Consider the following 56,905-nt stretch of genomic DNA (forward strand, 5'->3'; position numbering starts at 1 on the left):
CGCCCCGCCACTTCCCCCCAAGCTACCGCCCCCGCTCCGCGGGTGATGGTGCCGGCGTTGGGGGACGAGCCGCCGGCCCCGGCGGCGGAAGAGCCGAAGACGGTGGCCACCGCCGGCGCTTTCGGCAGCGCCACGGGCGTGTTCGAGCCGGTAGGGGACGAACTGCTGGAAGACGTTGCCGACCAGGAAATCTACGTGGAGGACGCTGACGACTCCGATTACCAAAGCCAGATTACCGAAACCGGCGCGTTTGCCGGCCCTGGTTACGTGTCCATGCCCAAGTCGCGCCTGGGCCGTCTCTTCGGCAAGCACCGCAACAAGGGCAAGAAGGCGGAAGAGGTAACCCCGCAGGAATGGCTGTCGGTGGACGAGAGCTTCGATGCCCGTTCGGTGGGCGCTGCCCGCGGCGGCTGGGAGAGCTTCCGCGCCGAAGAGGAAGACCCTTACGAGGCCCTGAAAGAGTCCGCCGATTTCGGCTTTAACGATGACGACGACGTGCCCAGCCACAACCGCCGCGGCCGCCATTGGAGCGGCGGCGCTTTCTCACGCGAGAGCCTGGGGCGCGTTTCCACCCGCTCTACCGATGAAGACCTCGACCTGCCCGAAGACACTGGGCTGGACATCACCGCTTTGGCCGACGGCACCAGCGACGGTCTGGGGCAGTCGGCGCCGCAGGAGGCCCTGCGTGACGAAGTGGTGAGCTTCTACAACCCTGCCGTGAACGTGGAGGTTTGGTTTGTGGCGCTGGGCGCCCAGCTGGCCGACAACGGCGGCATGCGCGCCTTCCTGGAGGAGCACGCCCAGGATTTGCGCGGCGCCATCATCGTTGACCTGGAAGGCCTTGGCGCCGGCCAGCTCACCCTTATGGAAAAGGAAGGCAAGTTCCTGCACAAGAAGCCTTCTTCCCGCATGGACCGCATTGTGCGCAAGGCCGCCTCGGCAGTGGGCATTTCCGTGGAGAAGGGCACGCAGTGCTGGAAGGACAGCGCTTCCGCCTTCGCCATGAAGCACGGCCATCAGGCCATGCACCTGGTGGGCCAGCTGGACGGCAAGCCCGCCTTCTTCGCCGAGCGCGACGATGTGGCTGAAAACGTGGACGAAGAAACCCTCTACGTGAACAGCGACTTCGTCATGGAGGTCCTCCGCAAGATTTAATGAGACATTAGGGTTGTCCCTTTGTCTCATTCTTGGCTGCTCACGGTGGGGTTTTGGCGGATCACTTCTCGCAGTTGTTCCAGGTAGGCCACAAGCAGTGGAGAGGCGTTCCGCTGGCTGTGCATCAGGTAACCTACCGTCATGGTGATTTCCTCCTCCAGCGGAATGGACACGATGCCCGTGTGCATCTCTTCGGAAAGCACGCCGGTGGAGAGCGTGTAGCCGCTGTGGTTGGCAAGCAGGTTGGTGAGGGTGCCGCGGTCGGTGATGGCGATGTTCTTGCTGTGGGGCAGATAAGCCAGCGGCTCTTCCGCATAATACAGGGACGCCGAAGGGCCCTGCTCGAAGGAATAGCGCGGGTAGTCGGCCAAATCTTCCAGCTTCAGCACGGCGCTTTTCGCCAGCGGATGTTTCTCGCTCATGAATACGTGGGTACGGGCTGAGAACAGCGGGGTGAAGGTGAGGTGCGAATCGGCAAAAGCCTTCATCAGCACCCGCTCGTTGAAGCTGTCCAAGTACAGAATGCCGGCATCGCTGCGGAACGTGGCCACGTCGGAGATAATCTGGGCCGTGGTGGTTTCCCGCAAGATGAAGTCGTACTCGTCGCCGGCGAAGCGGTCGGCTACTTCCATGAACGCCTGCAGGCTGAAGGCGTAGTGCTGGGTGCTCACCGCAAGCCGCGCGAACGACTGCTGGGCCGGCGAATAGCGCTCCTCGATCATAGAAACCTGTTCCATCACCTGCCGCGCGTAACTGACCAGTTCGGCGCCGTCATTGGTGAGGGCCACGCCGCGGTTGTTGCGGGTGAAGATGGTAATGCCCAGCTCCCGTTCCAAATCCTTTATGGCGGTGGACAGGTTGGACTGCGATGCGTACAGGCTGGCGGCGGCTTTGTTGATGGAGCCGTATTCCGCCACGGCAATGAGGTAGCGCAGTTGCTGCAGGGTCACGACATCTCCTATCATCTGCATGGCCGTTAACTTAGCTATCTATACTACCGAACGAACTCAATCGAAACAATGAATAATCAGGCACCTTGTGAAAAGCCCCCGAGAGTGGTTTCATTCACAGGTGCGATTTTTCCCAAAGCGAGTTTAGGAGCGCGGCCTTATGGCAAAGAAGAACATTCCCTACGACCAGAAATACTACGACCCGGAGATAGAGTGCATGCCGCGCCCGCAGCTGGAAGAGATGCAGCTGCAGCGGCTGAAGGAAATGGTGCGCTACGCCTACGACAACACGGTGTACTACAAGCGCACCTTCGACGAAGCCGGCGTTTCCCCCGACGACATCCAAACGCTGGAGGACATCCAGAAGTTCCCCTTCATAGACAAGAAAACCGAGCGCGACACCCAGCATGTGGGATCGTTCTTCGGTGAGATGTGCTCGGTTCCGGAAGAGGAAGTGGTGTTCATGGCCACGTCGTCCGGCTCCACCGGCGTGCCCACGGTAAGCCCCTTCACCCAGGAGGACTTCGACTTGTGGCAAGACACCGAGGCGCGGCTGTTCTGGCAGGCGGGCATGCGCCCCAACGATCGCTACGTGCACGGCCTGAACTTCGCCCTGTACGTGGGCGGCCCCGACGTGATTGGCGCGCAACGGCTGGGGGCCCTGGCCATCTGGGTGGGCGCGGTGCCCTCCGACCGCCTGCTGTTCGTGCTGAAGCAGTACCAGCCCACTGTCATCTGGACCAGCCCCTCTTACGCCTGGACGCTGGGAGAGAAGGCGAAGGAAAAAGGCTACGACCCCAAAACCGACTTCTCCATCCACACCATCATCGTGGCCGGCGAGCCGGGCGGATCCATCAAGTCCACCCGCGAGGCCATCGAGGATTTGTGGGGGGCGAAGGTGGTGGACTTCTTCGGCCTGTCCGACATCTACGGTGCTTGCGCCGCCATGTGCGAGGCGAAGGACGGCCTGCACATCGTGGAGGACCAGATTCTGGTGGAAACGGTAGACCCCGCCACCGGCGAGGTGCTTGAGCCGGGCCAGCTGGGCGAGCTGGTGTACACCACCCTTACGAAAAAGGCGCGCCCCATGATCCGCTTCCGCACCGGCGACATCGGCTATGTGACCAACGACCCCTGCGAGTGCGGCCGCACCCTGGCCCGCATCCACATCACCGGCCGTAAGGACGAGATGTTCATCGTGGGCGCCGTGAATGTGTTCCCCACCGATATCGAATACGTGGTGCGCGCCGAGAAGGGGCTCACTGGCGAATACTCCATTCGCGTGTACGACCAGGACTTCACCACCAAATACGAGGTGTCGGTGGAGCGGGCCCAAGGTTCCGCCGAGCCTTACGACGAGGTGGCCCGCCGTGTGGAAGGGGCGCTGAAAACCCACACCGGCGTGCGTCCGTCGAAGGTTATCGTGTACGATGCAGGCAAGCTGGGCACCTCTTCCGAGCACAAGGCCAGCCGCTTCGTCGATGAAAGGAAGAACAATGGCTAAGACCTTCTCCATTTCCGGGCAGCATTACCTGTTCGACGTGCAAACTTTCGCCCAGGTGGTGCTGGCCACCGGTGGCGAGGAGTACCACTATTCGCTGCTGGACCGCACCACCCAGGGGGTCATCGACGACGTGGCCAACGGCGTGAGCGACCTGGGCGTGATTATGGAAACCTCTGAAACTGCCCAGCAGCTGAACGAGGTGCTGGCCCAGCGCGGGCTTGAGTTCGTGGAGCTGATCACCAGCGCCCCCCGTGTGGCGCTGCCCGCCAGCCACCCCATGGTGAACAAGCAGAAGTTGACGCTGGAGGACATGGAAGGCTGGCCCTACGTGTACTTCGACCAAGGGCCGGACGCGCCAGAGTTCTTCTACGAAGAAGCCCTGGCGTCGGTGCCGCGGGGCAAGACCATCGCCTGCACCGACCGCGCCTCCCTCACTGAATTGATTGTGGCGCTGAACGGCTACACCGTCACCAGCGGCATTTTGGTGGGCATCACCGACGGCAGCGCCCTCACCACCGTGGCGCTGGATACCGACGAGCGGCTGCAGCTGGGTTACATCGTGCGCCGCGGTGCCGCCATCAGCGAACTGGAGCAGAAGTTCCTCGAAAAGCTGAAGAAGAACCTGGAGAAGTACGCGGTGTTCAACTAGGGCCGCGGTAGACGCGAGCGGGGTTTACGGCTGCGGACGCCGGTTCGCCAACGGACGCAATGGCGATGAGCTGGGCATCGGATGCAATGGGCTATGATTTGGCAGCTGCATTTTCGTAGGGCCGAGATTCTATCTCGGCCTAAAGCTGCAGCCCCGCACGGGCCGTCCGTTTAGGCAGAGATAGAATCTCTGCCCTACGAGTTCCGCCTGCGGGGTCGTTGTGGGCGGGCCGTTTGTTTGGGCAGAGAGGGGGTCTCTGCCCTACGAGTCGGGCCTGTGAGCACATTGTAGACGGGCTGGTTCAGTAGCTGGGATGGAGATTTGGCCACCTGTCGGGCCGGCCCATCTGCAAAACGGGGCGGGGCGCGGGCGTGCAAGCCGGCGCACCGCTTTTTTGTGGGGGATTGCTATATCATGGGAGGCAAGGGCACCGGCCCCGTTCCCCTGAGGGAGAGGTTATTCATGATAGAAGTTCTGTGGCACGGCCGCGGGGGCCAAGGGGCCTTCACGGCGGCGCGGCTTTTAGGGGCCGCCGCTTCGCTGGAGGAGGGCGCCCATGCGCTGGCCTTCCCCTCTTTCGGCCCCGAGCGGCGCGGCGCCCCCATGCGGGCGTTCACGAAGTTTTCCCGCGAACCCATCGGCGATCGCTCTGCTATCCAGCGGGCGGATTTCGTGGTGTACCTGGACGAAACTCTGCTGCAGCCGGGGTGGCAGCAAGAGTTGAAGCCCGGTGGCCGGGTGCTGGTGAATTCCTGCCAGCAGTTCGGCGACGAGCGCATCGTGGCCATCGACGCCAACGGCATTTCCACGGCGCTTTTGGGGCGCCCTATTCCCAACACGGTGTTTCTGGGGGCGCTAACGGTGCTGTGCCCCTCCGTCACCGAGGCGGCGGTAAAGGAAGCCATTGCCCAGTACATGCCGGAAAAGCTGTATCAGAAGAACTGGGCCGTAGTGGACGAGGCAGTGCGCACGATGAGCGCGGCGGCAGAGATAGAATCTCTGCCCTACGAAAATACCTGTCCTACGGCCGCCGACGATGATGGCGACGAGGGCGCCGCTTTCGCCCTTCAGACGGCAGACGGGCAAGGCTCGCATGGCGAAGACGCCCCCGCCCTTCGTAGGGCAGAGATTCTATCTTTGCCTAAAAAGCAACCGGAAGCAGCTTGCTCCACTCAACCGATTGCCAAGATCAGCCAGGCAGTGGCTATCTCCGGCGCCGATTCCTTGTTGGCAAAGAAGACACAGACAGAACCGCTGCCCCACGAAGGCCTGCCGAAAGCCCATTGCCGTTCCGCGGCGTCGTCCCCGGTTGCGCCGGGCATTCGCTGCCGGCTGCGTGATTCCGCCGATGCGGCGGCGCCCTCGCTCAACCCGGCGGAATTCGCCAAGAACACCTGTTACGCGGCGGGCCACTTGGTGACGAAAAACGCCGGCTGGCGCAACCAGCGACCCGTAATAGACGGCGCCGCTTGCACCCTGTGCCTGCAATGCTATCTGTACTGCCCCGACGGCACCATCTTCAAAGTCCGCGACGAAGGCGGCCAAACCGCGGGGCTTTCCATCGACTACGATTTCTGCAAAGGCTGCGGCGTGTGCGCCCGCGCTTGCCGCTTCGGCGCCATCGCCATGGTGGACGAGGCCCAGGCCCTGGCGGTCGAGAAGGGCGGTACCCGATGAAGCGTTTTCTTTCCGGCGACGAGGCCTTTGCCGAAGGGGTGCGCCTGGCGCGGCCGGCGGTGATTTCCGCCTATCCCATCACGCCGCAAACGGTGGTGGTGGAGCGGCTTTCCGAAATGGTGGAAAGTGGCCAGCTGAACGCCCATTACGTGCATGTGGAATCGGAGCACTCGGCGCTGTCCTGCGCCATGGGGGCCTCCGCCACTGGCGCGCGCACCTTCACCGCCACCTCCAGTCAGGGGCTTTTGTACATGGCCGAGGTGCTTACCTACGCGGCGGGCGGCCGGTTCCCCATTGTGATGATGAACGCCAACCGCGCCACCGCCCTGCCGTGGAACATCTACGGCGACCAGCGGGACAGCCTGGCCCTGCTGGATCATGGCTGGATTCAGGTGTACGCCCAGGACAACCAGGAGGCGCTGGACCTGGCGCTAATGGCTTACGCCGTGGCCGAGCACCCCAGCGTCAGCCTGCCGGTGATGGTGAACATCGACGGCTTCGCCCTCACCCACACCTATGAGGCGGTGGACATTCCCGAGCAGCAACAGGCGGATGAGTTTCTGCCCCCGTACGAAACCCGCAACCGTTTCGATTTCGAGCAGCCGGTGAACCTGGGCTATTCCGCCGGCCCCGAATTCAACCGCCACTACCAGTATTGGCACCATCGAGACATGTTGGCGGCAGAGACGGTCATCGACGAAGTGGAGCAGCGCTTCGCCCAGGTGATGGGGCGCCAATACGGTGGCATGGCGGAGGAGTACCGCACCGCCGATGCCCAGCTGGTGCTGGTGTGCGTGGGCAGCGTGGCCGGGCAGGTGCGCCAGGTGGTGGATCAGCTGCGGGACCAGGGCGTGCCCTGCGGCATGGTGCGGTTGCGCTACCTACGCCCCTTCCCCGCGCAACGCCTGAACCAGCTGCTGGCGGGCAAGGCGGCGGTGGGCGTCCTGGAGAAGGACATCTCCTTCGGCGCCGAGGGCACGGTGTTCACCAATGTAAATTCCGCGCTGGCCCAAGGGGGCAACGGCGCGCCTACCATGAACTTCATCGGCGGCCTGGGGGGCGACGACATCACCGCCGCCCAGATTCGCAACGCCTTCGCCCGCCTTGCGGCGCTGGTAGAGAGCGATCAGCGCGCAAAAGGGGCGCCGGCTGCTGGCTCGCAATGGGCGGAGGCGGCTGCGGGGAAAGCGTCCGCTTCCACACCAGACCCCGTACCAACTGGAATTCGTAGGGCAGAGATTCTATCCCTGCCTCAGCGTGTGGCCGACGAATATCCACGCCCGGGCCAACCCGGCGCCACAAGCTCTGCACATTCCTCCAACTGCGTGGTGTTTCTGGGGGTAGACGATGAGGGGGAGGTGGCCTAAATGCCGGCGAACGCCAAAACCATTTCCGATGACGAGCTGTTTTACGGCCACAAGGCCTGCGCCGGTTGCGGCGGCAGCTTGGCGGTGCGGGCGGCCCTGAAGGTGCTGGGGCCCAACGCCGTGTGCGCCCTGCCGGCCGGCTGCATGAGCGCGGTGGGCTTCAATTTTCCGCAACTTTGCTTCGCCAACAACGCCATGATCACCCCCTTCGCCGCCACGGCCAGCGTGCTTTCCGGCATAGCGGCAGGGCTTGAGGCCCAGGGGAAGAGCCCGGCCGAGTACCCGGTGGTAGGCTTCGCCGGCGATGGCGGCACGGCCGACATCGGGCTGCAGGCGCTGTCCGGCGCCATCGACCGCAACGACGACATACTATATATATGCTATGACAACGAGGCCTACATGAACACGGGCATCCAGAAAAGCTCGCTCACCCCGTTCGGCGCCTCAACAACCACCACGCCCGCCGGCCGCAACGTGCGCGGCTGCGCCACCCAGAAGAAAAACCTGTTCGAGATAGTGGCTGCCCACGACATCCCCTACGCCGCCACCGCTTCCATCGGCTATCTGCCCGATTACCTGGCGAAGGTGGAGAAGGCGGCGTCCATTCGCGGCACCAAGTTCATCCAGGTGATAGCCCCGTGTCCCACTGGGTGGGGGACGGCGGTGGACGCGACGGTGGACATCGCCAAAGAGATGGTGGACTGCGGCCTGTGGCCCCTGCTGGAATACGAGGGCAGCGCTGTGAGCGGACAGCCAGCCGGTCGTTTGACGGTGAGCCGCCGTCCTCGCCAGTTTTCGCCGGTGGAGCACTACGTGCGCAGCCAAGGGCGGTTCAAGGCCCTCACCGATGAGGAGGTGGCCGGGGTGCAGCAGTTCCGCGACAACCTGTGGCAGCGCCTCGAAGCCCGGTTGTAAAGCGGCCATTTCTGAACCAATCATAAGAACGTTACAGCCCAGCGGCCCCGGGCTTACGACTTGTTAAGAACGGGGGTCTTGACGCCCTAAAAACCCCATTTTGCGGGAAACTGTCACCAGAGAAAGCCGTTTTCTCTGGTTCGTCGTGCCTGTCAAAGGTGGGAAAACGCGGGCGAATGGCTTTGGCACCTTGATATCTGACTTGAAATCTCAGATTAACAGAAAGGCAAATTCCGCCGAAAAAAGGCAAGATATTGTAGAGGTAGAATTTCCCAACACAAGAACGGTTTACTGTTCGTGATAAAACCTGGTCATATGCGGATTTATTTTTGGATGTTGGGGTTGAGAAACCCTCTAAAGAGGGAGTAAACTTACCTAATCCTTCGTTAATTTGGGGTTCGATAGGATATTTGGGGTCGAGACCATGACGAAACGTTGGCCGGGTGCTCATGGGCCCGGCGGGGATTTGCAGTAAGGCAGGTGCACTATGAGAACAAAAGCAATATCGCTTCTCACCACCGCTGCCCTCATTGTTGGTACTTCGGGCAGTGTGGCGGTGGCCCAGAGCGTGGCTCTGGCCGAGAACACCAGCGGAGAGCAGTGGGAGAACCTTTCCTCTGATGAGCGCGAGGCGCTGAATAAACTTTCCGCGAGCGAATTTGAGAAGTTCTGTCAGCTGAGCGATGCCGACCAGAAAGCGCGCCTGAGCAAGCTGGTGAGCGATATGAAGGCTCAGCAGAAAGCTGAGGAAGAAGCGGCGAAGAAGGCTGCCGAAGAGGCTGCCGCCAAGGCCGAGCAAGAGAAATTAGACGCCGAGGAGGCCGCCGGGGACAAGGGCGACAACACCGAGGGCGAAGACGGCACCGAGGGCGAGACCCCCGATGTGCCAGAAACCCCTGATGGGGGCGACGAGGGCGAGACTCCCGAAACCCCTGAGGTCCCGGATGGCGGCGACGAGGGCGATGTTCCCGAAACGCCGGAAACACCCGACACCCCTGACACCCCCGATACCGATGATGACGGGGAAGACCCGGAGGTGCCCCCGGTAGACGATCCTGCCGACGAGCCCACCGCTCCCACTCCCGAACAGCCGAAGCCCGAGGCCCCCGCGGTTGACGAAACCGCCAAGCCCGAGCCCAAGCCAGCTCCCGCCGAGCCCAAGCCCGAGGACAAGCAGGAGAACAGCAACAAGACCACTGAGCCTATTCCCGACAGCGGCACCTACACGCCGAAGCATTATTCGCTGAACGCCACCACCGAGATGTTCATCGCCATCATCGGCGAACAAGCCCGTCAGCTGGCGCAGGAGAACGATCTCTACGCTTCCGTGATGATTGCCCAGGCCATTCTGGAGTCCGGTTCTGGCAATTCCGGCCTGGCCCAGGCGCCCAACTTCAACCTGTTCGGCATCAAGGGCTTCTACGAGGGCAATTCCGTGGTCATGCGCACTACCGAGTTCAACTCCCGCGGCGAGTCTTATACGCTGCTGGCCCGCTTCCGCGCCTACGACGGTTACGCCGACTCGCTGGCCGACTACGCCGACCTGCTGGCCAACGGCCTGGACGGCTACTATTCCGGCGCTTGGAAGAGCAACGCCGAAACCCCTGCCGAGGCCTGCGACTTCCTGGAGGGCCGTTACGCTACTTCGCCCACCTATTCCGAGAAGCTGCAAGACCTCATTGCCACTTACGATCTGGAGCGCTTCGACAAGCCGCTGAGCTGGGAGTACGTGGACACCTATGAGATGCAGGCCACCGACCCCGAAACCGGCGAGCTGCTGTTCGACGAAGAGGGCGAACCGGTTATGGAGCAGCGTACCGTGGCCGACCTGCTGTCTGAGGTTACCTCGCACCTGGGCACCCCCTATGTGTGGGGCGGCGCCGACCCCATCACCGGCTTCGACTGCTCGGGACTGATGCAGTACAGCCTGCGCGAGGCCATGGGTGTGGACATTCCCCGCACCACCTACTTCCAGTGGCGCGTGGGCGAAACGGTGCAGTTTGACGATTTGCAGCCGGGCGACCTGCTGTTCTTCGATAACGACGGTGACATTCACCATGTGGCCATGTACCTGGGTGACGGCTACTACATTCATGCGCCGCACACCGGTGACGTGGTGCGCGTAACCGCCATGGAGGACAATATGCCTTCCTTTGCTCAGCGCGTGCTGCCCACCAAGCCGGTGGCGTTGCAGGTGAAGGCCCCCACTCCCGATGAGCTTTTGGACGAAGCACGCATGGAGGCGGGCATCAAGTAACCAAGCGGAAGCAAGCGAAATGCATAAGCGCGGGCCCTTCGGGGTTCGCGCTTTTTTGTGCCCGTGGGAGTGGATGGCGCTCCGAAGCCCCAGATAGACCGCGCTTTAGCCAAGTAAAGAGCCCGTGCTCTGGTAAAATGCTTGCAATTACCCACGGCCAAAGGAGGGCATATGGATCTAAGCGCGATCAACGATCAACTCATTTCCATCACGGGGGTGATTGACGACTTCATGTACACCTACATCTTGGTGATACTGCTGGTGTTCGTGGGCATCTACTACACCATCCGCACCAAGGCGGTGCAAATCCGCTACATCAAGGACATGTTCACCCAGCTGACCGAGAAAAGGCACGTGAACGGCCAGCGCTCCATTTCCTCGTTCCAGGCCATGATGGTGTCCACCGCCTCCCGCGTGGGCACGGGCAACATCGCCGGCGTGGCTACGGCCATTGCCACTGGCGGCCCGGGCGCGGTGTTCTGGATGTGGCTGATGTGCATCGTGGGCGCCGCTTCTGCGTTCATCGAGTCTACCCTGGCCCAGATTTTCAAGGTTAAGTTCAAGGATGGCGAATTCCGCGGCGGTCCCGCTTACTACATCCAGCAGGGCCTGGGGCAGCGCTGGCTGGGCATCGTGTTCGCCATCGCCCTTATCCTGTGCTTCGCGTTCGGCTTTAACGGGCTGCAAACCTTCAACATGACCTCCTCGCTGGAATATTACATTCCCGACTACGCCGCCAACGGCGTGGCCCTGGGCGTGGGCATCGTGGTGTGCGTGTTCGTGGCCTTCGTCATTTTCGGCGGCGCCAAGCGCATCTCCATCATCACGTCCATCATTGTGCCCATCATGGCTTTCGCCTACATCGCCCTGTCGCTGTGGACGGTGTTCGCCAACGTGGGCGAGCTGCCCACCGTGTTCGCCGTGGTGTTCCAGTCGGCCTTCGACTTCCAGTCGGTGGCGGGCGGTTTCGCCGGCTCTGTTGTGATGCTGGGCATCAAGCGCGGCCTGTTCTCCAACGAGGCTGGTATGGGTTCCGCTCCCAACGCCGCCGCCACCGCGTCGGTTTCCCACCCAGTGAAGCAGGGCCTGGTGCAAAGCCTGTCCGTGTACATCGACACCCTGGTCATTTGCACTGCCTCCGCTTTGATGGTGCTGATTTTCTACGTGCAGAACGGCGACGCCGCCGCCGGCCTGAATGGCATGGCGCTGGTGCAGATGGCCGTGAACAACTCGGTGGGCGAAGTGGGCATCCACTTCATGACCTTCGCCATTTTCGCGTTCGCGTTCTCTAGCCTTATCGGCAACTACTTCTATGCCGAGAGCAACTTCCTTTACATCACCAAGAACCGCTACGCGCTGTTCGCGTTCCGCGTCCTGTGCCTGCTGTTCATTCTGTACGGCGCGGTGAACAGCTTCGATCTGGCCTGGAACCTGGCCGACATCTTCATGGGCTTCATGGCCATCATCAACTTGGTGGTTATCTTGCTGCTGGGCAAGTGGGCGCTGGCGGCGCTGGACGACTATACCAAGCAGCGCAAGGCTGGGAAGGACCCGGTGTTCTTGGCCTCCAGCGTACCCGGGCTGCCCGAGGTGCAGTGCTGGAAGGAAGAGGAGCTGCAGGACATCGGCCCCAAGCCCATCCAGGAGTACATCGATGAGGCGCTGGATCCGGACTTCTCGCCGCTGCATTAGCTTCGCAGAGCGCATAACGTGCCGCCTCGGGTGACGTCCCAAAAGGCCGCTGGCAACCCCAGCGGCCTTTTCATGACAGGGGACGGGGATAACGTCAGGTTTTCGGGGCAGGGGGAAGGGTGCCGTCGCAGGTCGAACTCGTAGGGCAGAGATTCTATCTCTGCCTTTTTTGCGTTTCTGGAGGGTGGGCCGACCCGGCAGGCCTGCGCTCGACGCTCCGCACGAGGGGAACTAACTCGCCCTGGCGGGCGAGTGGATTTCCCCTCTGCTCCGCTTGACCGGACCTCTCTCCGACCTGCCGGGTCGGGCCAGCCAGGATGCACCGCGGGTTCGGACCTGACGTTATCCCCGTCCCCTGTCATGCTTTTTCTCATGGGCAGTTTTCGTGTAGGTGGGCTGGTCTTCATGGGGCTTACAGATTTGCTGCGTACCATAGCCGCATCACGGCATGGCCCCCTGTGCTGGTGAATTGCGGAGGACGGGTTTTGGAAAAATCGGACATCATGGTTTGGGTGCTGGGCATCGTCAGCGCGGCAGCGTTGCTGGCGCTTTGGTGCGGGCTGGGGTTGTACCATGCGCAGACGCATTTGGGGTTCGGGCTGGCGGTTTCGCTGGGGGCGGGGCTGGTGGCAACGGCCCTGCTGGTGGCGCGGGCCGAGGTGCGGCGGCGCTACCGAACTCGTACGGTTTACGTGAGCGACACCCATCTGTTCAACCCCGAGCTGGGGCTGGTGCCCCTGCGGGAAGGGGTGAAGCTGCAGGATGCCTTGGCCGATGCCATGGAACAGCTGCGCTACTCGTTCCGCACGCACGATTTCCCCAGCGACGAACAGTTTGTTCCTCGGTTTGTCGTGCGCACGGCTGGCTATAAAGCGCGGCGCGGGTGCGCGGTGCGCGGGTTTTCCGGGCGCTCTGCGGCGCCAGGTCCAATGAAGGCGGGCGCTGCCGCGTGCGGAACCGCCGCCCGGCAGCGCCAATGGTGCGGTGAGGTGGCGATGATGCGCAGCGGTGGCTCGGTGCAGTTCGACACTCCGGAACGGCTGCGGGCCATTTTGCAACCCCTCCATCCTGCGGCTCGCTAACCAGGCGCTGTGCAGCGCGGCGCGGCGGCCGTCGGCGTTGTTGGATGGCAGCGGCCTGGCGCCACTGTTTGCGGCAAATGCCAGAACAAGTACAATGAGAAGCCGCTGAAAACGAACGGAAAGGCAGGCGGCGATGGCCAACAAAGGTTTGGGGAAGTCCCCGCAGGAAACCACCATTCTGGTTACCGGAGGCGCTGGGTTCATCGGCAGCCACACGGTGGTGGAGCTGCTGGCCCAGGGCTATACCGTGGTAGTGGTGGACGACTTGTCCAACTCCTCGCCCGAGGCGCTGTGGCGGGTTCGCGCCATCGCCGGCATTTCTGAAGACAGCCCCCAGCTGCGCTTCTACGAGGCCAGCATCCTAGACCGCGAGGCGCTGCATCGCATCTTCAGCGAAAACGGAATCGACGCCATCATTCACTTCGCCGGCTTCAAAGCGGTGGGGGAGAGCGTGGCCAAGCCGCTGGAATACTACTGGAACAACGTGGCTGGAACGCTGGTGCTGGCGGATGTGGCCCGCAGCCACGGGGTGAAGAACCTGGTGTTCAGCAGCAGCGCCACCGTGTATGGCGAGCCGGAGTTCATCCCCATTACCGAGGAGTGCCCCAAGCACGAGGCCACCAACCCCTACGGCCAAACCAAAAGCATGCTGGAGCAGGTGCTGACCGACCTGTACGTGGGCGATAACGAGTGGAACGTGGTGCTGCTGCGCTACTTCAACCCCATTGGCGCGCACGAGAGCGGCCTGATCGGCGAAGACCCCAAGGGCATCCCCAACAACTTGCTGCCCTATGTGGCGCAGGTGGCAGTGGGGAAGCTGCCTGAGGTGAACGTGTTTGGCGACGACTACCCCACCCCTGATGGCACTGGCGTGCGCGACTACATCCATGTGGTGGATTTGGCCCGCGGCCATGTGGCAGCGCTGGAATGGATGGCCGGGCGCGTGGGCACCGGCGAGCCGTGGGGGCTGGGCTCTGTGGCGGGCGCTGCCGCCGAGGACGGCACGCGCCACGGTGTGGGCATTTTTAACCTGGGCACCGGCAAGGGCTCTAGCGTGCTAGATGTGGTGCACGCCTTCGAGAAGGCCTGCGGGCATTCGCTGCCCTACGTGGTGCGGCCGCGGCGGGCGGGCGACATCGCCGAGAATTACGCCGCCTGCGACAAGGCGCGCCGCGAGTTGGGCTGGGAGGCCCAGTTTGATCTTGACCGCATGTGCGCCGACAGTTGGCGCTGGCAGTCTATGAATCCGGACGGGTATAAGGGGTAGTCGGCGTACCAAAGCGTCAAAAACGTGTAAATGCTGTGACCTGGGAAAACGTGGTGTCTTCCCAGGTCACAGCTTTGTATGGGGCTGCATGAAACGTGCGGTTTTGTACGCGCTGTCTAGGCGAAGAGCGAAAGGAACAACCGGTAGAGGGCGTTGTCGTCGTTGAGCTCGGGGTGGAAGCAGCAGCCTATTTGGTTGCCGAAGCGCACCGCCACCGGCTCGCTGCCCAGGGCTACGAGGGCTTCTACGCCGGGGTCCATGGCCACGATGCGCGGGGCGCGGATGAAAGTGAGGGAGACGAGGGGCCCTTCGCCGTGTTTCACGTGAAGCGGCGCTGCGGCGGTGAAGCTGCCCAGCTGGCGGCCATAGCCGTTGCGGCGAACCGTGACGGGCAGGGTGCGGAAACCCTCGACGGGGTGCGGGCTTGCGAGGGCGCTGCTCGCAGGGGGCTCCGGTGGCGGTGCCGTGAGGGGCGCTGGGGCGGAGTCCCCTGCGATGGCGGCGGCCAGCGGCGCCGAGCCCTGTTGCTTCGCTGCGGAGGCGGCGCTGGGGGCGGTCGCGGTTTCGGTGGCTGCCGAGGGAGCCGCAGCTGGGCGGGCCGGGCGTTCGCGCTCGCCGTTTTGCTCGGAGTGCCGTCCGTCGCCGGTGCTTTCCACGGTTTCGGCCAGCAGGATGAGGCCGGCGCAGGTGCCCAGCACCGGCAGGCCGCCGCGGACGAGCTGCCGCAACGGTTCCAGCAGCCCTAAATCGCGCAGCAGCTTTGCCTGGGTGGTGGATTCGCCGCCGGGCAGCACCAGCCCGTCAAGGGGTTGGGCCAGGTCGGCCAGTTGCCGCAACTCTGTCGTTTCGCAGCCCAGCTGGTGCAGGCGCGCGGTGTGCTCGGCGAAGGCTCCCTGCACCGCCAGCACTCCAATGCGGCGGCTACACACCGCGGGCCTCCATAATCAGCTCGATTTCCTGCTCATTGATGCCCACCATGGCTTCGCCCAGGTTTTCGGACAGCTTCGCCAGCATGTCAGCGTCCTGGTAGTTGGTTACGGCGGCAACGATGGCGGCGGCCCGCTTCTCTGGGTTGCCCGACTTGAAAATGCCGCTGCCCACGAATACGCCCTCGGCGCCCAGCTGCATCATCAGTGCGGCGTCGGCGGGAGTGGCGATGCCGCCGGCAGCGAAGTTCACTACGGGCAGGCGGCCGCTGCGATGCACTTCCAGCAACAGCTCGTAGGGCACCTGCAGCTGCTTCGCCGCCTCGAACAGTTCGTCGGGGCGTAGGGCCGCCACCTGGGCAATCTGTGCGGTCATCTTGCGCATGTGGCGCACGGCTTGTACCACATCGCCGGTGCCCGGTTCGCCTTTCGTGCGAATCATGGTGGCGCCTTCTTGGATGCGCCGCAGGGCTTCGCCCAGGTCGCGAGCGCCGCACACGAATGGAACGGCGAACTGGGTTTTGTCGATGTGGTAGGCGTCGTCGGCGGGAGACAGCACTTCCGATTCGTCGATGTAATCGATTTCGATGGCCTGCAGGATTTGAGCTTCGGCGAAGTGACCGATGCGGCATTTGGCCATCACGGGGATGGTGACCGCCTCTTGGATGCCCCGGATCATGGCCGGGTCGCTCATGCGGGACACGCCGCCAGCGGCTCGGATGTCGGCGGGGATGCGCTCCAGCGCCATGACGGCGCAGGCGCCGGCGGCCTCGGCGATGCGAGCTTGTTCGGGGGTGGTCACATCCATAATCACGCCGCCTTTGAGCATTTGGGCCAGTTGGCGGTTCAAGGCCTGGCGGTTTTGGGAGCCGGGTGCTCCGGGCGTGGCGACGGTGCCGGAGTTGGCCGCCGCAGTGTCGGCAGCGCTGGGGTCTCCGGGCGCGGTTGCCGGGGTGTTTGGCGTTTGGGTGCTAGGTTCGCTTTGCATAGGGTTCCTTTCTCGGGGCTTTTGCGCGCTTTAGCCTAAGGAAGTGCTGGCCCGTTTGGTATAGTCAATTCCAGGTAATTTGATAAGGTCAGCGAAGTTGCTGGCAGGAATAGGCCGTTAGTTCCGTCAGGGCCGCACGCGGGCACCCCGTTTCCGGCCCCCGTGGCGGAATTAAGCCGCTAGTTCCGCCACGGCGGGATTGTCGCGACATGCGATTTGTGGCTTTGACGGAAATAGCCCCCAAGTTCCGCCACGGCGCCCCGCGATGAAGGCCTTTTGCCCGCGCCTGCCGGAAATAGCCCCCTAGTTCCGCCACGACGATCGGTCAGAGGGGCTTTGGCCCGCGTTTGGCAGGAATAGGCCGCTAGTTCCGGCAGGGCTTGGGATTGGTGGAGGTTGGGGGCTGGGCAAAGCGTCGGTGGAGGTTGGGCGCTTGGGGCAAAGCGTTGGCGGAAGGAGCGGGTAAGGATGCTTACCTATCAGCTGGACCGGCAGGCGGGCGACCCGCTGTATGCGCAGTTGTATCGCGGAGTTCGCAATGATATAGAGTCGGGGGCCTTGCTAGCAGGGCAGAGGCTGCCCTCGAAGCGATCGCTCGCAAATCATCTGGGGCTAAGCGTGATCACCGTGGAAGGGGCGTATGCCCAGCTTGTGGCCGAGGGCTATATTGAAGCGCGGCCTCGTTGCGGGTTTTTCGTTTGTGCGGGAGGGGAAAGCGGAATCCTGCGGTGTCGGGAGTCAACTGCGTACGGAGGGGGAGTAGGCGGAGCGTCAAAGCCCAGGAGGCGTTGCGCTGAAGGGGGCGTTGCATTCGCGGGCGAGAGGCGAAGCGAACCGCGCGACGAGGTGAGTTTCCCCATTAGCGCCGGCAAGGGCGGGACGGAAAGCCGGCTTAACGCAGGGACGGAAAACCGGTTTGGCACCGGGGCGGTCCTGAACGATATCACAACCATCGGCGCCTGCCCTTCCGCCGTAGAAAAGCAGGCGTGCGCCAACGGAGAGTTGCTGGCCGACCTGACTGGGGCTGCCGCGCCAGCCGGGCTTTTCCCTTACGCGGCCTGGGCTCGCACCATGCGGCGCATGCTAAGCGACGGCAGCGAGGAGGCCTTGCTCTCGTCGGGCGACGGTCGGGGCACGTGGCAGCTGCGCCGAGCCATCGCCAATCACTTGCGGGGGTTCCGCGGCATGGAGGTGAACCCAGAGCAGATAGTGATTGGTTCCGGCGCGCAAACTCTTTATGGCCTGCTGGTGCAGCTGTTGGGGCGGCAGCGCGTTTTCGCTATCGAAAATCCGGGCTACCCGCGGCTGGCGCGCATTTATGAAAGCAACGATGTGCCCCTGCGCTTTGTGGGGCTTGACGAGAAGGGACCGCTGCCGGACAGTTTGGCGGCTACCGGCGCCAGCGTGTTCCATTGCATGCCGTCGCACCAGTTTCCCACGGGCGTCACTACCGCGGTGGCGCGACGGCGGCAGCTGCTGGAATGGGCGGCGGCCCCAGCGCCAGACGGTCTGCGTCGCTATCTGATAGAGGACGACTTCGACTGCGAATTTCGCATGAGCGGCCGGCCGGTGCCTCCGCTGCAAGCGCTGGACGAGGCGGAGAGCGTCATCTACGCCAACACGTTCACGAAAACGCTGGGAGCGGCGTTTCGCATTGGCTACATGGTACTGCCGCCGCATCTGACGGAGCAGTTTCGGCGGCGACTGGGCTTTTACGCCTGCACGGTAGGGGCGCTGGAGCAGCTGACCTTGGCGCGATTCATAGAGTCGGGGGAGTACGAGCGCCACGTGAACCGGCAGCGCGCGCATTTTCGCAAGCTGCAGCATGCGTTTGCGGCGGCGTTGGCGGAAGCGGATGGTGTAGGGCGGCTGCGCTTGGTGAACCTGGGCGTCGGGCTGCATTTCGTAATGGAAGTGGCGAAGGGGCCGGATGACCTGGAGAGGTCGAGGGCGATTGGAACGCCAGCGACAGACGCGCCTAATGCTTGGAACGCAGCGGCCCCGGGGGTGTCGAACATGCGCGATGCTGCGGAAGCGGAAGAGGCGATTGCCGCACGCGCTGCTCAGTTTGGCGTGCTGCTGGCGCCGATGAGCCGTTATTGTTTCGGCACCGATAGTGCCGCTGGGCAGGATGGCCGCAGCGCCGGTGCGGGCGCCTTTGGAAAGTTCGGTGGTCCTGCCTGCGCCGAAGAAGAGCCATCCGGCGGGATTCGGCGGACTTCCAGGGCCAAAGCGCTGCGCTCCGAAGCCGTGAGCGCAGCCAGGCGGCGGCAGTTCTCTGCCCTGGTCGCCCAACGCCCGCCATCGTTCCTGGTGAACTGCACCGCTCTCGCTCCTGAAGCCATCGTCCCTACCGTCAACGCCATAGTGCGCGCGGTGGAAGAGGCTGATTGATTCCATCAAGATGTTCACTCGGATACGTGCATTACGCAATTTGGGCATGTATTCCGGTTGAATTGAGGGAGACGCTCGTCAGCGGTAGCGGAGGAAGGCAAAACTGATAATAAGGCGCTGATGCAGCCGCACCTCAGCCCTCGACCTTTCGCGAACCTTCTGCCAAACGAAAAAGCTCTTCTTCGCTGTGGACGCCGCATTTCTGAAAGATGTTTCGGCGATGGGTTTTCGCTGTCTCGCGGGAAATGACGAGCTCGGAAGCAATCTCGTCAAGCGACTTGCTTTAGTTTCGGCTGTCCGGCGGCTTCTGTGGCTTTGCCGCGGAGGACTGCTCGGGCTTGACAGTTTTTTGACTTTCCAGTCTTATGATTTGCAAGATTGGAGGCAGCAACATGACCCAAAAGATTCTCGTGGTTGACGACGAGCCTATGCTCACCGACCTGCTGGACGCGCACCTGACCCAGCGCGGATATTTGGTTTGGAAGGTTAACAACGCAGAAGATGCCCTGGCGAAGCTGACCTTGAAGCCCGACCTTATTTTGCTGGATATAGGCATGCCGGGGATAGATGGGCTGCAGCTTTGCCAGACTATCAGGAGTCATGTAGGCTGCCCTATTTTGTTTCTTACGGCGCGCATCACCGAACAGGACAAGATTGACGGCCTTGCAGTCGGCGGGGACGACTACATCACGAAGCCCTTTAGTCTGCGAGAGCTTACGGCGCGCATTGAGGCACATCTGCGTCGGGAGGTCCGGGGGAGCCAAACATCGGAAGTAGTGGCCGCGCAGGGCCTCCTCATCAATCGGTCCCAGCGGAAGGTGTTCGCTGGGAATCGGGAAATAGCCTTCTCGAAGCGCGAGTTCGACATCTTGGATTTCCTGGCGTCTCATCCCAACCAGGTTTTTGACCGTGAGCGCATTTACACAGCGGTATGGGGCATCGACGGCCAGGGGGATGCCGGCGTTGTCAAAGAGCATGTGCGCAAAATTCGCCAGAAGCTCTTGAAGGCCTGCGGCAGCGAGCCCATTGAAACGGTTTGGGGAATGGGGTACCGGTGGAAGGCGTGAAGAAGAAGTCGCTCAAAGGCGAGTTCGTCCGAACCGTGACGGTAACCATGCTTGCCGTTGCTCTGGCCAGCGGCCTTGCGATCTTCGGCTGCATCCAGTTGCAGAAATTCATCTTGCCAGATTCCAACGAGGCATGGCTCACCCAGAGGGTCACTGCTGCCGACGGCACCGTTTCGGAAGCGACCATCCGAGTTGAGATCGGCGGACAGGCGCAGTCGCTCGGCCGCCTCGTCCAGGATGGCGCGGAGAGCGACCCCGGCCAAACGGCGAGTTACGCCGTTGACCGCATAGACTCCAGCTTCTCAATGCTCACAGATAAGGCGAAAGCCGTCTATCGCATCTCGCAGGTGGCCATGGTCGGGCTGCCGCTCCTCTTCGCTATCCTTGGCATTGCGTTGGGAGGGCAGTGGTTCTATCGGAAGAGACTGGAGCCTCCCATCCGCGCGCTCGCTGACGCAACCTCCCACGTCCGCCGCCAAGACCTCGACTTTCGAGTGCACTGCGATTCCGCCGACGAGCTGGGCCAGCTCTGCGTTGCCTTTGAAAGCATGCGCCAGGCCCTTGTCGACAACAACCGCCTCCTGTGGGACATGCTGGAAGAGCGCCGAGCCCTCCAGGCGTCCGTGGCCCACGATCTGCGCAACCCCATTGCCATCATGGGAGGCTATGTGGAGCACTTGCAAGAAAGCCGCAAGGCGGGCCTTTTGACCGATGAGGAATTGGACAGGGCGCTTGTCAACTTGGAATCCGCTGCCGATCGTATGGGACGCTACACCGAAGCCATGCGCGAAGTGGGCGCTATCGAGGAGGTGGAGGTTCGCCTCGAGGAGACGAGCCTTCCGGAATTTCTGGAGGGCCTGGGCGATTCTCTGGCCGTGCTGTGCCGCGGCAGTTCCGCACGGCTGACCTATCACGTCTCCATGCCGGAGTGCACGGCTGTCTTCGACGGCGAGCTTCTGTATCGCATTCTTGAAAACCTGGTGGGCAACGCCCTTCGCTACGCCCACCGCGAGATTGTTCTTGAGTTCCACCTAGAAGACGAATTGCTAGCGGCCACGGTAACCGATGACGGCCCCGGCTTCTCAGAGGCGGCGCTTCGAAAGAGAGATGCCTTGTTCTTCACCGAGGATGCCTCCGGCGGCCACTTGGGCCTGGGACTTGCTATGAGCCGGATATTCTGCAGGAAGATGGGAGGATCCCTAGAACTGTCAAACGGCGATACGGGCGCCCGCGTAAAGGTGTTGATTGCTGTCAACTTCCCCCAGAGAGGCGTTGCAAACAGCTGACGTAAAGCCGCTGGCGGCAATCTTCGCCGGCACCCCTTAGCATCTCTGAATTTTTCGCCGCTTGACCGGTTTTTGACTTTTGCCCCCTAGGCTGGAGCAGAAAGTTGCAAAGGAGGTCTTGCATGCGAGTAAAACCTATCTTGGCCGCGCTGCTCGGCGCGGCCCTTCTGTCCGCTTCCGCCTGCACCAGCTACGATATTCCGGACGAAACCCCCGCGGCCGCGCCGGACGATGCAGCGAACCCCTTCCAAGAGGCGCAGGATGATACGAGCCTCATGGCCATGCTCAGCCACGAGGCCGTAAACCCGCCCTTGTCCGACAACGGCGAGCGGGAGCCGTTTCCCTACGACGGTGGAGAGTTTCGTCTGGACTATCATTTCTCCGTCACCGGCGACTTGGACAGCGTGGGCTTTCTCCTCTTCTTGGACGGAAAGCCCCAGCCCTATCGCACCGACGGGCAATCGTCCGACTATGCCTACTGCCACACGTTCGACGCGGCAGAGGATCAAGAGGTCTCCTTCCTCTTCGAGCCGGTGAGCGGAAAGGCCGGCGATACGCTGAACTTAACCATCGTCAGCATAACGAATCCCGATTTCCAGCCAGATATGGAAAGCACGTCAAGCTATGGGTGGTACCACAATGCGCTGCCCGTTAGCATGGAAATGAGCTTCAGCGCCGACCCTCCTTCGGCTGCCGCTGCTGCACCGGGCCCGGCGGAGGCTCTTTCCTCCTGCAGCGTGAGAGAGGAAAAGGCCACGGCCCAGTACGTGGAAGAAGACCTGGCCCAGGCGGGGTGGCCAGACATAACCATGGATACGCTGGATGACGGGGTTTATTACACGCTCACCCTCGGTGGCGACACGGTATTCGACAACCTTACCGTTGACGAGCCGGTGCCGGTGCGCTTTACCCTGTGCGGCACCCCCGGCGCGCGTTACGACATCTCCTTTTTCCTCAACCACCAACCGGTGGCGATGAACGGAGAAACGTCGAGTGCTGTAACGCTGAGCAAAGGAGGCGTGGCCGTTGTGGAGGGTGTCATCGACCCGTCTCTATTGGGCAAACTCAGCACGTTCTACTGTGTGGCGGTGCCCGCAGAAAACACGAACACGCCCTTTTACAAAACCAACTCGATACTACTTTTCCAGGAGGCCTAAGTTATGAGAAAAGCCCTCTGCACCGCACTGGCCCTGTCGCTGTTCGCCCTTGGGGCTTGCAGCCCCCAAGCGCCCACGGACAGCTTCGAAGAGGCGGCGCCGGAAACCCCTTCCGCCTCGCTGCCGGCCGACGACGTCATGACGGCCAAGGAGCCAGCTCGAGTTCCAAACTCCTTTACTTTCGACAGTGCTCTCTTTTCAGGGAAGCTGACGGGCTGCTTCTATGCCCAAGCGGGTATGTTGCTTGTCTGCGCCGACGAGCTGTACCTCTACGACACTGCCTCCGGCACGGTGCGGGCTCGCTGTTCAGTACCGTCACAGGACTTCGACGTAGTGCCGTTCGAGGGCGGCATCGTCCTTACGGCCCTGGGCGACACGGGGGCAATCGCCTACATCTACGACCGCGAGCTGAATTTGACGGAATCTCTCTCATTGGAAGAGCTGGTGCCCGACGACCCTGTGGTTAGCCCTAGCTGTGTAGCGACATCGAGCGATGGAAACCAGCTGGCCATAGCGGGCCTTGACGCCCTCTACCTTTACGACCGTCCAACCGGTCAGCTGACCACGCTGCTCGACATCACCCAAGGCACTGGCGAGGCCGGCATAGAGATGGCGTCGCTGGGCGGCGTCGCCTTTACCCCCGACAGCAACCGCGTGGCCTTTTTCGGCAGCGGCTTTCCTGTCCAAAGCGCCGACGGCACGGAAGGCACGCCGGTGTGGGGGACCGTAGGCATTGACGGGGGCAATCCCGAACTTACCTGGCTGGACGCGGAAGATGCCGAGGAGATGCTACGGGCCGGCGGCAGGCTGTTCTTCCCGCCGACGATCTCGCATGTCGATGGGAGCCTTCCTTGGGTCGATGCGGCGAGCGCCGCCGCGCACCGGCTCGACTTTTCCACGAGCGATGAGGGGCGAGATGGCGTCTACGTTTCGGAACAGGGCAAGTACGTCGCCACTGCCGAACTGGGCGACGCCCTTACCGTGCGGGTCTATGCCGTCGATTCCGGTGAACTTCTGACCACCGAGACCATCGAGGTGGACGATTCCCGCTATGTGGGGCGGATTCCCCAGGTGAGCATCTTGGACGATTCGCAGTCTGCCGTTGTGCTTCTTGGCTGTGGCATAGAGGAGATCGATACGGCGGTATCCACGTTTAGTTTCGGGGCCTAGCATGGAAATCCGATTCGACAACGTGGCAAAGCGCTACAAGGGCAACTATGCGCTGAAAGACTTCAGCGCCACGCTGGGCGAGGGCGTTTTCGGGCTGCTGGGCGAAAACGGCGCCGGAAAGACGACGCTCATCAGCATCCTCGTGGGCATCTTGCGCGCCGACGGCGGGACAGTGAGAGCCGATGGGCGCGACGTTGGGGCACAGGGCCGCGCGTTTCTGGCCGATTTGGGCTATATGCCGCAGTACCCGGTCTTCTACCGCGACTTCACCGTGGGGGATTTCCTTCTCTACATGGGAGCGCTAAAGAGCCTGTCCCCGGCTTTGGCGCGAAGCCGCGCGGCGGAATTGCTGGACACCGTGAATCTGGCCGACGCGCGGGACAAGAAGATCGGTGCCCTTTCGGGGGGCATGCGCCAGAGACTCGGCATTGCCCAGGCCATGCTATCCGACCCGAAGGTCCTGGTGCTGGACGAGCCCACCGCCGGCCTGGACCCGGGCGAGCGCATCCGCTTTCGCAACCTTATCTCCCGCTTCGCCCCTGGGCGCACCATCCTTCTAGCCACCCACATCGTGCCCGACGTTGAGTGCATTGCCACGGAAATCCTGCTGCTGCGCCGCGGCAAGCTGCTCATGCAAGGAGCGCCGGGGGCACTGGAGCAAAGCATCGCGGGCAAAGTGTGGGAGGTAACGGCGGACCTGGAACAATCCCGGCGGCTGGCCGAACGCTGCTGCATCGGCAACATGAAACAGGACGGCCCCCTCTTCTCGCTTCGTATCGTCAGCGACGAGTGCCCCTGTGCGGGGGCTCGGCCAGCGCAACCGAACCTGGAAGACGTGTTCCTGTATTTCTGCCAGGACGGCGATGCACCATGCGCCTAGTCTGGTACGAATTCGCCAAGCTTTTCTGTCGGCGATCGGTTCTCGTGCTCTTCGTCCTGTTCAGCGTTATAAACCTGACCAAGATCTACAGCGAGTGGGATGCCTATTCGTTTCTGGCCGACGGAAGCGGCGAGCGCAGCTGGCACACCGTCTACTGGCAGCTCTACGACCAGTACCAAGGCCCCATTACGCCCGAAAAGGTGCAGCAGCTGCTGGCGACGTGGCAGCCTTTGGCCCAGGCCACAGCGGACATGACCGCCAGCACCGCCACCGACGACGCCAACTCCCTGACGGGAAACCTCTACAGCGATCGGAATCTACTGGAGAAGTACTTTGTCGATCCCATGCAGTATTGCTACGAATATGGTAACCGTGCTGCATCGGTGGCGGAAAAGGCGCGCCAGAACGCCGAGGCCGCGGCTCAGGCCGGGGCCTTGTACCAACAGCGGGAAAGCGCCGCCATATATCAAATCTACGCCGGTCGCACCGTGCCCGACTTCGCCTACACGGAGATGGCCAACTACTACCTGAACTACGACTTCTCCCTCGTTCTCGTACTGCTTCTGGGGCTCTATGGCGTGGCTGGCACCTTCGTGGAGGAGCGGGAAACCCAGATGGACCGGTTGCTGCTTACGAATCCCAATGGCGGCAGCCGCACCGTTCTCGCGAAGTTGATGGCAGCCAGCGGGTTTTTGCTGCTGGTGACCATGTGGTTCTCGCTGCTTGACCTGGCGGGCTTCGGGGCCGCCTTCGGCACATTAGAGGGCTTGGATTTGCCGGTGTACGCCATCCCCAGCTTCGCCGAAGCACCGATCGACCTCAGCGTACTCCAATTCGCGGTGTTGGCGGCGGCGCTGCGAAGCATCGGGCTCTGGGCTCTGGGCATGGCCTGGCTTGCGGTGTCGCTGCGGGGCAGAAACGCCCTCGTCCCCCTTGTTGCCAACTTCGCGCTCACCGCCGTGCTCGTCATCGGCGGCGCGAGCATGGCCTATTCCCACTTTGTCTGGGCGAAAGCGCTCGATCCCTATTCGCTGCTGGCGGGCCGCCCTCTCCTGGCCCAGACGGAGTTTCTGGACATCGGCGGCTTCCCCGTCCTGTCCTGGCAGGTAGCGCTCGCAATCTCCCTGGTTGCGGGGCTCGTCGTTGCCGCAGCCATCTATCTGCTTTCGCCGCGAAACACCTACTGCCCTATTAGGAGGCTGCGATGATGGTGCTCGCCTATGAATGGAAGAAGCTCATGATCGGGCAGCGAGGGCTGGCCTGTCTGTTGGCAGCCCTGGTGGTCAGCGGGGTTTGGCTGGCGATAACCGAACAGCCCCAGAACATCACCATGCAAGAGCACCGATCCGATTACGCCTGGTGCCTTGAGAGGCTGGACGGAGCCCTGAACGACCAGAAAGAGACCTGGCTTCAAGACGAGAGCGAGGCCATCACGGAAGCAAAAGCCGCCCGTGCCGAAGCGCAGGAAAGCTACTACAGCGGCCTCACCTCGGCTGAGGATTACGAAAGTGCGGCGGCCCAGGCCGGGGAGGTGCTGGCCCACGAGCGGGGCTTCGACGCCGCCTTCCAGCAGTACCTCTATGTATCGGAGAACCCGACCAACCGATACTTCCTTGAGACGAACGGCTGGGCCGGGCTTCTCTCTGTCCAGACGCTGGATTTCGCGGTGCTGCTGGCCGTCTTGTATCTGGCCGCCGCGGCTTTCTGCTCGGAATACGCCTGCCAGATGGACGCGCTTTTGCGTACGACCCCCGAGGGCCGCGCAAGCGCCCGGTGCAAGGTGCTCATCGTCATCGGTTCCGCCGTTGCCCTTTGTGTCGCACTCTCCCTTCTCCAGCTCACGTTCTTCGCGGTGAAATACGGGCTGCCCCACGGGGACTATCCCCTCCAGAGCGTTCCGCTTTTCGGCACCAGCGAGAAGGGCCTCTCCCTTGCAGAGGCGTTCGTAGCGGCCGCCGCACTCCGTTGCTTCGGCGCGGTGATGCTCGCGGCCTTGCTCCTCTTCGCCTCGGTTATAGTGAGGAAGTACGCACTGACGGCTCTTATCGGCGCCGCTGCCACCCTTATCCCCCTCGTCGGGCTGCCGGCCCAGTTCGTCTTCCGCCTGCCCCTTCCCCTGCCGTTCTTGCTTGCGACGGGGTTCTTAGAGGGCAGCCGCTTTATGCAGGGTGATGGTGGGGAGGCAATCGCCGTGTTTGCCGAAGTGTCCCCGTGGGAATTTGCGCTGGTGGCGGGAATTTCGGCGGCGCTTACGATGCTCGCGCTGTACGGAACGGTGCGACGCAGCACGAACTGCTGGCTCTTGGAGAAAAGGCCCCGCTTCGGCAGCAAGGCAAAGCCCGCGGCCGCCCTTCTGCTTGCCGCCGCCCTTCTGCTGCCCGTAACCGGATGCTCTTCCGAGGCCGCCGAGACCGTGGTCTACAACTCTGCCGCTCAAAGCTTGGCGGGTGACGGAATTGCCGTGACGTTCGACGACGAGGCCCAGGCCTATACCTTGGAACGCGAAGGGGCTACCCCTGTGGCCGTGGAGACCTCGCCCCTTTTCGGCGCCTTTTCCGACGAGGAGCTGGTGAAGGGCGCCTACGTAGACGGCCCGTGCGTGTACTACCTTACTTCGCGCACTCAGCAGTACGTCGATCGGGTTGGCAATTACAACAGCACGTTTACCCAGTTCAGCATCGTGCGCCTTAATGCGGACACGCTGGAGCGCCAAGTGATTTTCGAGCAAATCGCCGACAGCGACCGCTCTCTGCTGGGGATTGACTACACCGTCGGCGACACCTGGGCGTTCCTGCCGGATTGCCACCGCTTCTTCCTGAACAATCGCAGTTTCTTCTTCGTGGTGAATGACAAGATCGTCGAAGTGGATCGGGCCACGCGGGCGACGCACACGCTTGCCATCCCCGCTGACGGCAACATCGCCTTCGACGGTCGCGCCATTTACTTCATAGACGAGGATTCGCGCCTTCAGGCCTACGACATCCAAACCCATGAAGCCACCTTCGTGGGAGATGTCGTCGCCCGCAGCTTCTGCCTCACCGAGGACGGCTTTTGCTACGTCAACCGTCTGGACGGCGACGCAGTCTGCACTTGCGCCAAAGACGGCTCCGATTCTGTGGTGGTGTTGGAAGGGCCTGCCCTATCGGTCGATTATGAAAACGGCGCGCTCTCGGCCACTCTGAAATCGGATGGCCGAACGGTTCCAGTTGAGTTATGACGTGCGGTTTTTCGCCTATGCGCAACTGGCCCAACGCGCGCTGCCTGCCCCCTCTTGCGCTATGAGGATTGATGCCCGTCGCCGTCACTTCGCCCGCATCCCTCAGTGTCGCCCTCCTGGGGGCCGCGACCGCGAGCAGATAGCGACCGCCTTTATGCGCCACTCTTCTCCGAACATGAGCAGGCCCGCGCTCGTCGGGTGAACCATCCCAACGATTTCGCCCTGCTCATCCTTCCGGGCGGAGAGGCTTGCCTGCTAAAAGAATGGGTCGAGGTTCGGCAAGGGCCATAAGGAAGACAAGCCGCCTCCGTCAGAGCAGGAGCAGCTGCCCAGACTGGAAGGAAACGACAAATGCCAGCGCGAACAGGCCTATGACCAACAGCGCCCAGAACACGTCCAGAACGATAACTGCAGTCGCGACGATCTTCGTGCCCGCGCCCTGATCTTCGGAACTGCTTTTTACGATGATTGCGAGCACGAGGCTTGCTGCGATGAACGCGAAGTTCGCGAGCATCCATCCTGTGCGCACCTCGTCCGTCAAAGAGTAGCCGAAAGCTCCGGGCAGAAGGGCGCAAAGGGGAAGCAACCCCAGCACCAAAGCGACAATACCCAAGGGTGAGATGATCTTCGTGTTCATTTCTTACCTCATTTCCTTTTTTCCAAATCGAAGCACCGACAATGAGAGGAACGCCGTGAAGAGCAGCGCCGCGAAGAGGACGAACGGGAACGGCTGGAACGCGGTCGATGCCATTTCGGCCGTGAAGTCATGGAGCGAGCACGAGACGAGGTAGCCGCTATAGCAGTACGGATAAGCTATCCAGGCGGGGGTGTTCGCGACGAGAACGCCCGGGATGACGAGAAGCAGGTTGAGCCCGACGGTGATGAGGGGCTTCTCGAAGACCACCGTTATCGCCCACATGGCGGCAACGGCGGGCAGCATGGTCAGGAAAAGGCCCGCGCAGGACTTCAGCAGGTAGCCGATGGGCAATGTCTCCCGCACCCCCATCATCTGGGTGGCGATGAGCCCGGCGATCACGAAGACCGCGAAGAACACAGCGATCTCCATGAGAAGGAAGAACGTGACGACTACGAACTTCGCCAGGGAGAGCTTGTAGCGGCTGACGGGGAGCGCGAGCATCTTCAGGATGCCGTTGTGCGACGTCTCCCTGCCCGCAATCATCACGCACACGACGATCATGCTGAGCGGGAGCAGGTAATACGCGTACACGAGCGCGCTCTGGACGAACATCGCGGGCCATGCGTTTGTGTACTCGGGGGTGAAGTAGCGGCTCAAGTTCGCCACCCCCGATACGACCACGAGGATGGGCGCGATGAAGATGAGCGGGACGATCTTCGACCTGCGCACTTTCATGAACTCGATTCCGATAAGGCTTGTAAATCCCATAACTGCCTCCTACTCGTAGCGCCTGCGGCCGGAAAGCCAGAGCCCAGCCGCAAGGAAGATGACCGTCTGCGCCGCCGAAACCGCGATGGCCAGGAAGTCCGGCTGGCCGCTCATGGCAATCGCCGGCTTCAGCATCAGGACGAAGGGGTGGGCCAGGACGAGGGGCGAGTCGACGCTGGCGAGCGCCATGGCGCTCAAGAAGCCCGCCACGCCTATGCCGAGGGGTATCCACATGTTCTCGATGCGCGACGACACGAGCAGCATGAGGGTAAGAACGGGCATGCTGGTGATGAGCGAGTAGCCGGCGAAGGCGATCACGGCGCCAGGATCGTACGCCCCTTCGGGCAGGCTGCTCGCTCCGATCAGGGCGAGCACTCCGTTCTGCATCGCGACCGCGGTGAGCAGCCCAACAGCGAGGACGAGGAACTTGCTCACGTACATCGAAGGCATCTTCATGGGCATCACGAGCATTTTCTTGATGGCATCGCCCCTGAACTCCATGCCGTAGATCATGCACGTCGCCACGATGACCCCAAACATGTTGATGACGACGATCATCCCGTAGAGCTGCGTGAGCAGGATGTCCATCGGGTCGAGCGGCATGCCGAGCAGCGTCTCTCCGCGGACGAGGAAGTTCGCGCATGCGTAAAGGGCTCCCAAGACGCCGATCGCCAAGAGCACGAAAACGATGCCCGTCCTGCGCTCTTTGCGCAGCTCGATCGACAGCGCGCTCATAGGACGGCCCTCTGCTTCCGCAAGAGGTTGTCCTGCTCTATCATCGCCAAGAACAGCTCTTCCAGGTTCTCGGCGGCGTAGCCCGAGGCAATCGCCTGGGCGCGCAGGTTGTCGAGGCTTCCCTCGTAGAGCATCGTCCCATGGTTCAAGATGCCGATATCGTCAGCCATGAGCTCGATCTCCGACAGCATGTGGGAAGAGACGAGCACCGTGCAGTCGAAGGCCTTCGGCAGTGATTTGACGAGGTTTCTGATCTCGTGTATTCCGGCAGGGTCCAGGCCGTTCGTCGGCTCGTCTAGGATGAGGATCGGAGGCCTTCCAAGAAGGGCCTCGGCAAGCCCCAGCCGCTGCTTCATGCCAAGCGAGTACTTCTTCGCGAGGCGGCCGCCGAACTCCGACAGGCCCACGAGTTCCAGGGCCTCGTCCACGGAGCTCGCAGGCAGGCCCAGTATCCTCCGGATGATATCGAGGTTCTCCCTTCCGGTGAGGTTGGCGTAGTAAGAGGGAGACTCGATGAAGGAGCCGACCTCCTTGAGGATCGCCACCCGGCTGTCCGGAAAGCGCATACCGCCGATCTCGAAGGCGCCCGATGTGGGCGCCGTGAGGCCGAGCAGCATCTTCATGGTCGTTGACTTTCCCGCTCCGTTGGGCCCGAGGAACCCGTAGATGCTCCCCTTCCGCACATGCATTGAGACATCGTTGACGGCGACGAAGTCCTTGTAGCGCTTCGTCAGATTGCGGGTCTCGATGATGAGAGGATGGCGCCTCGAACGCCCTGGTTGCGCATGTTTCATCGTTGCTCCTTTCGACGGAAATCAAGGTATTCGCCCCGCCTGACATTCCTCGATTGTGCACCTGACTTTTTCCTTACTTTCGCGTACAGCCCAGGCGCGGGACTGTATTCTGCACAGTGGATAGGTTTGAGAAAGGCACCTCGTGGATTACGCTCTCTTGCACAGCAAAAGAATCTTGCTCGTGGACGACGAGCCGGAGCTTCTTGCCCTCGTGTCAGATATCCTGACCGACGCTGGGTTCGGGGAGATATTCACCGCAGCAAATGCAAAGGACGCGCTTGAGCGCTCCGATGAAGTTAATCCGGAGCTGGCAATCTTGGACGTGATGCTTCCCGATGGCGACGGGTTCTCGCTCATGCGGCAGGTGCGCAAGTCGTCCGACATCCCCGTGATATTCCTCACGGCGAAAGACGAGCCCATCGACAGGATATCGGGCCTGGGCCTGGGAGCCGACGACTACATTCCCAAGCCATTCCTTCCCCAGGAGCTCTTGCTGCGCGTCTACGCAGTACTCAGGAGGTCATACCCCGCGGTTGAGCCAAGGGTCCAACTTGATTATTGCGTGATCGATTTCGACAGGGCCGAAGCCGTGCGCGAAGACGGCCCGGTCTCGCTCACGGCAAAGGAGTTCGCGCTGCTGGAGATTCTTTCCCGCAATCAGGGCAAAGTGGTCACAACCGACGCCATTTGCAATGCCTTGTGGGGCGGGGACGCATTCGGGTACGAGAACCCCCTCAATGCCCACATCAGGCGCGTGCGGGAGAAGATCGAGCGCGATCCATCGCATCCCGTGTCGCTCATCACCTGCAAGGGGCTCGGGTACAAGCTGATGGTTTGCAGGTGATGCCGTGAAGTCCCTGCGCCCCTATATCGCGAGAAACCTCGCGTTCTTCGCCGCCCTGATGGTCGCTTTGCTGGCGTTCAATGCGGCGGCGTTCGGCATCTTCTTCTCCGGAGCAGTCGCCCATGAGGCCGGAGATGCCTCGCCCGCGGCCATGCTCCATGCCATTGAGGACACAACAAGCGCATCGGAGGCATCTCCGGAGGCGAGGAGCAAGCTACGGGAAAACGGCATATGGGCGCTGTTCATAAAGCCGGATGGGGACTGCTCGTGGTCGGTTGACGCTCCCGAGGGCGTTCCCCTCCACTACACTCTGCAGGACGTCGCGCGCTTCTCGAAGGGATATATCTCCGACTACCCTGTTTTCACCCGCGTCACTGACGCCGGCCTGCTGGTCTTGGGCTATCCCAAGGACAGCTACATGAAGATCACAAGCAACTACATCCCCATGCAGGCGGTGCAAGCTCTCCCGCCTTTCCTCGTGGTGATGGCGCTCCTCGATGTCGGCTGCCTCTTTCTAGCCTATTGGCTCTCAAAGAGGCGCACTCTGTCTGGATTGGAGCCCATCGAGGATGCCATCGAGGCACTGGGAACGGGCAAGGCGGCGCATCCTCTGCCGAAGGGGACGCTTGCGAATCTTTCGGAGAGCGTGACTCGCGCGTCCGACCTCATCGCCAAGCAGAATGAGGCGCGTGCGAACTGGATTGCCGGCATATCCCATGACATCCGCACCCCGCTCACCCTCATCATGGGAAATGCGGAGCGCATCGCCAGCGACGCCTCTGCCCCATCGGATGTGTCTGGCCGCGCTGCCCTTATCAGCGCGCAGAGCGTCAAGATCAGCACCCTGATCAACGACCTGAATCTTGCCTCCCAGCTGGAGTACGACATGCAGCCCTTGCATAAGGCGAAAGCGAAGCCCTCGAAGATCGTTCGCAAGGCGGTGGCAGATACGATTAACGCATGCCCGGAAACGAGGTATTCCTACGAGATGGAAATCGAACAGGAGGCCGAAAAGGCGGCCGTTGAGTGCGATGAGCGCTTGCTCGGACGGGCGATAGGGAATATCCTGCAGAACAGCGTCACGCACAACCCGCAGGGCTGCCGCATACGCATAGGGCTGAATGCGACCGATGAGCATGTGCTCATCACCATTGAAGATGACGGGGTGGGGGCGGCCGGAGAAGGCCTGCTCGCCCTTCTTAAATCTCAGGAACACGCGAGCAGCACCGACGAAAACCTCGACCTTCGTCACGGGCTCGGCTTGCAAATCGCGTCTCGGGTGATAAGGGCGCACCAGGGAAATCTCTCCTTTACGGCTCCCGTCGAAGGCGGCTTCAAAACTGTAGTGCAGCTTTCCAGGTGTTAATCCGGCTCCCCAACCCGGAAAATGCTCGATCGCTCAGGGTTCACCTGTTCGCTAAGCGCCGGTTTCCCGTAACCAGCAGACATCCACTTCTTTTACTACGAAGCTACTCCGAAGTCTGTTTGGGAGCGTTTTATTCCTTCAGTTATTCCGTCATCGCATGAAGGGATACTTAGCGCGAATACGGCGTCTCTTCACCCCACGCCTGGGAGCAGATCTGGGTCGTCAACCCGGATGTGGCCCCTTCAGTCGCTTCAGCGCGGCGACGGTTTCGGGCGCTCCTCCTGCGGTATACTTGTCCTAGAAGGTAAAAACACGACCCCGTCGGGTAGTCGGGGTGCGGCCGCCCTCTTGCGACGAGCCGTCAGTAACCTGCCTCCTTGGTTGTCCCTCCTTCAGGTTCGTCATCGACATAAAGGAGGAACTGCGATGAGCCTGTGCAAACTCACCGTGCGCTTCGAGGAGCCGTTTTGGATCGGCCTCGTCGAGTGCGAGGACGGCGACAGCTACAGCGTGGCGAAGCACGTCTTCGGCGCAGAACCCACCACGCCCGAGGTGTTCGACTTCATCCGCGACCACTGGAACGACCTTCGCTTCACGCGCGAGGTCCAGGTCGAGGCCAAGGAGTCCAAGCGCATCAACCCCAAGAGGCTCCGCCGCGTGATCGAGAAGGAGGTGCGATCGGGCGCCTGGCGCGGGACCAAGGCGCAGCAGACGCTCGCAGAGCAGCGCGGCGTAGCGATAGAAACCAGCGAGGCGCTTTCTCGGCAACGGAAAGAAGAGCGCAGGCGCGAGCAGTTCGCCAAGCGGACGGAGAAGCGCAAGCAGAGGCATCGCGGCCACTAGGGGATGCTTGCCGCACGTCGTCATGCTTGCTCTGCGCCATGGGCAAGCGCGTCATGCCCTCCTACATCATGACCGGCGGCAACATCCAGATAGAGAAGTCCAAAGTGCAAATGATCACCGAGGACATCGCGGAGATGATCGGGCTCATCGGAGCCTAGAGGCCCCTCCTCAACAAGCGGCCAGGGAGAGCAGCGGCCTAGGTTGACGCCGATTGACGGCATGAAAGCTGGCCCTATAGGTCGGACAAGACATCACTTTGCTAATTTCGTCGCAAACTGGCGTTTTCAGATTGCTGTTTTCGTCGCAGCTTGCTCATCCATCAAACCAATCGCCTTCATAACAGCCACGTCTTCGCAGCATTCTGTTCCGTCTGTTCATCACCAACCATCGCAGGAGCTATTCTCCTACTACCTCATTGTGGGGGGGCATGCCCACTGCGGTTGCGCTACCCTGCTACAACGTAACGGAGCTGGTATGCGGCTGGTCCGATTCGGAATTCACCATTGCCTACATGCCCTGGTACCTCGCCGCGTTTTTGAAGCCCGATTCCCTGCCTCCGTCGTTCGTGGTGGAGCTGCCCTAGGCGGCCGTCCTCCCGCGCCACTGCATCACCGGACGGCCGGGGCTCGCCCCGTGGTACCATGGGCCCATGTGCCGGCAGTTCACCATACTCACCCTTGACGAAACCCTTGGGGTCATCCAGAAGATTGAGATGGCCTCGCCGGTGGTGCTGGAACCAGATTGGCCGGCGCAGCGGCCCAGCGCCTTTCCGCAGTCGAAAGTGCCCGTGATAGTGCCGATGTTCAACCCAGCCCTGGGGGCGCCGCTTGTGCCCGGCAGCCTGGGGGCCTGCGAGCTGACCTGGGGGTTCGACGAGCCCTGGCAGACGGGGGTCATCTTCAACAGCCGCATCGAAAGCGCCGCCAAGCCCACCTGGCGCGAGGCCATGGCGCACTGCCGATGTTTCGTGGTAGCGCCGGCGTTTTTCGAGAGCCACCAAACGGAAACGGTGCCTTCGCCGAAAACCGGCAAGCCCATCAAGCGGCCTTACGAGTTTCGCGCGCCTGACGGAGGGCCGCTGTTTCTTGGATGCATTTGGCGGGACAACCGTTTTTCAGTGGTCACCACCGAAGCCAACCGCTGCGTGGCGCCGGTACACCACCGCATGCCCGTGGTGCTGCAACAGGAAGAGCTGCCGCTGTGGCTGGGGCCCAACTACCAATCCCTGGCAAACCGCAGCAGCGTGCAACTGGAGGCGCGGCCTGTATGACAAAGGCGCGGGGGCGCGAAGGGGAGAAGGCTCTGCGTTCTTCCTACTCGCGCACGAGGGCGCTGTCGGCGGCGGGGTTGTGGGACTCGTCGGTCACGTAGCGCTCCGCCGTCATGCGCACGTCATGCTTTTCGCGCAATGCGGCAATGGCGGCCATCATCGGGGACGCATGTTGCGCATCGAGGGCCCGCTGGTCTTCCCAGCTGTCGATCAGCAGCACCGTCTCCTCATCGGCCAGGGGCAGAAAGTACTCGTATCGCAGGTTGCCCGGCTCGACGCGAATGGCCTCCACCGTGCCCGAAGCCAACATCTCTTCGGCAAACCGCCGAGCGCTTCCACCGGCGCCGCAATAGTAGATGTTCACCGTGATGGCCATGTCCCCCCCCCTCATAAACGGTGCTGGCAACAAAAACGGCCGGGGTTACCGGCCGTGGCGTTTTGTGGAGCGGGCGACGGGAATCGAACCCGCGTTGTAAGCATGGGAAGCTCAAGTTCTACCATTGAACCACGCCCGCAGTGGGAGAACATTATACTCTAACCTCCTTAGAACCCTTAGGTATTTCAGCAAATCATCATGAGCGACGCCTAGGCGGCGGCTCAAAGGAAGCTCATGTAGCGCTTGCCGATTCCTATGCCCGTGTTGGGCGCGTAGGCCGCATAGAGGTCGAGCGTGCAGGCGGAGCTCGCATGCCCCATCAGTGCCTCCTCCGCCTTGGTGTTCTTCCTGTTGGCGAGGTTCAAGGTGGCGAAGATGTGGCGCAGGGCATAGGGGCGCACGCCCTCGAAGCCCGCATCCGCCGCGAACTTCAGCCAATCGCGGTCCCAGGATTGGTAGGTCCGGGGATGCACATTTCACGAGCAAGGCTAAAACCCTGCGATTCATCCGAGAAAAAGATGTCCCAAATTGAGAAGAAGGTGTCCCGTTTCGATTTGCTCTGCCGTGAAACTTTGCAAAGACTTTACGGGCCTCTGACAAGGCGCGCATACGGCTTGGTCATGCTTGAGCAGAGCCTCCTCTTAGGCTCCCTCCTGTGAGAGGAGGCGTCTTTCAGAGAAAGGAATCGACATGACCAAAAACATGACAAGAAAAGTACTCACTATCGCTGCTGCGGCGATTCTCACGCTCGGAATGATGAGCGCCTTCGGCTGCTCCTCACCCGAAACCCAATCGGGGAGTCCCAGCGCATCCGAGGCGCAGACGAGCAATCAGATATCGGTTTACTCGCGTGAAGATGGCTCGGGCACGCGCGGTGCGTTCATAGAGCTTTTCGGACTTGAGGAGAAGGATGCGGCTGGCAACAAAGTCGACATGACCACGGACGCCGCTGCCATCACTAATTCCACTTCGGTGATGATGACCTCTGTCGCCAGCGACCCGGACGCCATCGGCTACATCTCCTTGGGCTCGCTCAACGACACTGTCAAGGCCGTCAAGATCGACGGCATCGAGGCAACGGCGCAGAACGTGAAGAGCGGCGACTACAAGGTGTCCAGGCCATTCAACATCGTGTTCGCCGAGAACCTCAGCGCACCGGCACAGAACTTCGTGGACTTCATCATGAGCTCCGATGGCCAGGCGATCATCGAGGATAACGGCTACATAGGCGTTGACGAGAATGCAGCTCCCTTTACCGCTACTGGCGCAAGTGGCAAAGTCGTGATCGCGGGGTCCTCCTCGGTCACCCCCATCATGGAGAAGCTCGCCGAAGCGTATAAGGCCGTGAATCCTGACGTAACCATCGAGGTTCAGCAATCCGACTCCACCACCGGCGTCAACATGGCCATCGAGGGCACGTGCGACATCGGTATGGCATCGCGTGACCTGAAGGATTCGGAGGCTTCGTCCGGGGTCAGCGCCACGGCTATCGCCAAGGACGGAATCGCCGTGATCGTCGCCCCCGCATCCATCGTCGACAGCCTCACCAGCGACCAAGTGAAGGCGATTTTTTCCGGCGAAGCGCTCACGTGGGCAGAAGTGATCGGCTAGCTATATGTCGAAGTCTGCAAGGAAAGAAGGCTTTGCGAGGGTGCTGTTCACCCTTGCTGCCGCGATTTCGATCTTGGCAGTTGCCCTGATATGCGTGTTCCTCTTCGCCAACGGGCTTCCGGCGATGTTCCAGATCGGCATCCCCGAGTTCCTGCTGGGCACCACCTGGAAGCCGGGAAGCGGCATGTACGGCATCTTTCCCATGATCGTGGGGAGCATCTACGTAACCGCCGGTGCCATCCTCGTCGGTGTTCCGGCGGGCATCCTGACGGCGATATACCTGTCGCGCTTTGCGGGCAGCAGGGTCGCATCCGTTCTGCGGCCGGGCATCGAGCTGCTCGCCGGCATCCCCTCTGTCGTGTATGGCTTCTTTGGGTTGATGGTGCTCGTCCCCTTCATCAGGATGACGATGCCTGGCAGGGGCCTTTCGCTTCTGGCAGCATCCCTGCTGCTGGGGATTATGATTCTTCCCACCATCATCACCGTGGCGAAGAACGCCCTCGATGCCGTTCCGAGAAGCTACTACGAGGGAGCCCTTGCCTTGGGCGCAACCCATGAGCGGGCCGTGTTCCGCATCCTCGTGCCTGCTGCGTTCTCGGGAATCATGGCGGCTGTCGTGCTGGGAGTCGGGCGTGCGATCGGCGAGACCATGGCAGTCGTTATGGTCGCGGGAAACCAGCCCGTCATACCGAACTCCATCTTCGACGGCGTTCGCACGATGACCGCGAATATTGTTCTGGAGATGGGCTATGCCGCCGACCTCCACAGGGGCGCTCTCATAGCAACCGGCGTCGTGCTGTTCGTCTTCATCATGCTCATCAGCCTCCTGTTCAGCGCCATCAAGAAGCGGGGTGAGGAGCGATGACGTCGAAGATTCTGCGCACTCTCGTGTACGTGGGAACCATCCTCACGACTCTGGTCCTGGCGGGGATCGTGGGATACATCCTTATAAACGGCATCCCTCATCTCAAGCCCTCCCTGTTCGAGTGGACCTACACTTCCGAGAACGTCTCGCTCATGCCTGCTCTCATCGATACCATCCTGATGGCCCTGCTCGCTTTGGCGCTATCTGTGCCGACGGGCGTTGGCGCGGCAATCTATCTGGTGGAGTACGCGCGCTCATCGAGCCGCTTCGTGAGGGCAGTCCGCATGACAGCAGAGACGCTCCAGGGCATCCCCTCAATCATCTACGGACTGTTCGGCTTGCTCTTCTTCACGACCATGCTCGGATGGGGGCTTTCCCTCATTTCCGGCGCATGCACGCTCGCCATCATGGTTCTCCCCGTCGTGATGCGCACTACCGAAGAGGCGCTTCTCGCTGTCCCCGAATCCTACAAGCAGGGCGGCTTCGCATTAGGGGCGGGCCATGTCAGGACGATCTTTCGCTGTGTGCTGCCAAGCGCGCTTCCTGGCATCGTGGGTGGCGTGCTGCTTGCCCTTGGCCGCTGCGTTGGAGAGGTGGCCGCGCTCCTCTTCACCGCTGGCACCGTGGCGCAGATCCCCGATTTTGGTGGACAGGGCATCTTCGCAATCTTCGATTCGTGCAGAACGCTTGCCGTCCACATGTACGTGCTCGCAAGCGAGGGCCTTCACATGGACGAGACCTATGCAACAGCCGTCGTGCTCCTGATCCTCATTGTGATTCTGAACATGGGAGCGAACTTCGCGGCAAAGAGACTTAAGAGAGGAATGTAGATGATGGACGCAGTCACAGCATCCGAAAAGAGAATCATGGAGCCTGAGAAGGAGCAATGCATGCAGAGCACACGGGCGGAAGCCGCCGCCGCTGAAGCGAAGATGGGCGTTGAGGGGCTCAACCTTTACTACGGAGAGTTCCATGCTCTCAAAGACGTCACACTCGATTTTCCGAAGAACGAGGTGACGGCCCTGATCGGACCTTCGGGATGCGGCAAGTCGACGTTGCTCAAGACTTTGAACCGGATGAATGACCTGATGGACGGCTGCCGCGTGGACGGGTGCGTCTCCTTGGATGGCGACGACATCTATGGTGACCTGCCGGTCAATGACCTCCGCCGCCGCGTGGGTATGGTGTTCCAGCAGCCCAATCCCTTCCCCATGAGTATCTACGACAACATCGCCTTCGGCCCGCGTACTCACGGGATCAAAGGCAAAGAAGAGCTCGACGTGATTGTGGAACAGTCGCTCCGTAATGCCGCCATCTGGGATGAAGTCAAGGATCGCCTGAAGAAGAGTGCCCTTGGGCTCTCGGGTGGCCAGCAGCAGCGCCTGTGTATCGCACGTGCGCTTGCCGTTCAGCCTGAAGTGTTGCTGCTTGACGAGTCCACGAGCGCACTCGACCCGATATCCACAGCGAAGATCGAGGATTTGGTCATCGAGCTCGCATCGAAATACACCGTGATCATGGTCACGCACAATATGCTGCAAGCCATTCGCGTATCTACCAAGACCGCGTTCTTTCTCCTAGGGGAGATGGTTGAGGCAGGTGACACGGATGCGCTGTTCACGCATCCGAAAGACAGTCGAACAGCCGACTATGTGTCAGGTCGCTTCGGCTAAGCAGAGCGAAATAGCGGCACTCCAGGCGCGGACGCTGCAGGGCGAGATGTTCGATCTCAAGGACATCGCGGGGTCTTTGGGCCTTTTTTTCGGCGAGGGGCAAATCATGGCGGAGTACGCCCTAAGCGATGGGATCACCGAGACCCTCTTCACCAAGACCGTCGAGCATGGAGCCTACGAGGGGTTCGATCACGGGGCTATCGCGATCTCCTACACGAACGCTGACCTGGCGAAGATCATCAGGACCGCCGCTTTCTCCGGCAAATCCCTAAGCCTCGTCATCTACCCGGACGGCAGGATAGCGCTTTCGACCAAAGAGGGTGGAAGCGTCTTTTCCAATTACCTGACGTACCTTCGCGCCGGGTCCAACCTCTCAGACGACCAGCTTGACCAGATGCATCTGGACTGAGAGGACGGCGAGAAGGGCGCAATCGTCTGCAAGCTGGGAGATGAGGACTACTACATCTCCTATATGCCTCTCGGCTACAGGGACTTTGGGCGCCTTCGTCGGGGGGACAAGAGAGGGGCTCTTTATCAGGTTCAAGGGTTTTACCAGATGAGTAATTTATAGGCGCCGGTTCCCCAGATGTGGCTTTTCCAGATGCGGGTTTTCCCGTTCTGGCACAGACTGGGCGTTTTCAGGGTCGATGGGCTTCTCCTGCGGCTCGGCCTCCCCGTTGGCGGGCGGCTCTCGCGTGAACTCCGAGAGGATGGCGTAGCCGTCCGCCTTGAGCTCGGCGGCCACCTGCGCGTGCATGGCCGGGTCGTCGAGCGTGATCCAGGTGGCCTCCTCCGCCTTCAGGAAGTGGCCGTTCTCGCTGCGCTTGCGGGCGCGGATGATATAGCCCGAAAATTCCAGCTCCTTTCTCCCGGCTGACACGGCGTCCGCGCCGTCCCTCGCGAGGGACGCGAAGCCCTTGACGGCGAACACCCGCTCGGGGTTGTTCCCAAGCGAGCGTATCCGGCAGTAGATCCCCTTGGCCTTCGCCGAGAGGCCGCGGTCGAAGAACATGGCGTTCTCGACGAAGGCGAAGGAGCCCTTGCCCCTGTGGATGACGTTGCCCATCACGCACCGCCCCGTCTGTCGCGGCGCGCTCGCCCTGCGGGTCGGCGTCCACGAGGAGCACCCTCTTCCCGCGATGCGCGAGGGCGATCCCCAGGCTCAAGGTGGTGGCGGTCTTTCCCGTGCCGCCCTTCTGGTTCGCTACTGCAATGGTTCTGCATGGCATGGCTCATGCGCCTCCTTCTGCGGTCGCCTTCATCGGGAGGCCAGACGGCCCGCGCGCAATGTGCGATGGGCGTGCGTTTCGCGAAAATACTGGAAGCGCACTGGAAATATCGGGGTTTCTCGAAAAGTCAAGAAGGGAGAAGAGTTTCCCTGGTTTCAGAAATAGCGGTTCTGAACTGGGGATTTCTCAACCATGCATTTCGCGTGTTTCGCGGGTGCTTACCTCGCTAGCAGCTTGACGAACTCGTCTACGCGCATCTCGCGCTGACCGTGCAAGACGTACCAGAGCCGCTTCCCATCCATGCCGATGCGACGTGCGCGCTCGGCGCACGAGATGCCTCTCAGCTGTCTTGCGCTATCCATGATGCAAGCAACGCCGCTTTCGTCGATTACGCAAGAAACACCAACATGCCGGCACTAGCGGCTCATCAGTTTCACGCCGAGCCTGACCAGGGCCGGGAGGCCGGGGACTTGAAGGCGGCGCTTCACCGACGTCAGCTCGCTCGGGATCTGGATATGCTGAGGACACTTCTCAATGCAGGCTCCGCATTTGACGCAATCGCTCGCGAAGCGCGCCTCACCCACCATGGCCCCCGATGCCGTGATGTACTGGTGCATACCTTGGTACCAGCTATGAGCGAAAGAAGTGTTATAGGCAGCGAAGCACATGGGGATGTTGATTCCTTTGGGACACGGCATGCAGTACCCGCACCCCGTGCAAGGAATCCGGTAGTTTTGTGCGATATGCTCACGAGCTTTTTTGATCGCGGTCTCCTCAGCAGCTTCGAGTGAGCCGGGAAACGCCGAGTCAGTCGTCTCAGCATTTTGCGACAGTTGATCAAGCGTATTCATGCCTGACAGCACCACTGTCACTTCCGGGTGGTTCCATACCCAGCGAAGGGCAAGCCGCACTGGATCGTCGCTCAGGCCGGCATCGGAAAGGGCGCGCCGCGCGCCCGCTGGCAATTCGCTTGCCAGCTTGCCTCCGAGAAGCGGCTCCATGACGACGACGGGCAGACCACGCTCTGCCGCTGCCATGAGGCCCGCCGTTCCCGCCTGATAGTCCTCGTTCATGTAGTTGTACTGAATCTGGCAGAAATCCCAGCCGAAGGAATCGAGCAGCACAGGAAAATCTGCCTTGGGGCCATGGTATGAGAAGCCTATGTTGGTGATCCGACCCGACATCTTCTGCTCCGCTACCCAATCCTCGAAACCCAGGGAGCTCAAGCGATCCCATGCCGAAGCGCTCGTCACGTTGTGGACAAGATAATAATCAACATGGTCGATGCGAAGCCTCTCAAGGGAGCGTTCCAGATACGTATCGAAATCGGTCGTCGCTTCGCATCGCGCGATCGGCAGCTTGGTGGCGATATGGACCCTCTCCCTCAGGCCGGGGTTGCGAGCGAATATCTCGCCGAGAGCCACCTCGTTCCCGTTGTACAGATAAGCCGTATCGAGGTAATTGATGCCGCGCTCGACGGCTTCCATGATGAGCTGCTCAGACGCGTCAATATCGATACGTCCTCCAGAAGAAGGGAACCTCATGCAACCGAAGCCCAGCGCCGACAGCTCGTTTCCATTTTTGGGATCGATCCTGAATTGCATCGCGAGCACTCCTTGCGTAAAATTAGTTGCACAATGCAATTAACTATAAGTTGCGGTGTGCAACTTGTCAAGGAGGCGGCAGAGTTACGGTGACCGAAGAAGACCGGACGTACCAACGCGCGCGGACGCGTGAGCAGAAGAACCAACGGCTCGATGGCATCCTGGACGCCACACGATCGATACTGGACGAAGGCTCGTACCACGATGTCACCTTGAGCGCCATAGCCGAAAGGGTCGGGTGCTCGCGCGCCAATCTATCGCACTACGTCGGTTCTAAAGAGGAGATACTCCTGCTCCTGTACATCCGGTCATTACGGGAGATCTTGGAAGCTATGAAAGGGATCGATCCCGGGTCTTTGGACGTGTCCTCCATAACAGGTCTCGAGGCCGCTTCGGACGCTCTAGCGGCGATGCTTGCCTCACACAGGGACTTCGGAAGACTTGGGGCGCTTTTGACGAGCATCATAGAGACCAATGTGCGCCTGGAATGCCTCGTCGAATGCAAGCGCGAGATCATCGGAATGATGGCAGATGGATCGAGTCTGCTCGTTGAACGCGGCCTCTTCGACGAGCTGGCTGACTCCACCAGGTTTCTCATGGATCTGTCGGACTATGTCGCTGGGCTCTACCCTGCGACCCATCCGCTCCCCATTCAGCGAGCCGCCTGCAAGGAGACGGGGTATCCGATTCTGTCGTATGAGGAGTCATTGCGTGACTTTCTGACCGTTCAACTCGTCGGCTATAAAGTGTTGAAGGAGAAGCGGGACGACTCGTGACCCCGCAGGCGGGCGCCCGCCGATCCGAAGGCCGACGGGCTTGCAAGCTGCTATGCGGCGACCTGCTGGCCGCGCGGCTTGATGCGCGCCGTGTCGCCGTGGACGTAGTTATTGCGGTTCCACGAGTAGTCGCCGCCGTGATCGCACTTGGCGACGTACGGCAGGCCAGGGTACATGACCTCCCTCCTGTCGTTCGGCGCGTCGACCTCCACTGCGATGCGGTTGAACTCGGGCTGCCCGAAGCCGACGACCGGAAACGACTCCCACTTGCCGTAGACGCCATCGCAGAGCCACGCCTCGTCGCCGAGCCTCGCGTCCGAGGGGGACCTCCACCGAGTCGAGCACCCCGCCGAGCCGCAGCTCCTCGGGCATGGCCGCGTCTCGCGCCGACCGTGCAGGACGCACCAGAGCCGCTTCCCGTCCACGCCGATGCGACGTGCGAGCTCGGTCATCCCGATGCCCCTCTTCTGCCGTTTCGACTCTATGAGGAGGGCGGCTTTCTGACTATCCACCATGAGCATTGGACAAGGCGCTAGCTACGTGGTCAGGTTTCTTCTCGTCCATAGTCGGAGGTAAACGAAGCCGATGAGGGCGGGCAGCACCGGCGCCGCCGCTTGCGCCGCGTAGACCCCGATGAAGCCGAAGCCCAGAGGGACGGACAGGAGCCAGGCCAATCCAGCCCTCACGGCGAAGGCGTCGATGAGGGAGTTCGCAAGGGCCAGCTTCGGTGCGCCCGAGGCCAGGGCGAACGAATCGAGGGCGTACATCGCCGCGTAGAAGATGCCGTTCACGCTGCAGGTGATGCGAAGATAGAGGACGGCCGCCTCGGTGAGTTCCCGGCTCGATTCCCCGAAGAAGGAGACGAGCCATTCCGCGCTCAGCTGTATGACGATCTGGATGCATACGGTGACGGCAACAGCCATAAGACAGCCCGACCTGGCGAACGTGACCGCCCGCTTGGGCATCCTGGCCCCGATGCTCTGCGACACCGCGGCGGAGACGGCCTGCCCGATGCCCCAGCAGGGAAGTCCTGCGATGGTGCTTATCTTGAGGCCGACCCCGGAGGCGGCGGCGATGGTGGGGCCGTAGGAGTTGAGCCACGCGGTCACGAAGACATAGGAGAGGTTGATGACGGCCTGCTGCACGGCCATGGGGGCGCCGACGCGGAGCACGTCCTGCCCGGCCGCCAGCGCCTTTTCCCGCTCCCTGACATCGCGCATGGAGCGGAGCAGGCTGCGGGCGGAGCTATACCTGCGCCGCGCGAGCCAGAGGGCGAAGACCGCTCCCGCGCCCTGGGCGGCCACGGTCGCAACGGCGGCACCGACCACGCCGAGGCCGGCACCGGCGATGAGCACGAGGTCGAGGGCCACGTTCGCGACCGCGGAGAAGGCCATGATGGCGAGCGGGCCGACGGAATCCCCCTGCGCCCGCAGGAACGCGCACGCGGCGTTGAGCAGGAAAAGGCCGATCGCGCCCAGGGAAATCACTTCGAGATAGGCGGCCGTTTGGTCGAGCGAGGCCCCGGGGACGCCCATAAGCGAGAAGACAGGATGGGCGAGCGCCGTGCCTGCCAATGTTGTGGCCGCGGCTCCCAGCAGGGCGACTCCAAGGGATGCGGTGAAGGCGCGCCGTTGTCCCGCCTCGTCGCGAGCGCCCACGCGGTTGCCCACCGCGACGGTGCAGCCCGCCATGAGCCCTATGGCTATCGCGTTAATGATGAAGACGATGGCGGAGGCGTTGCTGACCGCGACGAGCCCCGACTCGCCGACGACGTTGCCCACGACGCCCATATCGACGAACTGGTAGACGTATTGAAAGAGGTTCGCCGCGACGAGCGGGGCAGAGAACGCCGCCAGGCGCTTCGGTGCGCTCCCTTCCAAAAGGGACGGCGCATGTTCGGTGGTGTTTGACATGGAAAGCCTTTCGATGGGGTGAAAACAAAGAGGGAACGGACGCATGCCCGTTCCCGTGCCCATCGTTCATCTGCGCAAGCCGAAGCAACCCGTGGCGGGTTGCGGGGGCTGACGATTTATCAGGCTTCGCTCCGGTCAGCGTCTCGTCTATATGCTTCCGGAGCCGTCCCAATGCAGAGCTTCATGGCTGTTCCTGTTGATGCGATTACTTGCACGCATGGATTATCCCACCGGGCGCAGGGGCTGGCAAGGAACGGTTGTGTAGTTTCCGATGAAGCCGCAACTTAGGGGCGATGCGGCGTACAGCTAGGCCGCTGCTCTCCTTGACTGTTTTTTGAGGAGAGGCCTCTAGGCTCCGATGAGCCCGATTATCTCCGCGATGTCCTCGGTGATCATCTGCACTTTGGACTTCTCTATCTGGATGTTGTCGCCGGCCGGAGAGGAGAAGGCAGCGCCGGCGCGCTCGAAGAGGGCGCCGGCCGACAGCGCGTACTCCGACCCTGGTCCTGAGTAGAAGTCATCGGAAGGGTCAGGGGGCACCACCTCGTTGATCATGACGACTTTTACGGAGCTTGCGTCAACCTCGACGTCGTTCACGAGGGCGCCACCCAAATCGAGGCGCGCCTCCAGCTCTTCCCGCACGTTCATACGCAGCCCCCCTCCTCGCGCCCGTCCATGGCGCAGAACAAACATGGCAATGTGCGGCAAGTATACCCCAGTGCCATATGTCAAGGCTGCCCCTACGCGAACAGCACGGCGTAGCAGACGGTGCCGGCGAAGAATGCCAGCACTGCTGCGCCGATGCCCAGCAGTACGCGGATGTACTTGCGCATGGTGGCCTTGGCTCCTTCCACATCGCTGTAAATGGATGAAATCTGCTTCTCAGACTCGTTCAGCGCGCGAACGTCTCCCACGTCCAGCCCGTGCACCAACTCGTCGAGGCTGATGCCGAAGTAGTCGGCTAGCAGCACCAGCCGCTGGAAGTCGGGATAGGACTGCCCCAGCTCCCACTTGGACACCGTTTGCCGCGACACCCCCAGCTCGAAGCCGAGCTCTTCCTGGGAAAGGCCCTGCTTCTTACGCAGGGCCATGAGCCGCTCGTTGAATTTCATGGCGCTTCCTTTCCTCGATGCCAGTATGAGCGCACTTAAATTCAAGCAGAAGGGGCGCCGTGCATCTACCAACCATGGTTGGAAATCTGTCAACCCAAGCCGCCAAAACACGCGATTGGCTGCACATTTTGGCGGGTCGGTGGGGAAACGCCGGCAAACTGAGGGGAATGGTGGCCTAGGCTCCCGCTTCGGCTTCTTTTTTTCGGCGCCGCTTACGAGTGGCTGACCGCTTTCGCCGCGCAAAAAGGGCTGCCGCAGCCCACGCGGTTCTACGAAATAGCGCAGATGAGGCTGCTGGACACCGATCAGGCCAACTACCGCTGCCGCATTAGCGCCCCCGCCCCAACAAGGTGAGCACGGGCCGCGCCAGGGGTTGTTTCGCGACGGATGGCCTTGGGCAAAACAGCTCTCTGCTCCATGCGTCCACCGCCTTGTTGGGCTTCCGTATGCCGGCATGTTTCGCACGGCTGACATTTCCCGAACTTGCCAGTAACTGCCCTGCGGTCCGCGCGACGGCGCGGCGGTGGAGGGCCATACTAGGGGGAAATGCTGCATCCGCTGCTCCGTTTTTGCTGGTGAGAGCCATGAAGCACTGCTCCTGAGTCGCCGAAGGCCCAAATCTTGCCGGCGGTTGCCGCGGTTGTGGCGAAAACCAGGAGAAGCGAAACGGTGGTTTACAAGAAGTTAGCTTTAGGTTACTTTGTCGCCATACACGCTGAGAAGAAAGGTTCTGCCATGAGAAACATGACTCGTCGAGGCGCCGTATCGCTGCTGGCGGTTGCGGCCTTGTCCATTCCCATTACCGGCTGTTCGTCGAACGGCGGCTCTGGCGGGCAGCAGTCCGAGGGCGAGGGGGGCGCCGCCAACGCGGGCGGCGAAACCGAGGCCGCGGCCACCACGCGCACGGTGACCACCGACAAGGGCGACGTGGAAATTCCCGTGAACCCCACCACCATTGTTTCCGACTACTATTTGGGCGAGCTGCTGGCGGTGAACGTGAAGCCGGTCATCGCTTCCCCCTACGCGCTGAACAACCCGTTTTTGGCTGGCATGTGCGACGGCATCGAGCCCATGAACGTCACCAGCGCCGAAACCTCGCTGGAAATGATCGCCGCCGCCCACCCCGACCTCATCATTACCATCACCGAGGCGGACGTGGACAAGTATTCCGCCATCGCCCCCACGGTGTTCATCCAGGACGGCGCCCGCACCGACGAGGAACTGTTCCTCTACATTGCCGACCTGGTGGGCCGCAAGGAAGAGGCGCAGGCTTACGCCAACGAGTTCAACGACAACGTGGCCGCCGTGCGCGACGAGATGCGCACCATTGTGGGCGACCGCACCGTGTCCATCCTGGAGGTGTGGCCGCAGGAGATTTACACCATGGGCAGCCATTTCGCTCGCGGCGGCTCCATCCTTTATGACATGTGGGGGCTGAAGGCGCCCGAGCCCATCCAGACCGCCATGGTGGACGGCGACGAGGCTTACGAGGTGATCTCGCTGGAGGCGATGCCGCAGTACGCCGGCGACTTCATCCTGCACGGCGTGCTGGACGGTACTGACAGTGCCTTCGTGGACGGCTCCACCCTGTGGGCGAACCTGCCGGCGGTGAAGGAAGGCCGCGTGCTGCAGTACGAGCAGGTGGCGTTCATGCACCGCGACCCCATCACGCTGAAGAACCAGCTGCAGATCTTCATCGACTTCTTCCGCGCTCACGCCGAGTAAAAAGGCTCAATGGGTAAGCGACTCACAACGTTCATGATTGCCGGGGCGGTGGCTGTTTTGGCCGCCGCCCTGGTTTCGCTGTTCTTCGGAAGCACCGACATCCGCCCCGACGTGGTGCTGCAGGGGCTGCTGAACCCCGACATGGCCGACCAGCAGCAGGTGGCCATCGCCGAGTTGCGGGCCCCACGCACGCTGGGCTGCATCCTGGTGGGCGCCGCCTTCGCTGTGGCCGGCGCAGTGATGCAGGGGGTGACCCGCAACCCGCTGGCCGATTCGGGGCTTTTGGGTATTAACGCCGGCGCCGCCTTTGCGCTTTCGCTGTGCCTGGCGCTGGCGCCGGGCATGAACTTCGCCACCGTGGTGGTGTGCTCGTTCGTGGGCGCCACCTTCGCCATGCTGATGGTGTACGGCGCCGTCAGTTTCCGCCGCCGCAATGTGGACCCGGTGCTGGTGGTGCTGGCCGGCTGTGCGGTGGGGCTGTTCCTCACGGCGCTGGCGCAAGGGGTGGCCATCTACTTCAACATCGGTTACAGCCTCACCTTCTGGACCGCCGGCGGCGTGGCGGGCATCCGCCAGAACACGCTGCTGATGACCGCCCCCTTCATGGTGGCGGCGCTGGTGGCGGCGCTGGTGCTGAGCCGCCGCGTTACCCTGCTCGGCCTGGGCGACGATGCCGCCACCGGTCTGGGGGTGAAGGTGGGGCGAAGCCGGCGCTTGTGCCTTTTGGTGGTGCTGGTGCTGGCGGGCGCCGCTGTGGCGTTGGCCGGCCCCATCGCGTTCGTGGGCCTGATGGTGCCTCATGTGGTGCGCCGCTTCGTGGGCTTCGACTACCGCGCCGTCATCCCCGCTTCCATGGTGGGCGGCGCCTTCTTCATGCTGGTGGCGGATGTGCTATCCCGCACCATCAACGCCCCCAGCGAGACCCCCATCGGTCTCATCTTCGCCATCATCGGCGTGCCGTTCTTCATTTGGTGCGCCCGTAAGCAGGAGGGGGGCGAAGATGAGTAGCGCGGGGAAACAGCCGGTGGCCGTGGAATCGGCGGCTCGGGGCGGGGAAGCCGGGCAGGTAGCTGGGGCCCTCATGGGCGCAGGGCGCGCGACGACCCGCGAGGGCGGCGCGCGGACGGCCCGGGTTGCAGTGGTGTTCGTCGCGCTGGTGGCCTTGGGAGTTCTGGGGCTGTGGCTAGACATCAACGCCGGGTACCAGGCCTACTCGCTTCAAGACTTGTGGAATGTGGTGCAGGGCACTGCGGCCCCCGGCCTCATCTACACCCTGGTGCAGCTGCGGTTGCCGCGGGTGGTGTGCTCGCTTCTGGTGGGCATCGGGTTGGCGCTTTCCGGTTGCGTGCTGCAGGGCATTTCCCGCAACGAGATGGCCGAGCCGGGCATTTTGGGCATCAACGCCGGCGCCGGCTTGCTGATTGCCCTGTTCATTTGGCTGGTGCCGGTAAGCGGCGTGTCCCTTACCGTGGTGCTTCCGCTGCTGGCATTCGTCGGATCGGTGGCGGTGGCGCTGCTGGATTGGCGGCTCGCCATCGTGCACGGCACTCCTTCGCCGCGGCGGCTTTTGCTGGTGGGCGTGGCTATGTCCACGGGGCTCGCCAGTGTCACTTCCATGGTGATGTTGCGGCTGCCCGATTCCGACTACGCCTTCGTGCAGAACTGGATTGCTGGCAACATATGGGGCGCCACTTGGGAAAACGCCATCATGCTGGCCGGAGTGCTGGCAGTGCTGCTGTTCGCTGTGCTGTATAAGGCACGCACCCTGAACGTGTTGGCGCTGGGGCCGCTGCTGGCCACCGGCGTTGGCGTGAACGTGAAGCGGCAAACGCGGCTGCTGCTGGCCCTGGCGGTGGGCGCCTCCAGCGTGTGCTGCGCGGTGGGCGGCGGCCTCAGCTTTGTGGGCCTGGTGTGCCCCCACATGGCGCGGCGGCTGGTGGGCCCCAACTTCCGATGGCTGGTGCCGGCAACGGTGCTAGTGGGCGCCGACCTCATGCTGTTCGCTGACGTGATTTCCCGCACCTTGCTGCTGCCGGCGGAGATTCCGGTGGGCATTGTGGTGGCGGTAATCGGCGCGCCGTATTTCCTGTACTTGTTGGCGAAATCGTGATGGAGGGCCCGATGGTGACGGATCAAATAAGGGGGCCGAAAACGGCCGAGATGGGCGAGGGTTCTGATGCCGGAGCCGTGCTCTGCGAGGCTTGCGGGCCCCGCTGTGCCGAGTTTGGCGAGGCAGCGCTGCGAGGGGAGGGCGTGTCGGTGGCCTATGGCCCGAAGGTGATTATCCCGCCTTTGGACGTGGCCTTCCCCAAAGAGAAGATAACCGCCATCATCGGCCCCAACGGCTGCGGCAAGTCCACGCTGCTGAAGGCGCTGGCCCGCACTCAGCCGATGCGCGCCGGCCAGGCGTTTCTGTTCGACCAGCCCATGGCGCCCATGAAGGACACCGAAGTGGCCCGCCAGATGGCCTTCCTTCCCCAATCGCCCCAGGCGCCGGGCGGCCTTACGGTGGAGGAGCTGGTGTCCTATGGTCGCTACCCCCACCAAAAAGGGTTCGGGCGCCTCACCGACCAGGACAAGCAAACGGTGGCGTGGGCACTGGAGGTCACCCACATGGAGCAATTCTCCAAACGCCCCATCAGCGCCCTGTCGGGCGGCCAGCGGCAACGGGCCTGGATTGCCCTGGCGCTGGCGCAGGACACCCCGCTCATTTTGCTGGACGAGCCCACCACTTATCTTGATATGGCCCATCAGCTGGAAATTCTGGAACTGCTGCAAACCCTCAACCGCCAGCAGGGGAAAACCATCGTGCTGGTGATTCACGAGCTGAACCTGGCCGCTCGCTGCGCCCACTGGATGGTGGCCATGAAGGACGGCACCGTACGGGCCGCCGGCACCCCCGAGGCCATCATGAACGCCGACATGATGCGGGAAGTGTTCAACCTGGAGTCGCTGATTGCCCCCGACCCCTGGACCGGCCGCCCCGAACTCGTGAGCTATCGCCTGCAGTGAGGCAAAGGGCCCCGGTTCTCGCGTCTCACGCGTTGATGACAAATTCCCTGGTGAAAGCCTCCTGCCCTAAGGTAAGGCAAACTTAAGGTAAAAAGGTAACCGTTTTTGATAGCATGGTTGCTTATGCAACGTGGAAAGCAATTCCGTATACCTGACTGACGGGGGAGAACGCGTGAGCTGCCGCAGGAACGTGTTGACATATCTTGAGGAGGATGCCCAGCGGCATCCGGAAAAGTGCGCTGTCGAGGAAGAGAGCCGCAGTTGCTCCTATGGCGAGCTTTTGCAGCTGAGCCGCTGCGTTGGCAGCGCTTTGGCGGCGGCCGGGGCGCGTGGGCGCGCGGTGATGGTGTTCATGGAAAAGGGCATCGATGCGCTGGCGGTGATGATGGGGGCGCTGCAAGCGGGCGCCTTCTACGTGCCGGTGGACCCGCATATTCCTGCCGAGCGGCTGACCCTGATCGCCGGCGTTTTGGAAGACCCCATCGTGGTGGTGAGCGAAGAGACGGCTGGCTTGGCAAATGAGGCCATGGGGGGGGTTCTGCTGAGAGCCAGGGAGCTGTGGTAATTCCCGTCGCGCAGCTGCTGGCGGCCGATGAGAACCCCGCCGCCCTGGAAGCGGCCCGCGCCGCCGCCACCGATGCCGACCCGGTGTACGTGCTGTTCACCTCTGGTTCCACCGGTGTGCCCAAGGGCGTGGCGGTGAGCCACCGGGCGGTGATCGACTTCATCGATGACTTCATCACCCGCTTCGGCTTCGGCCCCGACGAGCGCATTGCCAATCAAGCTCCCTTCGACTTCGACGTTTCCGTGAAGGACATTTACGGCGCTTTGGCCACTGGCAGCACGCTGGTGGTGGTGCCCCGCGCGCTGTTCTCGGCGCCGGCCGCGCTGATGGAGTACCTGCAAGGGCGCGACATCACCAACATGACCTGGGCCGTTGCCGCCCTGTGTCTCATCACCAGCCTGCACGGGCTGGAGGGGCAGCAGCTTGCCGGCGTGCGCCGCGTGCTGTTCAGCGGCGAAGTAATGCCCATCAGCCACCTGCGCGCCTGGATGGCCCACGTGCCCCAGGCCACCTTCGTGAACCTCTACGGCCCCACCGAAATCACCTGCAACTGCCTGTACCACGTGGTGGACCCCGCCCGCGAATACCCGGACGGCCTGCCGCTGGGGGTTCCCTTCGCTCATCGCGAAATTCTGCTGGTGGACGGCGAAGGTCACGCGGTTACCCAGCCGGGCGTGGAAGGGGAAATCCTCGTGCGCGGCGATTCGCTGGCGCTGGGTTACGTGGCCAATCCCGCCAAGACCGCCGAGGTATTCTGCCAGAACCCGCTGCATAACCGCTTCCCCGACCGGGTGTACCGTACCGGCGACCTGGCCGCGTTCGACAAGGCGGGCGAGCTGTTCTATCGCGGCCGCATCGATAACCAGATAAAGCATCAAGGCCACCGCATCGAGCTGGAAGAGGTGGACCGCGCCCTGGAAGGGGTGCCCGGCGTGCAGCGTTGCCGCTGTGTGTACGACCACGACAAGCAACGGCTGATTGCCTTTTACGAGGGCGAAGCCGAGGCGCGGGCCATCCGCGACCACGTGCTGCAAACATTGCCCATCTTCATGCTGCCCTCGAAGATTCTGCCCATCGAGGCCATGCCGCTGACGAAAAACGGCAAGGTGGACCGCCGCGCGCTTCTGGAGAAGAGCCGCGAAGCTGCCGCCGCCCGCAAGGCGCGACTGGCGCGCAACCGTGAGACGAAGGGACAACCCTAATGTCTCATTTTGTGAAAATGAGACATTAGGGTTGTCCCTTCGTCTCACGTGCCGTTTGCGGATTTAGATGCACCAAAGGGCACATTTCGCTACTCTGGTACGTATGTATATAAATGTAAGGAGATGGATTTGAACGATAGCAAATTGGCGGGTATCGCGCAGCAGTTCGGCACGCCTGCCTACGTGTTCGATGAGGAGGCGCTGCGGCAGCGGGTGGCTTTTCTGCAGGAAAACCTGCCGGCGCGCGCGGTGCTGTGCTTCGCGGTGAAGGCCAACCCCTTCGCCATCCCGCTGATCAGCCCGGTGGTGCATCGCTTCGAGGTGTGCTCGCCCGGCGAGCTGAACATTTGCCGCGCGGTTGGCGTTGCGCCGGAGGAAATTGTGCTCTCCGGCGTATACAAAGACGAGGCCACGCTGCGCCCGCTGGTGGAATCGGGGGCGCCCATCCATCGCTACACCGTGGAATCGGCGGGGCAATTCCAGCTGTTGTACAAGCTGGCGAAGGAGTTTGGCCGTAAGCTGCCGCTGCTTTTGAGGGTAACTACCGGAACGCAGTTCGGCATGGACGAAGTCGTGGTGCGCAGCATTATCGCCCAGTACGGCGCCGACGACACGGTGGACATCTGCGGGCTGCAGGTGTTCTCCGGCACTCAGAAAACCACGGCCCGCCGCACCCGCAAAGAGCTGGCCGCGGCCGATGCCCTCATCGCGCAGCTGCGGGACGACTACGGCTTCGAGGTGCGGGAATTCGAGTTTGGCCCCGGCTTGCCGGTGGAGTATTTCGACGACTATGACGAAGCAGGCGAACGGGCGCTACTGGCGGAGGTGAGCGAGCTTTTGGAGGGCATGGCCTTCCAAGGGCCGCTGACGCTGGAAATCGGCCGCAGCTTGGTGGCCAGTTGCGGCACCTACCTCACCAGCGTGGTGGACGCCAAAACCAACAAGGGCGAGCGCTACGCCATCGTGGATGGCGGCAAGCACCAGATGGTGTATTACGGTGGCGGTCTGGTGATGCGCCAGCCTCCCTGCCGACAGTTGGGGCTTGAGGGGGCCGATGAGGCCACGCTGGAGCAGGCGCTGCCGTGGAATTTGTGCGGGTCGCTCTGCACCACTAACGACTTTCTGGCGAAGGAGGTGCCGGCGGTGGACTTGGCCGTGGGCGACGTGATTGCCTTCGACCGCACCGGCGCTTACTGCATGACCGAGGGCATTTCGCTGTTCCTGTCCCGCGACCTGCCCAAAGTGGTGTACACCAAGGCCGATGGCACCTGCAAACTGGTGCGCGAAGGCATCCCCACCGACCCGCTGAACACCCCGCAGCTGTAGACGCAATCAAAAGCCAAACAGGCTTTTCAAGACCAAGGAGGAACCATGGAAGAACGTGAAGCGATCATCGAGATCCTGGAAGAGCTGGCCCCCGGCGGCGACTTCGAGGGCTGCACCACCCTGGTGGACAGCCGCGTGCTGGACTCGCTGACCATTGTGGCCCTGGTGAGCGAGCTGGAAGACGCTTTCGACATCACCATCCCGGCCGTGGAGGTAGTGGTGGAGAACTTCAACTCCGTCGACGGCCTCACCGCCATGGTGCAACGCCTCATGGAAGATTAGAGTCGTTCCGCCGTCCTGGCGGACGGCGGAACGACTCGTCCGCTGAGGCTTCCCCATGCGCCCATCCTTGCCCTTCAGGCCTTTCCCTCGCGCACAGAAGTGCGCTCGGCCGGCCTTCAGGGCAATTATGGGCACCTGGGAAACCCTCAGCTGCTGGCGTAAACCTGTGGTGATTTGCTGAGCCGGATTCGTAGGGCAGAGATTCTATCTCTGCCTTCCCGAGCAATCGCATTCACCTGACGTTATCCCCGTCCCCCTGTCACGGGGGGCAACCGGTACTGTTCCCTCTTGGTTTTTGGACTTATGACTTCTTACTTTACGCTTTTGTTTTTGGGCATCTTTTTGCCGCTGACGGTGGTGGTGTACGCTGCTGTGCCGAAAAAGGCGCGGTGGGTGGTGCTGCTTTTGGCCAGCTACGCGTTTTTCTTCGCCCTCAGCCGCGTGCTCATTTTGGCGCTGCTGGTGTCAACCCTGAGCATTTATATATGCGGCCGCGGCATGGGGGCGCTCATCGTCCGCCGCGACGAGGCGCTGGCGCAGGCGAAGTCGGGCAAAAAGGAAATCCGCAAAACCTTCGCCCGCAAGATGAAATGGGTGATGGTGGCCGGCCTGCTGGTGAACTTCGGGCTGCTGGCCGCCTACAAGTACCTGCATTTCTTCGCCAGCATCATCGACGGCGGCCTGGCCCTCATCGGCATTCACCTGAACATCCAGCTGCCGGTTTGGGCCGCCCCCATCGGCATCTCCTTCTACACACTCATGGCCGGCTCGTATCTGGTGGACGTGTTCCGCGGCACCATCCCCGCCGAGAAAAACCTGGGGAAAGTGGCGCTGTTCCTGGGCTTCTTCCCTCAAATCATGGAAGGTCCCATTGCGCGGTTCGGCCAAACTGCCGACCAGCTGATGGCCGGCAACCCTGTGTCGCGGGCCAACCTGTACGCCGGCACGCTGCGCATGCTGTACGGCCTGTGCAAGAAGATCATCGTGGCCGACCGCTTGAACGCCTTTGTGAAGCTGGTGTTCGACAACTACGGCTGCTACGACGGCGGCATGATCGCGCTGGGCGCGGTGCTGTACACCCTGCAGCTGTACTGCGATTTCTCCGGCACCATGGACCTGGCGCTGGGCATGGGGCGCATTTTCGGCGTCACGCTGCCCGAGAACTTTCGCCAGCCTTTCTTCAGCCGCACCGCCTCCGGCTTTTGGCAGCGGTGGCACATCACGCTGGGTAGCTGGCTGCGGGACTACGTGTACTACCCGGTTTCGCTGTCGAAGCCGGCGAAAACCCTCACCAAGCACGCCCGCAAAAAGCTGGGCAACCGCTATGGGCCGCTGCTGGCCAGCTCGCTGGCGCTCATTTGCGTGTGGCTGGGCAACGGCCTGTGGCACGGCGCCGGCAGCCAGTACCTGTTCTTCGGTATCTACTACTTCGTACTGATTGTGGCGGGCAGCCTCATCGAGCCCACGGCGGCGCGGTTGGCCGAGCGGCTGCACGTGAGCCGCGAGAGTGTGGGCTGGCGAGCCTTCCAAATTGCCCGCACGCTGGTGATCATCGTGGTGGGCGAGCTGTTCTTCCGCGCCAACGGCCTCGCGGCCGGCTTCGAGATGTTCGGCACCATGGTCACCGGCTTCACGTTCGAGTCGTTCGCGAACGGCACGGTGCTTTCCATGGGGATGGACGGGAAAGACTTCGCCGTGGTGGCGATTGCGGTTGTGGCGCTGCTGGTGGTGGGTATTCTGCGCGAGCGCGGGGTGGACATCATTGGCCGGGTGGGCGCCTGGAAGCTGCCAGCTCGTTGGGCCGTGTGGTACGGGCTGTTCCTGGTGCTGCTGATTTTCGGTGCCTACGGGGCTGCATACACGCCAGTTGACCCCATGTACGCGCAGTTTTAGTTGGATGGATTGAGGTTTTGCAAGTGAGTGCGATGAACCAGAAATTGAAAAACGGTGTGCGCTCTGCTGGGGCGATGGTGGCGTTTTTTGCCATTGGCCTGGCGCTGGTGCTGGCTTTGGGGCCGGTGCTGCAGCCGAAGAGCAACACTGCCGAGGCGGGTATGATCAACGCCTCTTCCAACGCGTTTATCGGGGAAGCCCCTGACACCATCGATGCCGTGTTCATTGGCGACAGCGAAACCTACACCTCGCTTTCGCCTATGGAAATGTGGAAGACCCACGGCCTGGCCACCTACAACTGCTCCACCAGCGGCCAGACGCTGCCCTATTGCAGCACTTTTTTGGACCGGGTGCTGAAAACCCAGCATCCGAAGGTGGTGTTCTTGGAGGCCAACGCGCTGTTCCGCCGTTTTTCCTACGAGAAGGTGGTGGCCCGCGCCGTGAACGACGCTTTCCCCGCCCTGGAGCACCACGACCGTTGGAAGCAGCTGACCTGGGAAGACTTCGTAATCGATTCGAATCATACATGGACCGACAGCCTTAAGGGGTTCAAGATGCGGTTTGTGCACAAGGCTCCCAACCAGGCGAAAATCGCCGAGAACGAGGCCCTGCACCCGCTGAAAACCAACATCCCGGCCCGCAATCTGGCCATTCTGGAGTCCATGAACGAGCGCTGCAAAGAACACGGCGCCCAGCTGGTGGTGGTTGCCACGCCTTCCATCATCAACTGGAACGAAGAGCGCCAGGCTACCATGGAAAAGGTATCGGCCGAAACCGGCATCCCCTTTCTGAACATGAACGATGGGGAGCATAAGGTGGACATCGACTGGAACTGCGAAAGCTACGACGGCGGCGACCACGTGAACTATGCGGGAGCTTTGAAG

55 protein-coding genes, 1 tRNA gene and 1 pseudogene (1 of these 57 cut by a window edge) are annotated in these 56,905 nt (G+C 62.0%); 39 read left to right on the forward strand and 18 right to left on the reverse strand.

All coding sequences use genetic code 11. From position 1 onward, the window contains the following. Positions 1-1,155, forward strand: a 1,155-nt coding sequence (locus DMP11_RS10305; RefSeq protein WP_235869410.1) for a hypothetical protein, incomplete at its 5' end; no start/stop codon positions are given. Positions 1,156-1,181: 26 nt separating this feature from the next. Here the strand turns inward: DMP11_RS10305 and DMP11_RS06395 are convergent. Beyond that, positions 1,182-2,105 carry a LysR family transcriptional regulator gene (locus tag DMP11_RS06395; protein WP_123185684.1) on the reverse strand — a complete coding sequence of 308 codons (924 nt, stop codon included), beginning with the start codon at positions 2,103-2,105 and terminating at the stop codon, positions 1,182-1,184. A gap of 160 nt (positions 2,106-2,265) precedes the next feature. On the opposite strand from DMP11_RS06395, the gene DMP11_RS06400 reads away from it, so the two are divergent. The 9 genes from DMP11_RS06400 (at position 2,266) to galE (ending at position 14,515) form a co-directional block, all read left to right on the forward strand. Next, a complete protein-coding gene (locus DMP11_RS06400; RefSeq protein WP_123185685.1) occupies positions 2,266-3,609 on the forward strand; it encodes a phenylacetate--CoA ligase family protein in 1,344 nt (447 codons plus the stop codon). Further along, the gene (locus tag DMP11_RS06405) at positions 3,602-4,258 is read left to right on the forward strand and encodes a LysR family transcriptional regulator substrate-binding protein (protein ID WP_123185686.1); all 657 of its coding nucleotides are present in this window, start codon (positions 3,602-3,604) and stop codon (positions 4,256-4,258) included. The genes DMP11_RS06400 and DMP11_RS06405 overlap by 8 nt, the downstream gene beginning before the upstream one ends. A gap of 462 nt (positions 4,259-4,720) precedes the next feature. Then, entirely contained in the window at positions 4,721-5,935 is a 1,215-nt protein-coding gene (locus DMP11_RS10505; protein WP_214647058.1) for a 2-oxoacid:acceptor oxidoreductase family protein, read from the forward strand. Continuing rightward, complete coding sequence (locus tag DMP11_RS06415) at positions 5,932-7,302, forward strand: pyruvate ferredoxin oxidoreductase (RefSeq protein ID WP_123185687.1); 1,371 nt, start codon at positions 5,932-5,934, stop codon at positions 7,300-7,302. The genes DMP11_RS10505 and DMP11_RS06415 overlap by 4 nt, the downstream gene beginning before the upstream one ends. Then, positions 7,303-8,217, forward strand: coding sequence for a thiamine pyrophosphate-dependent enzyme (locus tag DMP11_RS06420; RefSeq protein WP_123185688.1), 915 nt, complete (start codon positions 7,303-7,305; stop codon positions 8,215-8,217). It abuts the gene before it with no gap. A 487-nt stretch (positions 8,218-8,704) separates the two neighbouring features. Continuing rightward, the gene (locus tag DMP11_RS06425; protein ID WP_123185689.1) at positions 8,705-10,474 is read left to right on the forward strand and encodes a glucosaminidase domain-containing protein; all 1,770 of its coding nucleotides are present in this window, start codon (positions 8,705-8,707) and stop codon (positions 10,472-10,474) included. Between the two features lie 171 nt (positions 10,475-10,645). Next, the gene (locus tag DMP11_RS06430) at positions 10,646-12,166 is read left to right on the forward strand and encodes an alanine/glycine:cation symporter family protein (RefSeq protein WP_123185690.1); all 1,521 of its coding nucleotides are present in this window, start codon (positions 10,646-10,648) and stop codon (positions 12,164-12,166) included. 485 nt (positions 12,167-12,651) lie between these two features. Beyond that, complete coding sequence (locus DMP11_RS06435) at positions 12,652-13,248, forward strand: hypothetical protein (protein WP_136845897.1); 597 nt, start codon at positions 12,652-12,654, stop codon at positions 13,246-13,248. A 133-nt stretch (positions 13,249-13,381) separates the two neighbouring features. Further along, positions 13,382-14,515: a UDP-glucose 4-epimerase GalE gene (gene galE / locus DMP11_RS06440; protein ID WP_123185692.1), complete on the forward strand. Its 1,134-nt coding sequence runs from the start codon at positions 13,382-13,384 to the stop codon at positions 14,513-14,515. Positions 14,516-14,631: 116 nt separating this feature from the next. On the opposite strand, the gene DMP11_RS06445 is transcribed toward galE, so the two are convergent. Next, positions 14,632-15,444 (reverse strand): pyridoxal 5'-phosphate synthase glutaminase subunit PdxT, encoded by an 813-nt coding sequence (locus tag DMP11_RS06445; RefSeq protein ID WP_123185693.1) that lies wholly within the window; start codon positions 15,442-15,444, stop codon positions 14,632-14,634. Beyond that, positions 15,437-16,429: a pyridoxal 5'-phosphate synthase lyase subunit PdxS gene (pdxS, locus tag DMP11_RS06450; RefSeq protein WP_123185694.1), complete on the reverse strand. Its 993-nt coding sequence runs from the start codon at positions 16,427-16,429 to the stop codon at positions 15,437-15,439. The genes DMP11_RS06445 and pdxS overlap by 8 nt, the downstream gene beginning before the upstream one ends. Before the next feature lie 468 nt (positions 16,430-16,897). Between pdxS and pdxR the strand changes: the two genes are divergently transcribed. Further along, complete coding sequence (pdxR, locus tag DMP11_RS06455; RefSeq protein WP_123185695.1) at positions 16,898-18,823, forward strand: MocR-like pyridoxine biosynthesis transcription factor PdxR; 1,926 nt, start codon at positions 16,898-16,900, stop codon at positions 18,821-18,823. A 133-nt stretch (positions 18,824-18,956) separates the two neighbouring features. Here the strand turns inward: pdxR and DMP11_RS10695 are convergent, their stop codons facing one another. Next, positions 18,957-19,088 (reverse strand): LuxR C-terminal-related transcriptional regulator, encoded by a 132-nt coding sequence (locus DMP11_RS10695; RefSeq protein WP_123185760.1) that lies wholly within the window; start codon positions 19,086-19,088, stop codon positions 18,957-18,959. Positions 19,089-19,215: 127 nt separating this feature from the next. Between DMP11_RS10695 and DMP11_RS06465 the strand changes: the two genes are divergently transcribed. From DMP11_RS06465 to DMP11_RS06495, 7 genes are all read left to right on the forward strand, one after another. Further along, entirely contained in the window at positions 19,216-19,890 is a 675-nt protein-coding gene (locus DMP11_RS06465; protein WP_123185696.1) for a response regulator transcription factor, read from the forward strand. Further along, positions 19,878-21,176: a HAMP domain-containing sensor histidine kinase gene (locus tag DMP11_RS06470; protein ID WP_123185697.1), complete on the forward strand. Its 1,299-nt coding sequence runs from the start codon at positions 19,878-19,880 to the stop codon at positions 21,174-21,176. Before DMP11_RS06465 ends, DMP11_RS06470 begins: the two co-directional genes overlap by 13 nt. A gap of 122 nt (positions 21,177-21,298) precedes the next feature. Beyond that, complete coding sequence (locus tag DMP11_RS06475; RefSeq protein WP_123185698.1) at positions 21,299-22,333, forward strand: hypothetical protein; 1,035 nt, start codon at positions 21,299-21,301, stop codon at positions 22,331-22,333. 3 nt (positions 22,334-22,336) lie between these two features. Next, complete coding sequence (locus tag DMP11_RS06480; RefSeq protein ID WP_123185699.1) at positions 22,337-23,503, forward strand: WD40 repeat domain-containing protein; 1,167 nt, start codon at positions 22,337-22,339, stop codon at positions 23,501-23,503. A gap of 1 nt (position 23,504) precedes the next feature. Continuing rightward, entirely contained in the window at positions 23,505-24,383 is an 879-nt protein-coding gene (locus DMP11_RS06485) for an ATP-binding cassette domain-containing protein (RefSeq protein WP_123185700.1), read from the forward strand. After that, entirely contained in the window at positions 24,374-25,591 is a 1,218-nt protein-coding gene (locus tag DMP11_RS06490) for an ABC-2 transporter permease family protein (RefSeq protein ID WP_123185701.1), read from the forward strand. The genes DMP11_RS06485 and DMP11_RS06490 overlap by 10 nt, the downstream gene beginning before the upstream one ends. After that, positions 25,588-27,600: an ABC transporter permease gene (locus tag DMP11_RS06495; protein WP_123185702.1), complete on the forward strand. Its 2,013-nt coding sequence runs from the start codon at positions 25,588-25,590 to the stop codon at positions 27,598-27,600. The genes DMP11_RS06490 and DMP11_RS06495 overlap by 4 nt, the downstream gene beginning before the upstream one ends. A gap of 310 nt (positions 27,601-27,910) precedes the next feature. Here DMP11_RS06495 and DMP11_RS06500 read toward each other — a convergent pair whose 3' ends face one another. From DMP11_RS06500 to DMP11_RS06515, 4 genes are read right to left on the reverse strand one after another with little or no spacing between them, the layout of a single operon-like run. After that, positions 27,911-28,237 carry a hypothetical protein gene (locus DMP11_RS06500; protein WP_123185703.1) on the reverse strand — a complete coding sequence of 109 codons (327 nt, stop codon included), beginning with the start codon at positions 28,235-28,237 and terminating at the stop codon, positions 27,911-27,913. 3 nt (positions 28,238-28,240) lie between these two features. Next, entirely contained in the window at positions 28,241-29,005 is a 765-nt protein-coding gene (locus tag DMP11_RS06505) for an ABC transporter permease (RefSeq protein ID WP_123185704.1), read from the reverse strand. 9 nt (positions 29,006-29,014) lie between these two features. Then, positions 29,015-29,740 carry an ABC transporter permease gene (locus DMP11_RS06510; protein ID WP_123185705.1) on the reverse strand — a complete coding sequence of 242 codons (726 nt, stop codon included), beginning with the start codon at positions 29,738-29,740 and terminating at the stop codon, positions 29,015-29,017. Further along, on the reverse strand, positions 29,737-30,534 hold the full coding sequence (locus DMP11_RS06515; protein WP_123185706.1) for an ABC transporter ATP-binding protein: 798 nt from the start codon (positions 30,532-30,534) through the stop codon (positions 29,737-29,739). The genes DMP11_RS06510 and DMP11_RS06515 overlap by 4 nt, the downstream gene beginning before the upstream one ends. Positions 30,535-30,676: 142 nt before the next feature. Here DMP11_RS06515 and DMP11_RS06520 point away from each other — a divergent pair, with 142 nt between their 5' ends. The 5 genes from DMP11_RS06520 (at position 30,677) to DMP11_RS06540 (ending at position 34,857) form a co-directional block, all read left to right on the forward strand. After that, positions 30,677-31,378, forward strand: a complete 702-nt coding sequence (locus DMP11_RS06520) for a response regulator transcription factor (protein ID WP_123185707.1) — start codon at positions 30,677-30,679, stop codon at positions 31,376-31,378. Positions 31,379-31,382: 4 nt separating this feature from the next. After that, positions 31,383-32,744: a sensor histidine kinase gene (locus tag DMP11_RS06525; protein ID WP_123185708.1), complete on the forward strand. Its 1,362-nt coding sequence runs from the start codon at positions 31,383-31,385 to the stop codon at positions 32,742-32,744. 426 nt (positions 32,745-33,170) lie between these two features. Next, entirely contained in the window at positions 33,171-33,587 is a 417-nt protein-coding gene (locus DMP11_RS06530) for a YjdF family protein (protein WP_161555319.1), read from the forward strand. A gap of 427 nt (positions 33,588-34,014) precedes the next feature. After that, on the forward strand, positions 34,015-34,170 hold the full coding sequence (locus DMP11_RS10310; protein WP_161555320.1) for a hypothetical protein: 156 nt from the start codon (positions 34,015-34,017) through the stop codon (positions 34,168-34,170). Between the two features lie 66 nt (positions 34,171-34,236). Beyond that, complete coding sequence (locus DMP11_RS06540; protein ID WP_123185710.1) at positions 34,237-34,857, forward strand: SOS response-associated peptidase family protein; 621 nt, start codon at positions 34,237-34,239, stop codon at positions 34,855-34,857. Between the two features lie 43 nt (positions 34,858-34,900). Here the strand turns inward: DMP11_RS06540 and DMP11_RS06545 are convergent, their stop codons facing one another. The 3 genes from DMP11_RS06545 to DMP11_RS06555 all read right to left on the reverse strand — a co-directional run bounded on the left by DMP11_RS06545 (position 34,901) and on the right by DMP11_RS06555 (position 35,706). Continuing rightward, the gene (locus DMP11_RS06545) at positions 34,901-35,233 is read right to left on the reverse strand and encodes an antibiotic biosynthesis monooxygenase family protein (RefSeq protein ID WP_123185711.1); all 333 of its coding nucleotides are present in this window, start codon (positions 35,231-35,233) and stop codon (positions 34,901-34,903) included. A 65-nt stretch (positions 35,234-35,298) separates the two neighbouring features. Further along, positions 35,299-35,372: transfer RNA gene (locus DMP11_RS06550), tRNA-Gly, on the reverse strand. Between the two features lie 82 nt (positions 35,373-35,454). Continuing rightward, the gene (locus tag DMP11_RS06555; RefSeq protein WP_123185712.1) at positions 35,455-35,706 is read right to left on the reverse strand and encodes a site-specific integrase; all 252 of its coding nucleotides are present in this window, start codon (positions 35,704-35,706) and stop codon (positions 35,455-35,457) included. A gap of 217 nt (positions 35,707-35,923) precedes the next feature. Between DMP11_RS06555 and DMP11_RS06560 the strand changes: the two genes are divergently transcribed. The 5 genes from DMP11_RS06560 to DMP11_RS10370 all read left to right on the forward strand — a co-directional run bounded on the left by DMP11_RS06560 (position 35,924) and on the right by DMP11_RS10370 (position 39,791). Continuing rightward, positions 35,924-36,844 carry a substrate-binding domain-containing protein gene (locus DMP11_RS06560; RefSeq protein WP_214647060.1) on the forward strand — a complete coding sequence of 307 codons (921 nt, stop codon included), beginning with the start codon at positions 35,924-35,926 and terminating at the stop codon, positions 36,842-36,844. Between the two features lie 40 nt (positions 36,845-36,884). Next, complete coding sequence (gene pstC / locus DMP11_RS06565; RefSeq protein WP_235869415.1) at positions 36,885-37,709, forward strand: phosphate ABC transporter permease subunit PstC; 825 nt, start codon at positions 36,885-36,887, stop codon at positions 37,707-37,709. Then, entirely contained in the window at positions 37,706-38,539 is an 834-nt protein-coding gene (gene pstA, locus DMP11_RS06570) for a phosphate ABC transporter permease PstA (RefSeq protein ID WP_123185714.1), read from the forward strand. The genes pstC and pstA overlap by 4 nt, the downstream gene beginning before the upstream one ends. Beyond that, the gene (gene pstB / locus DMP11_RS06575) at positions 38,540-39,382 is read left to right on the forward strand and encodes a phosphate ABC transporter ATP-binding protein PstB (RefSeq protein WP_439956708.1); all 843 of its coding nucleotides are present in this window, start codon (positions 38,540-38,542) and stop codon (positions 39,380-39,382) included. A 106-nt stretch (positions 39,383-39,488) separates the two neighbouring features. Beyond that, complete coding sequence (locus tag DMP11_RS10370) at positions 39,489-39,791, forward strand: hypothetical protein (protein ID WP_136845909.1); 303 nt, start codon at positions 39,489-39,491, stop codon at positions 39,789-39,791. A 156-nt stretch (positions 39,792-39,947) separates the two neighbouring features. On the opposite strand, the gene DMP11_RS06585 is transcribed toward DMP11_RS10370, so the two are convergent. From DMP11_RS06585 to DMP11_RS06600, 3 genes and pseudogenes are all read right to left on the reverse strand, one after another. Next, positions 39,948-40,448: a helix-turn-helix domain-containing protein gene (locus DMP11_RS06585; protein ID WP_235870198.1), complete on the reverse strand. Its 501-nt coding sequence runs from the start codon at positions 40,446-40,448 to the stop codon at positions 39,948-39,950. 22 nt (positions 40,449-40,470) lie between these two features. Then, positions 40,471-40,611, reverse strand: a pseudogene (locus DMP11_RS10700) (ParA family protein); the annotation flags it as partial. 416 nt (positions 40,612-41,027) lie between these two features. Beyond that, positions 41,028-42,215 (reverse strand): aldo/keto reductase, encoded by a 1,188-nt coding sequence (locus tag DMP11_RS06600; protein WP_123185717.1) that lies wholly within the window; start codon positions 42,213-42,215, stop codon positions 41,028-41,030. An 89-nt stretch (positions 42,216-42,304) separates the two neighbouring features. On the opposite strand from DMP11_RS06600, the gene DMP11_RS06605 reads away from it, so the two are divergent. Then, complete coding sequence (locus DMP11_RS06605; protein ID WP_161555321.1) at positions 42,305-42,991, forward strand: TetR/AcrR family transcriptional regulator; 687 nt, start codon at positions 42,305-42,307, stop codon at positions 42,989-42,991. 50 nt (positions 42,992-43,041) lie between these two features. Here DMP11_RS06605 and DMP11_RS06610 read toward each other — a convergent pair whose 3' ends face one another. The 4 genes from DMP11_RS06610 to DMP11_RS06625 form a co-directional block, all read right to left on the reverse strand. After that, complete coding sequence (locus tag DMP11_RS06610; protein WP_123185719.1) at positions 43,042-43,512, reverse strand: hypothetical protein; 471 nt, start codon at positions 43,510-43,512, stop codon at positions 43,042-43,044. A 15-nt stretch (positions 43,513-43,527) separates the two neighbouring features. Further along, on the reverse strand, positions 43,528-44,904 hold the full coding sequence (locus DMP11_RS06615) for an MATE family efflux transporter (protein WP_123185720.1): 1,377 nt from the start codon (positions 44,902-44,904) through the stop codon (positions 43,528-43,530). Between the two features lie 348 nt (positions 44,905-45,252). Next, the gene (locus DMP11_RS06620; protein ID WP_123185721.1) at positions 45,253-45,552 is read right to left on the reverse strand and encodes a hypothetical protein; all 300 of its coding nucleotides are present in this window, start codon (positions 45,550-45,552) and stop codon (positions 45,253-45,255) included. Between the two features lie 92 nt (positions 45,553-45,644). After that, positions 45,645-46,016, reverse strand: a complete 372-nt coding sequence (locus DMP11_RS06625; protein ID WP_123185722.1) for a helix-turn-helix domain-containing protein — start codon at positions 46,014-46,016, stop codon at positions 45,645-45,647. Between the two features lie 735 nt (positions 46,017-46,751). Here DMP11_RS06625 and DMP11_RS06630 point away from each other — a divergent pair. The 10 genes from DMP11_RS06630 to DMP11_RS06675 form a co-directional block, all read left to right on the forward strand. Then, the gene (locus DMP11_RS06630) at positions 46,752-47,741 is read left to right on the forward strand and encodes an ABC transporter substrate-binding protein (protein WP_211329079.1); all 990 of its coding nucleotides are present in this window, start codon (positions 46,752-46,754) and stop codon (positions 47,739-47,741) included. Positions 47,742-47,750: 9 nt separating this feature from the next. Further along, positions 47,751-48,749 (forward strand): FecCD family ABC transporter permease, encoded by a 999-nt coding sequence (locus DMP11_RS06635; protein WP_123185723.1) that lies wholly within the window; start codon positions 47,751-47,753, stop codon positions 48,747-48,749. After that, the gene (locus tag DMP11_RS06640; RefSeq protein ID WP_211329080.1) at positions 48,742-49,851 is read left to right on the forward strand and encodes a FecCD family ABC transporter permease; all 1,110 of its coding nucleotides are present in this window, start codon (positions 48,742-48,744) and stop codon (positions 49,849-49,851) included. The genes DMP11_RS06635 and DMP11_RS06640 overlap by 8 nt, the downstream gene beginning before the upstream one ends. 11 nt (positions 49,852-49,862) lie before the next feature. Further along, positions 49,863-50,753, forward strand: coding sequence for an ABC transporter ATP-binding protein (locus DMP11_RS06645; RefSeq protein ID WP_211329081.1), 891 nt, complete (start codon positions 49,863-49,865; stop codon positions 50,751-50,753). 193 nt (positions 50,754-50,946) lie between these two features. Next, the gene (locus DMP11_RS10605) at positions 50,947-51,318 is read left to right on the forward strand and encodes an AMP-binding protein (RefSeq protein ID WP_161555322.1); all 372 of its coding nucleotides are present in this window, start codon (positions 50,947-50,949) and stop codon (positions 51,316-51,318) included. Then, the gene (locus DMP11_RS10610; protein ID WP_123185726.1) at positions 51,312-52,520 is read left to right on the forward strand and encodes an amino acid adenylation domain-containing protein; all 1,209 of its coding nucleotides are present in this window, start codon (positions 51,312-51,314) and stop codon (positions 52,518-52,520) included. Before DMP11_RS10605 ends, DMP11_RS10610 begins: the two co-directional genes overlap by 7 nt. 129 nt (positions 52,521-52,649) lie before the next feature. Further along, positions 52,650-53,846, forward strand: coding sequence for a diaminopimelate decarboxylase family protein (locus DMP11_RS06660; protein WP_161555323.1), 1,197 nt, complete (start codon positions 52,650-52,652; stop codon positions 53,844-53,846). Between the two features lie 45 nt (positions 53,847-53,891). Next, positions 53,892-54,128, forward strand: a complete 237-nt coding sequence (locus DMP11_RS06665; RefSeq protein ID WP_123185728.1) for an acyl carrier protein — start codon at positions 53,892-53,894, stop codon at positions 54,126-54,128. Positions 54,129-54,431: 303 nt separating this feature from the next. Then, positions 54,432-56,021 (forward strand): MBOAT family O-acyltransferase, encoded by a 1,590-nt coding sequence (locus tag DMP11_RS06670; RefSeq protein WP_123185729.1) that lies wholly within the window; start codon positions 54,432-54,434, stop codon positions 56,019-56,021. Positions 56,022-56,053: 32 nt separating this feature from the next. Further along, positions 56,054-56,905 carry the 5' portion of a hypothetical protein gene (locus DMP11_RS06675; protein ID WP_123185730.1) on the forward strand. 144 nt of this gene lie beyond the right edge of the window, so only the first 852 of its 996 coding nucleotides appear in the window; it begins with the start codon at positions 56,054-56,056; its stop codon lies off the right edge, out of view.

The organism is Parvibacter caecicola, assembly GCF_003725335.1.
Classification (GTDB): domain Bacteria; phylum Actinomycetota; class Coriobacteriia; order Coriobacteriales; family Eggerthellaceae; genus Parvibacter; species Parvibacter caecicola.

Bases quoted from the DNA above. Each gene is read 5' to 3' on its own strand.
- DMP11_RS06400 (WP_123185685.1), top strand. From the start codon at position 2,266: ATGGCAAAGAAGAACATTCCCTACGACCAGAAATACTACGACCCGGAG.
- DMP11_RS06405 (WP_123185686.1), top strand. From the start codon at position 3,602: ATGGCTAAGACCTTCTCCATTTCCGGGCAGCATTACCTGTTCGACGTG.
- DMP11_RS10505 (WP_214647058.1), top strand. From the start codon at position 4,721: ATGATAGAAGTTCTGTGGCACGGCCGCGGGGGCCAAGGGGCCTTCACG.
- DMP11_RS06415 (WP_123185687.1), top strand. From the start codon at position 5,932: ATGAAGCGTTTTCTTTCCGGCGACGAGGCCTTTGCCGAAGGGGTGCGC.
- DMP11_RS06420 (WP_123185688.1), top strand. From the start codon at position 7,303: ATGCCGGCGAACGCCAAAACCATTTCCGATGACGAGCTGTTTTACGGC.
- DMP11_RS06425 (WP_123185689.1), top strand. From the start codon at position 8,705: ATGAGAACAAAAGCAATATCGCTTCTCACCACCGCTGCCCTCATTGTT.
- DMP11_RS06430 (WP_123185690.1), top strand. From the start codon at position 10,646: ATGGATCTAAGCGCGATCAACGATCAACTCATTTCCATCACGGGGGTG.
- galE (WP_123185692.1), top strand. From the start codon at position 13,382: ATGGCCAACAAAGGTTTGGGGAAGTCCCCGCAGGAAACCACCATTCTG.
- pdxS (WP_123185694.1), bottom strand. From the start codon at position 16,429: ATGCAAAGCGAACCTAGCACCCAAACGCCAAACACCCCGGCAACCGCG.
- pdxR (WP_123185695.1), top strand. From the start codon at position 16,898: ATGCTTACCTATCAGCTGGACCGGCAGGCGGGCGACCCGCTGTATGCG.
- DMP11_RS06465 (WP_123185696.1), top strand. From the start codon at position 19,216: ATGACCCAAAAGATTCTCGTGGTTGACGACGAGCCTATGCTCACCGAC.
- DMP11_RS06475 (WP_123185698.1), top strand. From the start codon at position 21,299: ATGCGAGTAAAACCTATCTTGGCCGCGCTGCTCGGCGCGGCCCTTCTG.
- DMP11_RS06480 (WP_123185699.1), top strand. From the start codon at position 22,337: ATGAGAAAAGCCCTCTGCACCGCACTGGCCCTGTCGCTGTTCGCCCTT.
- DMP11_RS06485 (WP_123185700.1), top strand. From the start codon at position 23,505: ATGGAAATCCGATTCGACAACGTGGCAAAGCGCTACAAGGGCAACTAT.
- DMP11_RS06490 (WP_123185701.1), top strand. From the start codon at position 24,374: ATGCGCCTAGTCTGGTACGAATTCGCCAAGCTTTTCTGTCGGCGATCG.
- DMP11_RS06495 (WP_123185702.1), top strand. From the start codon at position 25,588: ATGATGGTGCTCGCCTATGAATGGAAGAAGCTCATGATCGGGCAGCGA.
- DMP11_RS06500 (WP_123185703.1), bottom strand. From the start codon at position 28,237: ATGAACACGAAGATCATCTCACCCTTGGGTATTGTCGCTTTGGTGCTG.
- DMP11_RS06505 (WP_123185704.1), bottom strand. From the start codon at position 29,005: ATGGGATTTACAAGCCTTATCGGAATCGAGTTCATGAAAGTGCGCAGG.
- DMP11_RS06510 (WP_123185705.1), bottom strand. From the start codon at position 29,740: ATGAGCGCGCTGTCGATCGAGCTGCGCAAAGAGCGCAGGACGGGCATC.
- DMP11_RS06515 (WP_123185706.1), bottom strand. From the start codon at position 30,534: ATGAAACATGCGCAACCAGGGCGTTCGAGGCGCCATCCTCTCATCATC.
- DMP11_RS06530 (WP_161555319.1), top strand. From the start codon at position 33,171: ATGAGCCTGTGCAAACTCACCGTGCGCTTCGAGGAGCCGTTTTGGATC.
- DMP11_RS10310 (WP_161555320.1), top strand. From the start codon at position 34,015: ATGCCCACTGCGGTTGCGCTACCCTGCTACAACGTAACGGAGCTGGTA.
- DMP11_RS06540 (WP_123185710.1), top strand. From the start codon at position 34,237: ATGTGCCGGCAGTTCACCATACTCACCCTTGACGAAACCCTTGGGGTC.
- DMP11_RS06545 (WP_123185711.1), bottom strand. From the start codon at position 35,233: ATGGCCATCACGGTGAACATCTACTATTGCGGCGCCGGTGGAAGCGCT.
- DMP11_RS06560 (WP_214647060.1), top strand. From the start codon at position 35,924: ATGACCAAAAACATGACAAGAAAAGTACTCACTATCGCTGCTGCGGCG.
- pstA (WP_123185714.1), top strand. From the start codon at position 37,706: ATGACGTCGAAGATTCTGCGCACTCTCGTGTACGTGGGAACCATCCTC.
- pstB (WP_439956708.1), top strand. From the start codon at position 38,540: ATGATGGACGCAGTCACAGCATCCGAAAAGAGAATCATGGAGCCTGAG.
- DMP11_RS10370 (WP_136845909.1), top strand. From the start codon at position 39,489: ATGGCGGAGTACGCCCTAAGCGATGGGATCACCGAGACCCTCTTCACC.
- DMP11_RS06585 (WP_235870198.1), bottom strand. From the start codon at position 40,448: ATGGGCAACGTCATCCACAGGGGCAAGGGCTCCTTCGCCTTCGTCGAG.
- DMP11_RS06600 (WP_123185717.1), bottom strand. From the start codon at position 42,215: ATGCAATTCAGGATCGATCCCAAAAATGGAAACGAGCTGTCGGCGCTG.
- DMP11_RS06610 (WP_123185719.1), bottom strand. From the start codon at position 43,512: ATGCTCATGGTGGATAGTCAGAAAGCCGCCCTCCTCATAGAGTCGAAA.
- DMP11_RS06615 (WP_123185720.1), bottom strand. From the start codon at position 44,904: ATGTCAAACACCACCGAACATGCGCCGTCCCTTTTGGAAGGGAGCGCA.
- DMP11_RS06620 (WP_123185721.1), bottom strand. From the start codon at position 45,552: ATGAACGTGCGGGAAGAGCTGGAGGCGCGCCTCGATTTGGGTGGCGCC.
- DMP11_RS06625 (WP_123185722.1), bottom strand. From the start codon at position 46,016: ATGAAATTCAACGAGCGGCTCATGGCCCTGCGTAAGAAGCAGGGCCTT.
- DMP11_RS06630 (WP_211329079.1), top strand. From the start codon at position 46,752: ATGAGAAACATGACTCGTCGAGGCGCCGTATCGCTGCTGGCGGTTGCG.
- DMP11_RS06635 (WP_123185723.1), top strand. From the start codon at position 47,751: ATGGGTAAGCGACTCACAACGTTCATGATTGCCGGGGCGGTGGCTGTT.
- DMP11_RS06640 (WP_211329080.1), top strand. From the start codon at position 48,742: ATGAGTAGCGCGGGGAAACAGCCGGTGGCCGTGGAATCGGCGGCTCGG.
- DMP11_RS06645 (WP_211329081.1), top strand. From the start codon at position 49,863: ATGGTGACGGATCAAATAAGGGGGCCGAAAACGGCCGAGATGGGCGAG.
- DMP11_RS06665 (WP_123185728.1), top strand. From the start codon at position 53,892: ATGGAAGAACGTGAAGCGATCATCGAGATCCTGGAAGAGCTGGCCCCC.
- DMP11_RS06670 (WP_123185729.1), top strand. From the start codon at position 54,432: ATGACTTCTTACTTTACGCTTTTGTTTTTGGGCATCTTTTTGCCGCTG.